Consider the following 57,671-nt stretch of genomic DNA (forward strand, 5'->3'; position numbering starts at 1 on the left):
CAATCGCATAACCGGTACGCATCATTTCCGCTTTTTCCAATCCCTTGATGGTGTGGAGCATCTTCAGCTGGACATCTTCCGGCAGACTGGTGGATAAGCCCTGCACATACATCTCTTCGGTCTCCCGGCCCTCCGGTTCGATAAAGATCTGATGGCGGCCCTTGTCGGCGAAGCGCACGATTTTGTCCTCAATCGAAGGGCAGTAGCGGGGGCCGCGACCCTCGATCGTTCCGGAGTACATCGGGGCACGATGGAGATTCTCCTGGATGAGACGATGGGTTTTTTCATTGGTATAGGTCAGCCAACAAGGCAGTTGGTCTGTGATAAACCGGGTCGTCTCATAAGAGAAAGCACGCGGCTCTTCATCGCCGGGCTGAATTTCCATCTGGCTGGTGTCAATCGATTTCCGGTTTACCCGGGGCGGTGTTCCCGTTTTAAACCGCACCATTTCAAATCCCAGCTCTATGAGATGATGGGCCAGATTAACAGACGGCTGCTGGTTATTGGGCCCGCTCTCATACGAGAGATCCCCGATAATCACCTTTCCGCGCAGATAGGTTCCGGTTGTGAGCACCACTGCCTTGGAGGTATAATGGGCGCCGGTGCGCGTCACCACCCCTTTGCAGACCCCGTTTTCCACGATCAGCCTCTCCACCATGCCCTGGATCAGCTCAAGATTTGGCGTGGTTTCCAGCGTTTTTTTCATCTCCCGCTGGTACAAAACTTTATCTGCCTGCGCCCGCAGTGCATAAACGGCCGGTCCTTTTCCCGTATTCAACATGCGCATTTGAATATGGGTTTTATCGATATTTTTCCCCATTTCACCGCCCAGCGCATCGATTTCCCTGACGACATGCCCCTTGGCCGGGCCGCCGATCGACGGATTGCATGGCATATAGGCGATCATGTCGAGGCTGATCGTCAACAGCAAGGTGGAGCACCCCATTCGCGCGGCTGCCAATGCCGCTTCACATCCCGCATGTCCGGCTCCGACCACAATCACATCATAACTCCCCGCATGGTAGGACATCCTTGATTCACCTCTTTATTTACCCAAGCAAAACTGGGAGAAAATCTGATCAATCAAATCTTCGGCCACCGCATCGCCAATCACTTCACCCAGAAACTGCCAGGCGTTTTTCAAGTCTATTTCCACCATATCCAACGGCATGCCGGCATCAATTCCATTCAAAACTTCCCGCACGCTCTCCAGCGCTTTTTTGAGGAGATGGATATGGCGGGCATTGCTGACATAAGTTCCATCCGCCATGTCGACTTTTCCCAACTTAAACAGCCGTGAAATCGCTTCTTCCAAATCTTCGATTCCGCGTTCTTCCTTTAATGAGGTCGTAATGATCGGCAGATCCCCGGACAGCTCCCTTACCTGATCAAGATCCAATTTCCGCGGCAGGTCCGTTTTATTGACAATAACCAGCGCCGTATGATTCCGCACCCATTGGAGCAGCCGGCGATCCTCTTCGTTCAACGGTTCCGCGTAATTGAGAACCAACAGGATCAGGTCGGCCTGTTCCAGCGCCTGCCGGGAACGCTCCACACCGATCCGTTCAACCACATCCTCGGTTTCGCGAATTCCGGCAGTATCCAATAAACGCAGCGGAATTCCCCTGACATTGACATATTCTTCGATCACGTCCCGGGTGGTCCCGGGGATATCGGTTACAATCGCCTTGTTCTCCTGCGTCAGGGCGTTCATGAGCGAAGATTTGCCGACATTGGGTCTGCCCACGATCGCAGTGTGGATTCCTTCACGAATGATTTTGCCCTGGCGCGCGGTACTCAACAGGCGCTCGATCTCCCGTTCGATCTCTTGCGCCCGTTCGCGCAACAGCTTCGCCGTCATTTCCTCGGCATCATATTCGGGATAATCCACATTGACCGCCAGATGAGCCAGCACTTCCAAAATTTCGTTGCGCAGCCGGTTGATCATCCGCGACAGCCTGCCTTCATGCTGGCCCAACGCCATTTTGGCAGCGCGATCCGTTTTGGCCCGAATCAGATCCATCACTGCTTCTGCCTGTGAAAGATCGATTCTCCCGTTTAAAAAGGCCCTTTTTGTAAATTCGCCCGGTTCGGCCAGGCGGGCCCCTGTCGCCAGCAGCGCCTCAAGAGTCCGCTCGACGGGAATCATTCCGCCATGGCAGCTGATTTCCACCACATCTTCCCGGGTAAATGTACGCGGGGCTCTCATCACGGTTACCAAAACCTCATCAATTCTCTCTTTCGATTCCGGGTCAATGATAAAACCGTAATTTACCGTATGGCTCGGCACACTGGCCAAACTCTTCTTTCCCTTATATATTTTATCCGCGATCGACACCGCCTCCGGTCCGCTGACACGGATGACCGCGATGCCCCCTTCGCCCATCGGGGTTGAGATCGCAGCAATCGTATCGGTATCCATAGTGTCACCTCGAATCTAATCTTAGCACACCGCCAACTGCCAGGCAAAAACAGGGTATGAAAAAACTCCCCTGAAACAGGGGAGATACCGGGCCGGATTTACCCGACGTTTGTATCCTGAAGTAAGTGGCAGTCCAGAGACAACCAATTCCTTCATCAGGTTAGTCCTGCCAATAGATCACCACCGAGCGGTTGGGTTCTTCTCCACGGCTCACCGTTTTCAGATTCGGTTCTTTCTTGATCGTCTGGTGAACCCACTTCCGTTCATTGGCCGGCATCGGGGATAACCGGACCTCCTGGCGTGTCTGCCTTGCCTTGGCCGCCATCTTCATCACATACTCAGCCAACGCTTTGCGTCTCCGCTCCCGATAGCCGTCGATATCCAATTCAAATCGCACCGGCTTCTCCTCACGGCGATTGGCTGCGAGGTTGACGAGGAGTTCCATTGCTTCCAGTGTCTGTCCATGCCGGCCGATGAGCGCACCTGTCTGCTCCTCCCGAGCCGTGATGGTGACAAACCCCTTTTTCGCTGAAGTCGTGATTTCCACCGTTGCGTCCGCCCCCATCCGTTGCAGCAACCCCTGCAAAAAGGCACGGGCTTTTTCCGCCGGATCTTCCATCACTTCCACTTCAACTTTAGCCGGGCGACGGCCAAACAACCCCAAAAAACCCCTGCTCGCCTCTTCCACCACCCGAACGCGAAGACGCTCACGAGAAACGCCTAACTGTTTGAGCGCCTGGGCGACGGCTTCTTCAACCGTTCCCGCCTCGACGATCAGTTTGTTCAACGGACGGTTCCTTCCTGGGTCACGTTGCTTTTCTTCATCTTATTGAAAAACAGCAGGTACGTCAGAATCGTAAAGATGTTTCCGCCCACCCAGTACAGGGAAAGCGCTGCAGGGAACTGATAAGCGAGGAAGAAAATCATTACCGGCATCACCCAGACCATTACTTTCATCTGCGGATTGGCACCGGCGCCGGTCGAAATAAATTGCAAATATGTCGTCACGGCGGCGAGCAGCGGCAAAATATAAAAAGGATCCGCTTTGCCCAGCTGCAGATACAAAAAGCTGGAATGGGCGATATGTGCGTTTCCGATGATGGCACGATAAAAAGCCAGCAATACGGGAATCTGGATCAGCAACGGCAAACAACCGGCCATCGGATTCACATTGTGCTTCTGGAACAGCTTCATCGTCTCTTCTTGCAGTTTCTGCTGGTTGTTTTTATATTTCTCCCGCAGTTTGGTCAGCTGCGGCTGCAATTCCTGCATGGCCTTGGCGCTTTTCTGCTGCTTCCACGTCAGCGGGAGAATCACCAGGCGAACCAGAAAGGTTACAACCAGAATGGATAATCCGTAGTTCCCGAGCCAGTCTTTAAACAAATCTAACAAGTCGGATAACGGAATGACCAAGATCTGTTCAAACCAAGATGGATGCGCGCGGTCAATTTTGTATTGTCCCGGGTTCGTCGAACACCCCGACAGCATCACCACAGAAAGCACGAGCAGCAGTACTGCGGCGATCCAACGCCTGCGTTTTAACAAGGGAATTCCCTCCTCATTTTGAGCTTCGATCACTGTGGAATCTATCTGGCCGTTTCTGTCGTTTTTCCGGCACATAATCAAATCCCCCCGGGTGAAAGGGATGACATTTGAGAAGCCGCCTCAGCGTCAACCAACCTCCGTAAACAAAACCATGCCTTTGAATGGCGATCAGCGCATACTCCGAACAAGTGGGCACAAACCGGCATACGGGCGGTTTCAGCGGTGAAAGAAAGCGTCGGTAAAAATGGATGAGACCGAGGGCAATCCATTTCATTGCCATTCCCCCTTGATGCGGTTTACTTCGGGGGTTTCGTGACAAAGCACTTCCCCTTCTGGAAAACGTGAAGGAGGCTCGCTTTCACTTGCTTATAATCCATTTGCGCCGCCGGAATGCGGGCGATAATCACATAATCCGTTTTCGGATGGAGATAAGGGATAAAATGCCGGGTTACTTCCTTGACCAAACGCTTAATGCGATTGCGCACAACCGCTTTCCCCACTTTTTTGCTGACAGAGATCCCGATCCGCGGCGGCCCCTCCGCCTTGCGGCCGAGCATCACAACGACAAACTGCCGATTGGCGACGGATTGCCCCGCTTGAAATACCTTTCTGAAATCGTTTCGTCTTTTCAGACGATATTCCTTTTGCAAAGATCGGCTCCTTCCCTACTAAAAAATACAAGTCCATCAACAATTATAGAGCAAAACCCGGGAGAATAAACTACCAAAATTGCGTATAGGAAAAAAGGCCACATCAAAAGTGGCCTCGACAAATTAAGCGGATAATACTTTTCTTCCTTTTCTTCTGCGTCTAGCCAGCACTTTACGGCCATTCTTGCTGCTCATGCGAGCGCGGAAACCGTGAACATTTTTGCGTCTGCGGTTGCTGGGTTGATAAGTTCTCTTCATATCGCCACCTGGCCGCCAAATCACCCTGAGAACCATCTGACTCTTCCGGTCCTTTGCAAAGCCGGTCGAACACAGGGGAACGCGTCCAGGAGAAACCTCCCTTCTTGCGTTGAATTTCCGTACGTAAACCCCGACGGACAATCTCTATCATTATATCCGGGATGTTTCCATCATGTCAAGAAAGAGGAAATCCACAGACCTGTTTATCCACATGTGGATATTTTTTTCGTTATCCACCGGTTATCCCGACATTATCCTCCGTTTTTCCACAATATCCACACCTGTGGATAACTGTTTTTCATCTTCCTGTGGATTGTGGATAACTAACTATTTTTCATTGTAAATACTGGTTTGTTTTGATATTCTATTGGTGTTTTCTTGTGGATAAATTTTACGGTTTCATCCGGTTATCCACAGATTGTGGATAACTCCCTCATAAAGAATCCACAGGCTGTGAATAAAAGATATCCACAGGCTGTGGAAATTGTAGATATATGCCTTCATCTGTCAAAGGGCAAGGGAATTCCCTGTGGATAACAATGTTCAAGAATTAGTCAAGGGAAAGGAGGTTCTTTGATGATCCACATCCAAGAATTATGGGCGAAAACGCTGGATTCCATTCAGGACAAAATCAGCAAACCCAGCTTCGAGACATGGCTGAAAACGACGGAAGCCATCCAACTTCGCGAGGACATTCTCGTCGTTTCCACCCCCAACGATTTTGCCCGCGACTGGCTGGAATCGCGTTACGCCGATCTCGTTCGCGATGCCTTGAAGGAAATAACCGGTTCCCCTCTCGGCGTGAAATTTGTCAGCCAAAGTTCTGAAAAAAACCAGGTGGATTCCGAAAAGAAAGCAGACACCGCGGAGGCTGAAGAGGAAACGGAGGAGGAGCCGCCGCGCACACAGCTCAATCCGCGTTACACCTTTGATACATTTGTGATCGGCTCCGGCAACCGCTTTGCCCACGCCGCATCGCTCGCAGTGGCGGAAGCACCGGCCAAAGCCTATAATCCGCTGTTTATCTATGGCGGCGTCGGACTGGGCAAAACGCACCTGATGCATGCGATCGGGCATTATGTCCTCGATCACACGCCCTCCAGCCGCGTGGTCTACATCTCATCGGAAAAATTCACGAATGAATTTATCAATTCGATCCGCGACAACAAGACGATCCAGTTTCGGAACAAGTACCGGTCCGTGGATATCCTGTTAATTGACGATATTCAGTTTCTGGCGGGAAAAGAACAAACCCAGGAAGAATTCTTCCATACATTTAATGCCCTTCATGAGGCCAATAAGCAAATCATCATCTCCAGCGATCGTCCGCCCAAGGAAATCCCGACGCTGGAAGACCGGTTGCGTTCACGATTTGAATGGGGACTGATCACCGATGTGCAACCCCCCGATTTGGAGACGAGGATCGCTATCTTGCGCAAGAAATCAATCGCTGATAACTTAGATGTTCCGAGTGAAGTATTGGCTTTCATCGCCGATCGTGTCGATACCAACATTCGCGAACTGGAAGGGGCGCTGATCCGCGTGGTCGCCTTTTCGGCTCTGATGAATCAGCCCGTCACGCCGGAACTGGCCGCAGAAGCGCTAAAGGACATCATGCCGCAATCGCGCCCCCGGGTGATCAGCATCCATGATATCCAGCAGGCTGTCGCCAATTACTATCGCTTGCGGGTGGAAGATTTAAAAAGCAAGAAACGGACGAAGTCTGTCGCCTTTCCCCGTCAAATCGCCATGTACCTTTGCCGGGAACTCACAGATTTCTCCCTTCCGAAAATCGGGGAAGACTTCGGCGGAAGAGACCACACCACTGTCATCCACGCTCACGAGAAAATCAGCCGCAATCTGAAGCAAGATCCTCAGCTGGAACAAGCAATCAGCCAATTGAAGCAGAGAATCAACCGCGGCTGATTTCATGTTCCTGTGGGTATTGTGGATAACCGGATACAGTTTATGCACATCTTTTCCACAGGCCGGATTGCCCGGCTTGTCCGGGCTCGGACCACTTTTCCACATTATCCACAGCCCTTACTACTACTACTGCTGTCTTCTTTAAAAAAATATATATATATGCAAAGCCGTTCCGGTTTATGTCTACTTTTTCATTTGTTTTTTGACTCATACTAAGGAGGATGAATATGAAGTTTCGCGTGATCAAATCAGCGCTGGTGGATGCCGTTTCCCAAGTGTCCAAAGCAGTTTCCTCCAAGACGACCATTCCGATTCTGACCGGAATCAAAGTGACGGCGGATGAAAACGGACTTTTGCTCACCGGCAGCAATTCCGACATCACGATTCAGGTGCGGGTTCCGAAACGGAAAGACGACTTGGAGCAGGTATTTGTGGAAAAGCTGGGAAGTGTCGTTCTCCCCGGACGCATCTTCGGCGATCTGGTAAGAAAACTCCCAGGAAAAGAAGTGGAATGGTTTGCCAATGAGAAGTTTCAAACCACGATCCGCTCGGAAACATCCGAATTTCATCTGAACGGATTTGACCCTGTGGAATATCCGCGTTTGCCGATGTTATCCACAGAACAGCTCTTCAGCGTGTCAGCCGATACCCTGAAAACTTTGATTCGGCAAACCGGATTTGCCGTTGCCACCAATGAGGCGCGCGGCGTTCTGACGGGTGTCCTGATGCAGCTGGAAGGCGGTGTGCTCACATGCGTGGCGACGGACAGCCATCGTCTGTCCAGGCAACAGGCCCATGTGGAAGGATCGGAAGAACTCACTTTGAAAAACGTGATCATTCCCGGCAAAAGTTTGACCGAACTCGCCAAAACGCTGGCAGATTATACGGGAATTGTGGATATTATCGTGGCGGAAAACCAAATACTGGTAAAAACGGATGAGTGGGAATTTTATTCCCGCCTGCTCGAAGGAACGTATCCCGACACCAACCGGGTTATTCCGGACGGCGGGGAAACGGAACTCATCTCTTCGACCAAGGAATTGTTACAATCCGTTGATCGTGCATCACTCATCAGTCGGGATGGACGGGATAATGTGATAAAATGGACTTTGAAAGACGGGAAGGTAGAGGTGAATTCTGCCGCACAGGATATCGGAAGCGTGACGGAGGAAGTCATCGCGAAGGTAAATGGGCCGGAACTCGGCATTTCCTTTAATGCCCGGTATATGATGGAAGCCCTCCGCTCCATTGAAAGCGATGAGATTCGCATTCAATTTACCGGTCCGATGCGGCCTTTTTTGATTCAACCGACCGATCGAGAGGATTCCCTGCACTTAATCGTCCCGATCCGCACCCGCTAATCCCGAAGGAGGGAGCTTTGTTGCAGCAGGTTAAAATCGACGGCCCGTACATCACGCTCGGGCAGTTGCTGAAAAAACTCGATCTCGCTCACAGCGGGGGCTTTGTGAAAATCTTTTTGCAGGAAGTGGAAGTAAGGGTAAATCGGGAGCCGGAATCGAGAAGGGGACGAAAGCTTTATCCACAGGATATTGTGGATATCGCCGGATACGGTTCGGTACAAGTGATCGGGGAGTAAGGGAGGGCCCTCAATCTTGAGAGTGGAAAATTTAAACCTGAAGCAATTCCGCAATATTGCGGAACTCGACCTCCATTGCCCCGAGGAACTCCATCTGTTTGTCGGACCGAATGCCCAGGGAAAAACCAATATTCTCGAATCCCTCTATCTCCTGGCGCTGGGGAAATCCCATCGCACGCGAACGCACAGGGAATTGATCCGCTTCGGCGAGAAAAGGGCTGTTGCCAAAGCCAGCGTCAGAAAAGGGGAACAAAAGCTCCGGCTGGAAGTGCAAATGACGGAAAAAGGGAAAAAGGTGAGTCGAAACGGAATTGAGCAGCCACGGCTCAGCCAGTATATCGGCTCCCTCCCCGCCGTTTTATTCGCTCCGGAAGACCTGGCGCTCGTCAAAGGAAGTCCGCAGATTCGCAGGCGCTTTTTGGATATGGAGATCGGACAGGTCAGCCCCGCTTATGTTCATCATCTTACGCAATTGAACAAGTTATTGACGCAGCGCAACAGTTTGCTAAAACAGTTAGGCCAGAAAGGGACATTCCAGTCCGCACTCTTAAATGTGCTGGATGAGCAGTTCATCCAGTTTTCCATAGATCTGTGGAAGAAACGGCTCGCTTTTCTTTCTTCTCTCAGGAAATGGGCAAGAGGGATTCACCAGGCAATCACGCGCGGCCTGGAAGAGCTGGAGATCGAATACCTCCCGTCTCTGCCGTCGCTGCTCGACACGGATCCGGGGGAATGGCCCCTGCTTTTGCAGAGGGAATTGGAAAAAAAACGCGAAAAAGAGATTAGACGCGGAACCACCCTGATTGGCCCGCAGCGGGACGACTTGCGTTTGACAGCCAACGGACTTGATCTGCACCTGTACGGTTCACAGGGGCAGCAGCGAACGGCCGCTTTATCTCTGAAATTGGCTGAAATTGAACTGATTTATCAGGAGACCGGCTATTATCCTGTTCTATTATTGGATGATGTTTTATCTGAACTTGATGATTCCCGAAAAACGCACCTACTGGAGGCGATTCGCGGCCGTGTGCAAACCTTTGTCACCACGACCAATCTGGAGGGGATTGATCAGGAAACACTGGCGAAGGCGCGGATTTACCAGGTGCGGCAAGGGCGTATAACGGAACTGGGGTGATCAGGTGTTTATTCACCTAGGGGGAAGCCGCACGCTCCGCATTCGCGAGGTGATCGCCATCCTGGATGCGGATGTGCTGGAAGAATCCGGAGACTGCACTTTCCTCGAAATGGCCAGACGAAAGGGGAAGGTGGAACGGATTTCGCCTGAAGCAGTAAAATCTTACGTGATCACAAAGAATGGCGTGTTCGCTTCGCCGATCTCGTCAACCACATTAAAAAAAAGGGCGGATGACAGCCAGATTCCGGGGAAATAAGCGGTTGACCAACCCTGATTGGCCTTGAAGTCAATCGGTTGTTTTTGTTTTACGTTAGTTTTGGATAAGGAAGCAGGTGACCGAATTGTCCGTACAAAATACCAATTACGATGAAACTCAGATTCAGGTACTGGAAGGATTAGAGGCTGTTCGTAAACGCCCGGGAATGTATATCGGGTCCACATCGAGCCGCGGTTTGCACCACCTCGTATGGGAAGTGGTGGATAACAGCATCGATGAAGCATTGGCCGGGCGGTGTGACACGATTGAGGTGATCGTCAACCCGGATAACAGCGTAACGGTCACTGACAACGGAAGCGGGATTCCGGTCGGAATTCATCCGAAAATGGGGCGGCCGGCCGTTGAAGTCGTGATGACGGTTCTCCATGCCGGCGGAAAATTCGGCGGTGATGGCTACAAATTTTCCGGCGGCTTGCACGGAGTGGGCGTGTCGGTGGTGAATGCCCTGTCGGAATGGCTGGAAGTGGAAGTGAGACGGGAAGGAAAAATTCACCGCCAACGTTACACCCGGGGCGTGCCCGATTATGACCTGCAAGTGATCGGGGAAACGGATGAAACAGGAACGAAGGTTACGTTCAAACCCGACCCGGAAATCTTTACCGAAACGACGGAATACGATTATGACATTTTGCAAAACCGCCTGCGTGAGCTCGCCTTCCTGAACAAGGGGATCAAAATCATATTGGAGGATCGGCGCGAAAAAGAGAGAAAGGCGGAATTCCAATATGACGGCGGCATTCGATCCTTTGTGGAATATCTGAACCGCAACCGCGAAGTGCTGCATGAGCCCCCGATCTATATCGAAGGCGAACGGGATTCCATCCCGATTGAAATTTCGCTTCAGTATAATGATTCTTTCTCATCGAACATTTATTCGTATGCCAACAATATTCACACGCATGAGGGCGGAACGCATGAAGCCGGCTTCAAATCGGCGCTTACCCGGGTGATCAACGATTATGCCCGGCGGAACAACCTGTTGAAAGAAAACCAAAGCAACCTGACCGGCGATGATGTGCGGGAAGGGTTGACGGCCATTATCAGTGTGAAAATCGGTGATCCGCAGTTTGAAGGGCAAACGAAAACCAAGCTGGGAAACAGTGAAGCCCGCTCGGCCACGGAACAATTATTTGCCGAGGAGTTCCAGATCTTTCTGGAGGAAAACCCGGCGGTGGCCAAAAAGATCATCGGAAAAGCGGTAATGGCTGCACGCGCAAGGGAGGCTGCCCGCAAAGCCCGGGAATTGACGCGTCGGAAAAATGCACTGGAAGTCAGTTCATTGCCCGGGAAATTGGCGGATTGCACCTCCAAAAACGCTGCCGACAGCGAACTGTTCATCGTTGAAGGGGATTCCGCGGGCGGTACTGCCAAGCAGGGGCGTGACCGCATGTTCCAGGCGATCCTCCCCCTCAAGGGAAAAATTATCAACGTAGAGAAAGCGCGGTTGGACAAGGCACTTTCCAACGATGAAATCCGGACGATCATCACTGCGCTCGGCACGGGGATCGGCGGTGACTTCAATCTCGACAAGGCGCGGTACCACAAGATCATCATCATGACCGATGCCGATGTGGACGGCGCGCATATCCGCACGTTATTGCTGACCTTCTTCTACCGCTATATGCGGCCGCTGATTGAAAACGGCTATGTTTATATCGCGCAGCCTCCGCTTTATAAAGTGACGCAAGGGAAAACGGTTCGCTATGCCTACAATGACCGCATGAAAGAGGAAATTCTCAAGGAACTGGAAGGAAAGGGCAAAGTGGAGATCCAGCGGTACAAAGGGCTGGGAGAAATGAACGCGACCCAGCTCTGGGAAACGACGATGGACCCTGAAAGCCGCACATTGCTGCAAGTTTCCCTTGCCGATGCGATGGATGCTGACGAGGTATTTGAGATGCTGATGGGCGACCGGGTTGAGCCGCGGCGCGTATTCATCCAGGAATATGCGAACCAGGCTACCTTGGATGTGTAACCGGCAGGCAGTAGGAAGCAGGGAGATGAAACGATGCCAGATATGCAAAGAATTCAAGAAGTGAATATCAGTAAGGAAATGAAGTCTTCGTTTCTGGACTATGCGATGAGCGTAATTGTCAGCCGCGCCCTCCCGGACGTGCGCGACGGCCTGAAACCCGTTCATCGCCGGATTTTGTACACTTTGTATGAACTGGGGATGACTCCGGACAAACCGTACAAAAAATCGTCCCGCGTCGTCGGAAACGTTACGGCGAACTATCATCCGCACGGGGATGTGGCGGTATACGATGCGATGGTTCGGATGGCGCAGGATTTCTCTTATCGGTATCCGCTGGTGGACGGACACGGAAACTTCGGGTCAATCGACGGCGATTCGCCCGCGGCCATGCGGTATACCGAAGCGCGGATGGCTCCGATCACGATGGAGTTGTTGCGCGATATCCAGAAGGATACGATCGACTTTGGCCCCAACTATGACGGACAGCAGGAAGAGCCGTTGGTGCTGCCTTCCCGCTTTCCCAATCTGATCGTTAACGGGGCATCCGGGATTGCCGTCGGCATGGCGACCAATATCCCGCCGCATAACCTGTCTGAAGTGATCGACGGAATCCTTCTCCTCCTGGATAATCCAGAGGCGACGATTGAAGATTTGATGCGGATCATCAAGGGTCCTGATTTTCCCACGGGGGGAATCATCCTCGGGCATGACGGGATTCGCAAATCGTACCGCACCGGGCGGGGCAGCATCCGGATCCGGGCGAAAACGCGGATCGAAGAAGCGGGCAGCGGAAAGATGCGCATCGTCGTGGAAGAATTGCCGTACCAAGTGAACAAAGCCAAGCTGGTGGAAAAGATCGCCGAGCTCGTACGCGACAAAAAAATCGACGGAATCACCGACCTGCGCGACGAATCAGACCGGAACGGAATGCGTGTGGTCATTGAACTGCGTCGGGATGTAAACCCAAGGGTCATCCTTAACAATTTGTACAAGCATACCAGCCTGCAATCGAGCTTTGGCGTTAACATGCTGGCGTTGGTTGACGGCCAGCCGCAGGTACTCAACATTAAATCCATTCTTTCCCACTATATCGACCACCAGGTGGAAGTGATCCGCCGGCGCACCCAGTATGATTTGAACAAAGCGGAAGAACGGGCTCACATCCTGGAAGGCTTGCGCATTGCCCTTGACCAGATCGACGAAGTGATCGCCCTCATCCGCGCTTCCGCCACCACTGCCGAAGCTCGTACCGGTTTGATGGAAAAGTTCGGTCTCAGTGAAAAACAAGCCCAGGCGATTCTCGATATGCGTTTGCATCGCCTGACCGGACTGGAACGCGAAAAAATCGAGGCGGAATACGGAGAACTTCAGAAATTGATCGCCAAATTGAAAGACATTCTCGCCGATGAGGCCAAAATCCGCGGCGTCGTGCGGGATGAGCTGAAGGAGATCAAAGAACGGTATGGCGATGAACGCCGCACGATGATTAAAGCCGATGAGGACGAAATTGAGGACGAGGATTTGATCCCCGAAGATGAGGTCGCCATTTTGTTGACCCAGCGTGGATATATCAAGCGGATGCCTTTGTCCACCTACCGGGCGCAACGAAGAGGCGGCAAGGGAATCACGGGGATGGGAACCCGGGAAGACGACTTGGTGCAGCATATGTTTGTCACCCATTCCCATAATCATTTGCTCTTCTTCTCAAACAAGGGGAAAGTGTACCGCCTGAAGGCGTACGAAGTGCCGGAGCTCGGCAGAACCGCGCGCGGGACTCCCGTGATCAACCTGATTCAGATCGACCAGGGCGAGCGCATCGAGGCGGTTATCCCGGTGAAAGAATTCCTGGATAATCAGTTCCTTTTCTTTGCCACGGCTGAAGGCATTGTGAAGAAGACCGCACTCAGCGAATTTGAAAACATTCGCCGCAACGGCCTGTTTGCCATCAATCTTCGTGACGGGGATGAACTGGTTGGCGTCCGCCTGACCGATGGAAATCAGGAAGTCCTGATGGGAACGCGCCAGGGAATGTCGATTCGCTTCCACGAAATGGACGTCAGAGAAATGGGACGTTCGGCCACAGGCGTGAAAGGCATCACGTTAGGTGAAGATGACCGCGTAATCGATATGGATATCGTGATCCCGGACAAATATGTCCTGATCGTCACTCGCAACGGATATGGCAAACGGACGCCGATGGAGGAATACCGCATTCAATCACGCGGCGGTAAAGGGATCAAGACCTTAAGCCTCACAGAGAAAAAAGGAGATGTGGTCGCCCACAAAGTGGTGTCCGAAGATGAAGATCTGATGATCGTGACTCAATCCGGCATTGTCATTCGCCTGAAGATCGCCGAGATTTCCGTGATGGGCCGGTATGCGCAAGGAGTGAAACTGATTTCGCTCGACGAGGACGAAGTATCGGCCGTCGCCCGCGTCCACCGCGAAGAGGAGGAAGACGGAGAAGACGGTAATCAATAAAGGCGAATGATCGATTTTTGACCGTGGAGAAGGTTTAAGACCAGATGGGGGACCTTTCGCGGGATGAGACGGAGCAGTCCGCATACCAGGATTTGCTCTTCTCCGGTGTGATCCAGCATTATCTCCCCCCATAGCGGTGGTTCATAGCGACACAGCATACTCAGCGCAAATAGCAACATGAAATGAACCAGCAATTCATCAACAGGGGTTCCAAGGCAATCATTACCGAACCACAGGTAATGGTTGCCTTTTTTATCTTCATAAAACCAAGGATGGTGAAATCCTTTCTCCCAGTCATTCACATGCCGGACATCGGGATGGCTCCAACGAAGTTGCAGGAGACCGGACCGGATCACCGGAGTGCCAAGGGAGAAGAGTGCCCCTTTGCTGTAATGATTCAGACGGGAAACAAAAGCTTCGGGGGTGAGATGGATCCGGTCGAGAACGGTTTCGGCGATTTCCAGCGGCATCGCCTCGTCTGCATAAAGCGAGGTCTGCCGGCCAACCGTAACCGGAATCAGCGGCGTTTCACCCAAAATGCGCTCATAACTGGCGGACAAGTCAGATAGGAAGGAAAACAATGTCTTGAGCCGATATGAGTCTCCCGCATCGGGAGGATTCCCCAATAACCCGGCGACCAGTGGATAAAGCCCTTCTTTTTGTATCCGGACTTCATCCTCGAGCAAACGATAAGATTCACGCTTTCGTTTTCGGGTGGATAACCCATGGCGCAAGACTGAAGTATTTTGCGGATAGTCCGGCACCCGGGTCAGAATCCATGCTTTAATCAAGCTCATCATTCCATAGTAGTCGAGGACAGGCTGCATCCAGATATTTTCTTCCCGTCCCGGCCGGAAAATGGAAAGAGCCTGCCGGATGTAGGCGGAAAACGCTGCCGCATTACGAAAGGCCATCTTTTCCGGTTGCGGGGTTCCGCTTTTTTGGTAAGCGTTCAACAGAAATCTTTGTGCCGACTTTTCGTTGGCAAGCAGGAAATATTGGTCACGGATCCATTCCTCCGGCGATTCGCAATAGATGATGTTTACCGGTTTTGCTTCCAACCCGTTCCCTCCCGTTTTAATCTTCTGCCCTTTATTGTGCTGAAAAGGCGGGAATGATATAACAGAGGTGATTTTTCAGGAGGATCGTAAGGCAGATATGAAAAAGAGATGGATTTGGTGTTTATGCATTCTCCTGTTGTTCGTCTGGGGGACGATTCCTCCGAAGAAGCAAGCACTTCCCGAGAAAAACTCGGATTTGGTTCTGATCCATGGTTTTAACAACCGCCATCAGTGGGGAGAAGCATTTTTAAACACATTGGTCGCTCATTGGAAGTCCGGGCATATTTATGTCCTGTATACCAATCGGTCAGACCGGGTCTGGACGATGCGGATCAATGGAAAGATCGTGACGTTTGCGGGAGAAAATGATCATCAAGCCGGAAACGGCTCAATCGACGCCCAGGCGAAAATTGCCGCGCATAAAATTGATCTCCTGCAAGCAAAATATGGACTTGATCCCCGTTTTGCGGTGATCGCTCACAGCATGGGCGGTCTGGTTGCCCGGGAATTGGTCTACTTGCGGCCGGGACGGGTGGCGGACCTGGTGACGATTGCTTCACCGCACCATGGAACTCCGCTTGCCAGGGAATACAGTTGGCTGGGGATGTTTGTGCATGGACAAGCGGCTATGGCAGATCTTACTCCTGAGGCGGTGGCGCGGTTTAACCAAAAATATCCCGTACAGGGAAGTCCGTTTGCAAAAGGCGGACACCTTTTTACCATAGCCGGGGATGCGGATGGATGGGGAAACCGCGGATGGCATGGGGAATTGGCGGTCGGATGGACGCTTCTAGCCCTGAAGTACGGTTCGGACAGCGATGGTGTTGTACGTGACGGAGAAGCGACGATCAAAGGGGCCATTCATGTTAAAACGTTCCCGGATGATGACCATCTGCAGCTGATTCAGAAACCAGAGGTAGCGGAAACCATTAGCAGCATCCTTCCCTGAACCGTTGGTTATCCACAGAAAAGTTTAGTTATGCACAAGATCCTGTGGATAACTTGTGAATGATTGTGGACAACTTTTTGGCAAAAAATGAAAAATCTTGACGACTTGGCAAGGATACTGTTACACTTGCTAGAAAAAATTTGGGCCAAAGGGGAAAGCGATATGTGGGATCAGAAGTTTGCCAAGGAAGGTTTTACCTTTGACGATGTTTTATTGGTCCCGGCGAAATCGGAAATTTTGCCGCGAGACGTCGAGACCGGCACCACGCTGACGGATCGGGTGAAACTCAATATTCCGCTGATCAGTGCGGGGATGGATACCGTGACCGAATCAGCCTTGGCCATTGCGATTGCCCGGCAGGGAGGCATCGGTGTCATTCACAAAAACATGAAAGTGGAAGAGCAGGCTGAAGAAGTAGACCGGGTCAAGCGCTCTGAGAGCGGAGTCATCACCAATCCGTTTTACTTGACACCTGAGCACAAAGTTCATGATGCGGAAGAACTGATGGCGAAATACCGGATTTCCGGTGTGCCGATTGTCGATGAAAACCGCCGCCTGATGGGGATTATCACCAACCGTGACCTGCGTTTTGTCCGTGATTATTCCACCCCGATCGCCGAAGTGATGACCAAGGAAAAATTGGTGACGGCACCGGTGGGAACGACCCTGAAAGAGGCGGAAGCGATTCTGCAACAACATAAGATCGAGAAATTGCCTTTGGTCGACGAAGAAGGCATTTTAAAAGGACTCATTACCATCAAGGATATTGAAAAAGCGGAGCTGTTCCCGCAAGCGGCCAAAGATGCCCACGGAAGGTTACTCGTCGGGGCGGCTGTCGGGGTGACCAAGGATACGATGCGCCGGGTGGCGGCATTGGTGGAAGCAGAAGCGGATATGATCGTCGTTGATACTGCTCACGGCCACTCCCAGGGTGTGTTGGACATGGTGCGGGAGATCAGAAGACAGTATCCCGACTTGGTGATCGTTGCCGGTAACGTCGCCACGGGAGAAGGCACCCGCGATTTGATTGAAGCCGGGGCCAGTGTGGTCAAAGTGGGAATCGGTCCGGGCTCGATTTGTACAACCCGTGTCGTTGCAGGAATCGGTGTGCCGCAGATTACAGCCATCTACGACTGTGCCACCGTTGCGCGCCAATATGGCGTTCCGATTATCGCCGATGGCGGCATCCGTTTCTCCGGGGATATTGTCAAAGCGATCGCGGCCGGGGCAGATGCAGTCATGCTGGGCAGCCTTTTCGCCGGAACGGAAGAAGCTCCGGGAGAATCGGAGATTTATCAGGGCCGCCGCTTCAAGGTGTACCGCGGGATGGGATCAATCGGTGCGATGCAGGCAGGCAGCAAGGACCGCTATTTCCAAGAAAATGTGCAAAAGTTGGTTCCGGAAGGCATTGAGGGACGCGTTCCGTACAAAGGGCCGCTTGCCGATACCATTTACCAATTGATCGGAGGCCTGCGCGCAGGCATGGGCTATTGCGGAACCAGAACATTGGCCGAATTAAAAGAGAAATCCCGTTTTATTCGCATTTCCAGCGCTTCGCTCAGGGAAAGCCATCCTCATGATGTTCAGATTACCAAAGAAGCTCCAAACTACCATATGTGACCAATTTCTTTCACCGAACAAGCAGAAAAACGCTTCTGCTTGTTCATTTCTTTTTTCCCGTTCCTCTTCTATACTGGATTAAGGGGGCGGGAAGTTTCCGACATTTGGCCGGCCGTGGCCCGAACCGGATTTACATAAATATGTCAGTCTTGTGCAATGTTTTGCGGCAAATGAGGGAGAATGGAGAATGACCTGATGAAAAACAAAATAAACATCTGCTGTTGTCTTTGTTTGCTTGTCTTCATGAGTTGGATTACGAATCCGGCAATGGCAGCTGCCGCGGAGATAAAACCGGATGTTCAGGCAAAGTCCTATATCCTGATCGATTTTCAGTCCGGGGAGATTCTTGATGAGAAAAATGCCGAAGTGCCGTACCCGCCTGCCAGCATGACCAAAATGATGACCGTGTTCGTTGTGCTGGACCAGATTAAAAGCGGGAAGATTCACTGGGATGATCTCGTCACCATAAGCCCGCGGGTGGCTGCGATCAATGAAGCGCAGATCAACCTTACACCCGGAGAAAAAATCACTGTGCGTGAGCTGTTTATCGCCGCTCTGGTCGAATCGGCCAATGATGCGGCTGTGGCCTTGGCAGAATATGTGGGGGGGACGGAAGAAAACTTTGTCGCCATGATGAATCAAAAGGCGAAGGAACTGGGAATGAACCATACACATTTCAATTGCGCGTCCGGCCTTGATTTCCGCCTTTATCCCGACCCGCCGAAAGTTTCCGGGCCAAACGTGATGTCCGCTCATGATACGGCCATCCTGGCGACCAAGCTGATTCAAACGTATCCCGAAATCCTGAAAACGACGTCCATCCCTTACTATACATTTTTTATAGGAACGAAGAAGCAACTGAAGGTGACCAACTGGGATTTGATGCTGCCCGGGCTCAAGTATTCCTACCCGGGAGTGGATGGACTGAAAACGGGGCATACCAACACGGCGGGTTATTGTTTTACGGGGACCGCCCAGCGTGGTGATCTTCGTCTGATTTCCGTTGTCATGGGAACCCGTTCCGACGATCACCGGTTTTTGGAGACGAAAAAGTTGTTTGACTACGGTTTTCAGGAATTCGTCCCGCAAGTGCTGGTGAAAAAGGGAGGTCAGATCCCGGGAACAAAAGAGCTGGCCTTGCCTGACGGAGTGGAACGCACCGTTCCGGTAACCGTGGACAAGGCGATTAAACTTCCCGTGCATAAAGGGGAGAGTGCCCGTTACCAGGTGAAGGTAACATTCAAGCCCCGATTGAATGCTCCGCTCAAGCAAGGGGAAGTGGTCGGCACAGCTCAAGTGCTCTATAACGGAAAACCGGTCCAAGGGGTGGAACCGACTCCGGTCGTGACGGCCAAAGCGGTGGAAAAAGCGAGCTGGATTCGCCTGTTTTTCCGGGAAATAGGGGATACCGTAAAGAATTGGTTTAATTAAATTTATTTTTCAAATGGATTTTTTCAACTATAATAAAATGGGGAGGAGAGCAAGGAATTCCGATTGCTCTCCCGGTTTTTAGCTGGTACATCAAGGGGGTTATCCGAAATGAGTGAAGTGCGTAAAGTCGGAACAGATCGCGTCAAACGCGGGATGGCCGAAATGCAAAAAGGCGGCGTCATCATGGACGTTGTCAATGCTGAACAAGCGAAAATTGCGGAACAAGCCGGAGCAGTGGCCGTTATGGCACTGGAACGCGTTCCGTCCGATATTCGTGCAGCCGGCGGTGTCGCCCGCATGGCAGACCCGCGTGTGATCGAGGAAGTGATGGGAGCCGTATCGATTCCGGTTATGGCCAAAGCACGGATCGGTCATTTTGTGGAAGCGCGCCTGCTTGAAGCGATGGGCGTCGATTACATCGATGAAAGTGAAGTTTTGACACCGGCAGATGATCTGTACCATATCGATAAATCGCAATTTACCGTTCCGTTTGTTTGCGGTGCGCGTGACCTCGGGGAAGCATTGCGCCGGATCGGGGAAGGGGCGTCCATGATCCGCACCAAAGGGGAACCGGGCACCGGAAACATCGTTGAAGCGGTTCGCCATATGCGCATGATGCAAAGCCAGATTCGCAAGGTGCAAAGCATGTCCCGCGATGAGCTGATGGCTGAGGCGAAAAAACTGGGGGCTCCGTACGACTTGCTCTTGCAAGTGCATGAAACGGGCAAACTGCCTGTGGTCAACTTTGCCGCCGGCGGTGTGGCAACGCCTGCCGACGCTGCTCTGATGATGCATCTTGGTGCAGACGGTGTCTTTGTCGGCTCCGGGATCTTCAAATCGGAAAATCCGGAGAAATATGCACGCGCCATCGTTCAGGCCACCACGCACTATGAAGATTTCGGCCTGATTGCCGAAGTGTCCAAAGATCTTGGCACACCGATGACCGGAATTGAAATTTCCAAACTGCGTGCGGAAGAACGGATGCAGGAGCGCGGCTGGTAGGAGGTTGGAGCGATGAAAATTGGCGTACTGGCTTTACAAGGAGCGGTGCGCGAACATGTGCGCTTGCTGGAACAGGCTGGAGCCGAGGCAGTAGCGGTGAAACGGGTCGAGCAGCTGAGCGATTTGGATGGCCTGGTGATTCCGGGCGGCGAGTCGACCACCATCAGCAAATTGATGAATGAGTATCAGATGACTGAGCCGATCCGCCAGATGTACCAGAGCGGCAAACCGATCTTTGGCACTTGCGCCGGAATGATCCTGATTGCCAGCCGCATAGAAGGCCGGGACGAGCCACATCTCGGCCTGATGGATATCACGGTGAAGCGAAACGCCTTTGGCCGGCAACGGGAGAGCTTTGAGGCGAGCCTTGATGTCAAAGGGATCGGCGATCAGTTTCAAGCGGTTTTTATCCGTGCACCATACATTGAAGAAGTGGGGCCGGGTGTGGAAATCCTGGCCGAAGTGGATGGGAAAATTGTCGCTGCCCGGCAAGGTCATCTTCTGGCGGCCGCTTTCCATCCTGAACTGACAGATGATGTGCGTTTCCATGCCTATTTTATCGAAATGGTTCGCGAATCGATGGTTACAAATGCAGAAGTTTAGGATATAATATGTAGTAAACTTTTGATATCGACGCGAAGAAGAGGCTAGTAGCTGCCGGCAGTTCGGTTCAGAGAGGCGATGGCTGGTGCGAATCGCTCCGGACGGGCGGCGAATCCACCTCGGAGCGAGGCGTGAAGGGAACAAACCCGAAGCGCATTCGGTTACGAGCCGTTATTTCGGAAGAGCGGGTTTATCCTGTCACAGCGACAGGCAGACCAATAAGGGTGGCAACGCGGAACCTTCCGTCCCTTTGGGGAGTGGGAGGTTTTTATTATGGTTAGGAGGTGCAGACCCGTGTTGGACAACAAGTTGTTGCGCAGCAATATGGATGAGGTGAAACAACGGCTTTCCACCAGACAGGGAGAATGGCCGGGGCTCGATACCTTCCTGCAGCTGGATGAGCGCCGCCGCGAAGGGATCAGGAGGGCGGAACAGCTCAAGAATAAGCGCAATGTCGTTTCCAAAGAAATTGCCCAAAAGAAAAAGAACAAAGAAGATGCCGAAGCGGATATACTGGAAATGCGCCGGGTCGGGGATGAGATCAAGCAATTAGATGAGGAATTGAGACAATTGGATGCACAGTTGGAAGAAATATTGCTCAGCCTTCCCAATTTGCCGCATGAGAGCGTGCCCGTCGGGGCTTCCGAAGAGGAAAATGTCCCTGTGCGCAAATGGGGCGAGCCGCCGCAACCCGATTTTGTCATCAAACCGCACTGGGAGATTGCCGAAGAACTCGACATCCTCGATTTTGAACGGGCGGCGAAAGTGACCGGCTCCCGTTTCGTCTTTTACAAAGGTTTGGGAGCGCGTCTCGAACGGGCCTTGATCAACTTCATGCTCGACCTGCATATCCAGGAACACGGCTATACGGAAATGATGCCCCCTTACATCGTCAACCGGCAGGCCATGACCGGAACCGGACAACTGCCCAAGTTTGAAGAAGACGCTTTCAAGCTGGCGGATAATGAGGATTACTTCCTCATCCCGACCGCGGAAGTGCCTGTAACCAATTATCATGCGGGTGAGATTCTGGCAGCTGAGGAACTCCCCAAATATTACACCGCCTTCAGCAGTTGTTTCCGTTCCGAAGCCGGTTCGGCCGGACGGGATACACGCGGACTGATTCGTGTGCATCAATTTAACAAAGTCGAAATGATCAAATTGGTGAGACCGGAAGATTCTTATGACGAGCTCGAACTGATGGTGCAAAATGCCGAAGAAGTGTTGAAGCGCCTTGAACTTCCCTATCGCGTCGTCGCTCTCTGTACAGGAGACCTCGGTTTCAGTGCGGCCAAAACATACGATCTTGAGGTTTGGATGCCGAGCTACAATACTTACCGGGAAATCTCGTCCTGCAGCAACTGCGAGGATTTCCAAGCCCGCCGCGCCAACATCCGCTTTCGCCGCGATGCCAAGGCAAAACCGGAGTTTGTGCACACGCTCAACGGGTCCGGCCTTGCCGTCGGCCGCACCGTCGCCGCCATCCTGGAAAACGGCCAGGAAGCCGACGGGAGCGTCCGCATTCCCAAAGCTCTGCAACCTTACATGGGCGGACTTGAACGGATCAGTAAACAGGGATGAGAAGCAGTTGCGGGTTCCGGGTAATTGCCGGACCCGCTCTCTCCTCATTGACAAAAGGAAAAAAATCAGTATAATTAGATTCTGTAACGAAATAGATCGTGGAGAGGTGGTCGAGTGGTTTAAGGCAGCGGTCTTGAAAACCGCCGAGGGTTCACGCCCTCCGTGGGTTCGAATCCCACCCTCTCCGCCAGAAACAGGAAGTCGCCGGGTTGATCGGCGGCTTTTTTCATATGGAGCATAACATAGGGGACAGATAGGTTATCGTTGAATCCAGGGTAACGGGCTTTGTTACCAGACGGAGGACAAAATGAAGAAAGAAGAAGTCAGAACATATATAATAGTGGATCATATTCACAATTATGATGATTTACCGGGTTGAAAGGGATTGAGCCGTTCCCGGCAATGTTATGGCTTTTGCTGCTCAATTGGAGCACAAGCTTTTCAATGTCTGTCTTGATACTGGGGCTGGCCGTCAAGTGGGAGCGTGTTTTCAAACCATATGTTCTTGTGGTTTTTCTGTATATCGTTTCTTGTTTCAGCAGTCTCATGCCTGAAAGTCTGGTCAGGTGGTTTCCGGCAATCAGGGGATTTATCTGAGACATTCTGAAGTGGATGGGCACATCCATCATTTTTCGGTTTGGTGGTCTTTGATATATAACGCGATGATCATCGTTTGTGTTTTTTATGGGGGATGCATTATATCAAAAAGGCCGATGTTTCGGGGCAGAAAAATTCAAATGAATTACAGTGAAAGACAGGAGGATTTATCATGGCACATCCGGCGCCGGCGGTAAAACTGGAAAATGTCTCAAAAGTGATTGACGGAAAGCCGATCCTGAACAAGATTGATCTTGAAGTTCCGGCGGGTCAAATATATGGGTTGATCGGGCGCAATGGATCAGGAAAAACGATGCTTTTGCGTTTGATCAGCGGATTTGTATTTCCGACGGAAGGGCGTGTCTTGGTTTTCAATCAGGAAGTTGGAAAAAACGGAACCTTTCCGCAGGATGTCGGGATTATTATTGAGACGCCCGGTTTTTTGGGGGAATACAGCGGGTTCAAAAACCTGAAGCTGCTGGCTTCAATGAGAGGAATAATCAATGATGATGAAATCCGGCAAACGCTGAAAGAAGTCAGCCTTGATCCGGCGGATAAAAAACCGGTGCGGAAATATTCCCTTGGAATGAGACAATGCTTGGGGATCGCTCAGTCAATCATGGAAAGGCCGAAACTCCTGTTGCTGGATGAACCGATAAACGGGTTGGATACGGAAGGAGTTGAAATGCTTCATCGTTTATTGTCCGATCTGCGGGAAAATGGAGTGGTCATTCTGTTAGCCAGTCATTATATGGAAGAAATAGCGAAATTGTGCGACAGAGTATTCAGAGTCGAGAAAGGACAGTTGACAGAGGTTGGATAAATGTCATCTTCCGCTTAACCCCTCGTTGCGGTGAAGGAACAGGGAAACCGGATGACAATCATACGCCGGGATCTGACGGAGACGCTTCAGCCGGTTTTAAAGAAGAACCAGCCCGGCGTTTTTTTGTCTTTGCTTCAGGTGTTCATCAACAATATGAAAATAACCTCTTGGCACTGAAATGGAATTGTTAGTATAATAGTATAAATTAAAAATACATTTTAATAATTGTGATTAATCGGTATTTTTCATTTGTTTTTCGTCTGACCCTTACGGTCGACCAATTTCACAAAATAAATTGGGAGAAGGAGTGGATTTGTCATGTCTGAAAATCCCACCAAGGGTCCGGAAATGAGCGGTTTTATTGCAACCTGGTATGCCAAAAATACCGAAAAGCAAATCGAAAAATACAGAAATGATGCCAAGAAGGTGTTTTCATCCGTATCAGAGGGGGATGCTGTTCTTGAACTTGCTCCCGGTCCGGGGTATTTATCCATTGAACTTGCCAAGATGGGCCGTTTTCATATTACCGGATTGGATATCAGCAAGAAGTTTGTGCAAATGGCACAAGCAAATGCAACAAGAGCAGGAGTGGATATCGACTTTCGTCACGGAGATGCAGCACAGATGCCCTTTGATGATCATGCATTCGATTTTATCATCTGTCGGGCGGCCTTCAAGAATTTTTCCAAACCGGTCGCGGCACTCGATGAGATGAATCGCGTATTGAAACCCGGGGGCAAGGCATTGATCATCGATTTTAAAAAGGATGTTTCCAAAGATAAACTGGATCAATTTGTTTCCGGTGATCTGGGTTTTACCGGCATTAATTCTCTTGTTACCAAATGGATGTTTCGATTCGTGGTGATCAAGCAAGCCTACACTAAAGATGAAGTCAAGGAAATGATAGCGAAGAGCAAATTTCAAACAGGCAGGATTCACGAGGGGTTGATCGGATTGGAAGTATGGCTGGAGAAGAAATAACAGATGGCTCGGACGATAGTTTGAATTTTTGTGATACAATGGACTGGTTATGGATTTTCGGAGAGGTAGGGGGCTCCATAACCCGATGGCAAAACATTTTCACGGAAAACAGTGATAAGGATCACACTGAGATGGAGAAAAATAATGTATAATAAAAATGTTACGCAAAAACGGACTCAGAAGACGATGTTTTGGGAGAGAACAGTCGCGTCCATCCCTTAATTTGAAGGATTGGGAAAAATCCCTGAAATCCGTTGACTTTTCATCTTCCTGGTATGAATACCCGCAAAGGAGTTTGCCGTGATGCTGTATAAAGGTGCGTTTTTATTTTGCATTCTGCTGTGCCTTTTTGCCTTCTTCATAACTTTTCGCCTGGGTTCAACTCAATCCCAAACTTCGAATGAACATTACGAAAAAAGTCGAAAGAAAACTGTTATCCTTCTTTCCCTGATTTATGTCCTTGTCACGGTCTGTGGTCTCTTGTTTGTCTGTTTGCTTTAGGAAAATCGGACAGGACAGGCGTCCGGGCTTTTGCCAATGGGAATCTTACTTCCAGCCTCTCAGTGCATCCTTGTCCAGGATGATGATCTGCGAGCGTTGTTTGTCAATGATTTGTTCCTTTTTTAATTGATTCAACAGGCGGCTGACGGTTTCTCTGGATGTACCGACCACATTGGCCAGTTCCTGATTGGTTATGGGCAAATCGATGTAAATCCGGGAGCCTTTTGTCTCCCCTTGCTTGTCTGCCAGGTCGAGCAAAAAGGAGAGAATGCGCCGGTTCACGTCGGTTCCGGTAAACTGCTGGAGTTTTTGCTGAAGATCCCGGATCTTGGAGCTGAGCACATCAATCACTTTGCAGGCAATCGTCGGCATGGCCAGGATCAGTTGCTCAAAGGCGCGAACGGGAATCGCCAACAGGTCGGTATCGACAAGCGTTTCCGTGGTGGCTGGATAAGGAGCATGTTTAAAAAAACCGGTATGCGGAAACATGTCACCGGTTTGCAGAAGCGAGACAATCTGTTCATGGCCTGTCTCGTCTGTCTTGTAGGCTTTGACAAGGCCGTTCTGTATAAAAAAGACCGCTTCTTTTTCACTTCCTTCCGTGAAGATGACCGTTTTTTTCGTGAATGTACGATGAATGACGATTTCTCCGATTCGTGCCAGTTCTTGTTCGTTGAGATCTTGGAATAACGGAACCTGTTGCAGTACACTCTGTTTTTCCATTGAAAAAAATTCCTTTCGTGTATTTATGTTTATTATATCAGATGGCGTGCAGACTTATTAGGCGGATCAAGCCGTTGTGATCGTTCACGGCTGTTTTTGTCATGAGAAGGCTTTTGCCCGTTTCAAATCGTTTGTACCTTTTATGGACACAGTGAAAATCGAAGAAGAGATCAATCTGTTTTGAGAAGGGGAAACGATGTTGCTGAAGATCATGTTATTTTTTCATGTTCTCGGGGCGATCGGCATGGGATTCTATCTGGTCTTGCCCTTTTTGCTGCAAAAAAGGTTTTTGCAATCGCGTTCCGTTCTCCAGGTATTGTATCGGCTGAACTTTCTCACGCAATGGATTCTCGTCGTTCAATTGTTGACCGGCGGTTACTTGTACAGTCAAGCGGTGTATAGCACCTTGTGGATTTCTTTGGTGGTGGCTGCTTATTTCGGTGTTGGCGCTTTTGGTGGATTGTTTGGTTATTACATCCGCCATTTTCTCAAGTCGCCCGATCGCTTTGAAGTGAAATCGTGGATGCAAACCGTCCGTTTTCATGCACTCTTTACGACGGCCTTCATATTTCTGGTCATCCTCTTGATGATGTTTCCCGCCGGAATTTGATGCTGTTCCTTGGAACTCTTGTCGACACCTGTGGAAAGTGTGAATAATTTGTGGAAAAATATCAGATTTGCAGAAAACAGGGATTGGAAAAACAAACGGTCATGGTTCGTTTCAGCCGGACGATGGCCGTTTTGACTGAAGAACATGATGTTTGCTGATTCAAACCTCTGAAACTGCCAGAAAGGGGATCCGAGGGTCATCACCTCAATGCGACCAATCGGAACCTGAATCTCCCCTGATTTTCCCACCTTTCAATTTCTCCTTCCCCGCATTTTATCGTTCCATCCTCACCAAAAAATGTCCTGAGAATAACATACAGTATAAGTGTGGAGAGTTGTCATGCCTTCTTTTCACCGGTTACTTGACCGGCGACATCGGGGTCGTTGATGACATAGCAATTTTCGGACACTGTATTATGATCGCCGCTGATCATGCCGTGTCCTTCGTTGGATTTATCACGGGGTTTCCAATCTTTATGAACGTTATCACCTGAAAATACTAAGGAAGTTTTTGTCATCTGTCCAATCTTGAGGTTTTTTAAAAATGCGGATCATTTGGCATCGCTTCTTTTTTTGGCTTTACATTGCGAATCGCAATGAAGGGGGAATGGACCATGTCCGATTCACGGGATCAGTTTAAGCCGTTCGAGTTTAATTGGAATGATGTTGTAAACCGGGTTACCAAACATCAGGATTTTTCTTGGCTGGATAAATTTGTGGAAGGGACGATTTCGAAAGCTCTTCCCAATCACCAGTTTCCTTTCAACATGGCAAAAGGCGGGCTTAAGTCCCTGGATAAGTATATGGATCAAATTTTTTCACAAGCAATGCCGAATGCAAACGGGCAACCTCTTTTTAACTCAGGTCAGGACAGTGTAAAGTCGGAGGTTTTTGAAACACATCACTGGATGTTTGTGCGTATAAAAGTCCCGAACCGGGCCATCGCCAGCAAATTGCGCATCTCCCTCGGCGTCAATCAAGTCCGTGTCTCCGGTTTGACTAAAGAGATTGAAACGATTGGCTTGCCTGCAACCGCACGCTCGGAAGGGGCAAGAGCCATCTATAAAGACGGAATCCTGGAAATACGGATTCCCAAAGATTTAAATGAACAGTTTCATGAGGTCAACATTCAGTTTCTGTGATGATCGCATGGCAGGAGATGGGGGGCACGATCCGCACCAAGATATTTGGCCCGTGGGTTGATAACAAATGCAACGCCAAAAACCTTTCGCGGCGATACGGTTCTGCTAGGGAATTATAAAACTCCTCTTTTTGGGCACTTTACTGGATAGCAATTACCGAAGGAGTGAGTATGATGGCATTTTTGGAAATCAGTGTTGCCCCGGTCGGAACTAATACGCCCAGCTTCAGTTCTTATGTGAGCCAAGCGGTGGAAGTGGTACAACAAAGCGGGCTGCAGTATCAGGTCACGCCGACGGCAACCGTCATTGAAGGGGATCTGAATCAATTGATGGATGTGGCCAAGCAAATTCACCAAAAAGCCATGTCAGCCGGTGCGAATCGGGTGATCACCCATATCAGCATCGACGAACGCAATGACAAATCGACAAATATGCAACAGCAAGTGCAATCCGTTCAGCAGTGACCCGACCGAAACTTTTATCCGTCCGGACTGAACCCCATATGCGGAAAATCAAGGCTCCCGCCTGTGTTTGTCAAGCACGGTGCGGGAGCTTTTTTTCAAGTCTCGTCCAGTCTACGACCAAAGTCGTAACGAAAAATAAATCCGTGGTTCGTGTTGGAAAATTCCATACTCCTGTATGCTGGAATCAGCAAAGGAACGGAGGAGGGTGAGCATGAAACGATGGGGCAAAAAACTGGCCGGGTTCCTTTTGCTGCTGGTGGGCGTTGCCATGTTTCTGGGTAACCTCGGCAGCCTGATCGGCTTTCTCATCGCCGCCGTGCTTTTCTGGTATGGCGTGAAGAAGCTGAAAACGGCAGAAACGAAGGGCTCAAAAATATTTGCCTTCATGGTTCTCGGTCTTTCCCTGCTGGTGTTATTCGGCATGCTTCCGGGAGTGATCCCCCTGATTTTCGGTGGAATCTGCTTTTACTTCGGCTTTAAGTTGATGAAAACAGAAGTTGCCGGACTGGCATGGGAAACGGGAGTGGCGGTACGCGGGATTCCGAAGGGGAAACGGACCTCAATGGCCGACCATTCATTTGAAGCAGACTGGCAGGAGTTTGTAAAACGGCAAAAACGAACGGATTGGGATATAGAACAATTTTAGAGGAGGAATGGGAAAATGGCTTTTAAACGGTTACGCGATTTTCTCCTGGCGACCTACCATGAAGTGATGGATGATCTGGAAAAGCCGGAGGCGATGCTGAAGCAATATTTGCGCGACGTGGAGAAGGAGATCTCCAGGGCGAGGGATACCATCGTAAAGCAAGAGATTATGATCAAAAAATTCCAACTCCAGAAGGAAGAAGCGGAAAAATTGGCCGCCCGTCGCAAAAAGCAGGCGCAAATTGCTTTTGATGCGGGAGAAGAGGCGCTGTCGCGCAAAGCGTTGGCTGAGATGAAGCATTATGAAGCCAAAGCGGAAGAGTACCGGGAGTATGTGGCGCAAGCGAGCAAACAGGTGAAAGAGCTGAGAGAGCAAATGGGCAAACTGGTGAAAAAGTACCAGGATTTGCAAGACAAAAAGAACGAACTGATTGCCCGGGCAGCGGTTGCCAAAGCGAAGCAAAGCATCAATACCACGCTCAACTTTTTCGATTCCGAAAGCGCGTTAAAAGAGTTTAAGCGGATTGAGAACCGGATCGCCGAGATGGAAGTCAAGGCCAATTCTTATGCGAATGCTGACCGTGACGGAGATCTCAGCTTTGCCAGAGTGGAGTATGCTGAGGAAATTGAAAAAGAAATAGAAAGATTGCGCAGTGCCAAAATCGAAGAGGAAAGCGAAGCAAGCAGTTCCCGTCAATAACATGCTTGCTGAAGCGTGGCCCCCGTTTTCCGCGACTGACAGGAATCCGGGGGCACTTTGCTCGAACAGGTAAAGGAGGGAGAGTATGGTGATAAGCGGCAAAAAGGCCGCCGGCATTCTCTTGATTTTTCTCGGAATATGGCTCTTCTTCAGGGGAGGGGATCTGTGGGGGTTCATCACCTTTTTGGTTGCGACGGCATTGCTCGTCTACGGGCTGGTGAGTTTCGTCCGGGCCAAAACAGGCGGGCACAAGGCATGGGCTCTGTTTGTGCTCGTCATCGGCGGCTTGTTGATGCTGCGCTGGATTCCCTTTCTGGCAGGGGTGGCGCTGGGGCTTTTTTGTGTCTATTATGGTTTGAAATTGCTCACAAACAGCCATTAGTCAGATCAAAAAACTTCCCGGAAGCCGGAAGGAAAAAAGGAAATGCCGGAAGCGGAATCTCTTTTTGAAGCGGAATGGAGTGAATTTCTCAACAATCGGGAGCAGGATAAATGAAGGAAACGAGGGGGACCCGCCTGGGGGCCCTCTTTTTGAAAAGGTGGTTTATAATCAGACGGGGGGTGAAGTCGCATTTTCCCCAAACGTGGCTGAATTGGGGGCCCTGCGGCAATGTTTATGAAGAAGCTGATCGGAATTTTATTGATTCTCTGCGGGTTTGTCATTCTCATCGGATCAGTGGCAAGCAGCGGAATCGGCAGTGGATGGTATGCCGGCAAACATCCGGCCCGCGACGTTACGATCGAGAATGTTCGGCAAATCCGGATTGACGCCACGTCCTCCGTAACGGTGATTCCGGAAAAACGGCTTGACGTAAAAGCGGTTTTGCAGGGAAAAGGGATGAATGATGTCGATATGAGCATACAAAAGAAGGGCAATGAATTGACGATATTGGTAAAACCCAAGTGGTATTTATGGATGCGGCAGGATCAGATCGTCAGGTTGAATGTCTATGTTCCGAAAAGTTATGATCAAAACATGACCATTCACTCTCTCGGAGGCAATTTGGATTTTGCCGGCCAGGAGGGGAGCCAATTGATGAAACTGAATGAGCTGAAGGTAGATATGGTGGAGGGGAATATCAATTTAAAAAACTTGCGGGTGAACCGCCTTGATACCAACAGCATGTCCGGAAACACGAAACTGGACTTGGTAACAGCGGAGTCGGCCAACTTCCATTCCAGTTCAGGCAATGTGACGCTGAATCATTTTTCCGGTTCTTTCTGTGCCAATCTGTCTCTGGGTAACCTGAAGGCGCAGATTGATCAGGTATCCGGCCCGATCCAGGCTGATCAGGTATCGGGGGACATGGAGGTCAACTTGCCCCGGGATGCGGATTTCGCTTTGAGGGCACAAGTTGACAGCGGGAATGTGAAGTGCGATTTTATTCCATGCCAGAGGAGACGGAAAAACTGGGCGGTGACGGCGACAGCAATGGTCAAGAGCGGAAAAAACAAGATTCAGCTTCATAATATCAGCGGCAATGTCCATATCTACTGAATCGCTCTCTCCTTGTGATGAAGGGGGTCAACAAATGCGGCTATTTCAAAACCGACTGGTGGGAATCGTTGTTTTGGCGGTCGGGTTGCTCATTTTGTTAAGCCTGAGCGACACTTTTTTGCCCGGCTTTCTGATTCTCTTCATCATCGGTGTCTTGTTGCTCAAAAAGCATCATCGCAAGATGGGATATTTGTTCCTGGTTCTTGCGGCTCTTTTTTTGCTGGATCAATTTATCGATTTTAACCTGTTTTGGACTTTTCTTTCCGTGTTCTTGATTTACTGTGGCTACCGCATGTTTAAAGAGGAGGATAAAACGCTTGGGCAGCCGGGGAAGTGGAACCGCCCCTCTTCTGATTACGCGGGGCAGGAAAAGACAGAGCATGCCCGGTATCAAACCCCGTCTTTCCGCAGCGCTGTCATCGGCCATCTGTACCTGATCGACTGCCGTTACCAGTTTAACGACATCAACCTGTCCTACGGATTCTGTGATGTAAAAATCGATTTGTCCAAAGCGATCATCCCGGAAGGAGTCAACTCCATTGTGATCAGCGGCCTGGCCGGTAATGTGAATATCTATGTTCCCGATGATCTCGATGTTTCCATCGCGGCAACGGTCGGTGCGGGGTATTTGGATGTTCCGGGAGTGAAACAGGGCGGAGCTGCCCGGCAGGTGCAACTGACCACAAAAGGGTACGAGCAGTCGAGGCGGAAGATGAATATCTCAGTCTCGCTGCTGTTTGGCGATATTGGTGTGAGGGTTTTATGAGCAAGCGGAGAACGGCAAGCATCTATTGGCGGCTGACGAAGTTTACGGTTTGGATTTGTTCGGGTGTCTCCGCGGCCTTGCTGACCGTCATCCTGATCTCCTATCGCCTTGACTGGCAAACACTGGTGACAGCCCGGATTTACGGGATTCCTCTTCCGGTTCTCATTCCGGTTTTTGTGGTCAGCATCGGAACGGTCTTCGGTTTTGCTTTCGGCTATTCGATGAAGAGAAAAATCGAAGTGATTGTCGAATCAATCATGCGATATGAACGGGGCAATTTCGCCCATCGGGTGCCGGTGCTGGGTGAAGATGAATTCGACCTGATCGCCGGACATCTGAACCGAATGGCCGAGCGGGCGCAACAACAAGTAGCTTCTTTGCAAAAGCTGACGACGGAGAAAGCGAAGTGGGAAGAACGGATGAAAGAGGCCGTGATCTCCGAAGAGCGGCAACGCCTGGCCAGAGAGTTGCATGATGCAGTCAGCCAGCAGCTGTTTGCCATCTCGATGATGTCGTCCGCAGTAAAGGAAACCCTGACCGGGGATGACCGGCCGATTTACAGGCAAATCGCCATGATCGAAAAGATGGCGGGAATTGCGCAAAATGAGATGCGGGCGCTGCTTCTGCATTTGCGTCCCGTCACCTTGGAAGGCAAGAGATTGAAAGAGGGTCTGGAAGAGCTGTTGGAAGAATTTAAGGCCAAACAGTTGGCCGAGGTGCATTGGGAAGTGGAGGATTTGCCCGATCTGCCAAAGGGGATCGAGGATCATCTGTTTCGCATTGTCCAGGAAGGACTCTCCAATGTGTTCCGCCATTCGCAAGCCACTTCGGTCACGATTCGCCTTGCTGTCCGCAACCGGCAAATTTACTTGCGGATCATCGATAATGGTATCGGTTTTGACATGAATAAACCGAAGTCTTCTTCTTACGGTTTGCAGTTGATTCAGGAACGGGCCAGCGAAATCGGCGGAATTGCCGAAGTGATCTCTTTTCCCGGCAAAGGGACACAGATTGAGGTGAAAGTGCCGATTATCGAGGAAGAAAAGGGGAGAGATGCATGATTCGTGTGATGATCGTGGATGACCACGAAATGGTCAGGATGGGACTTGCCGCCTACCTCGAATCGCAGCCGGATATGGAGATTGTCGCCGAAGCGGCCAGTGGGCGGGAAGCAGTCAGATTGGCGCTGGAAACCAGGCCCGATGTGATCCTGATGGATCTGGTCATGGAACCGATGGACGGCATTGAAGCGACGAAAGAGATTGTCCGTGTGCTGGATGATCCCAAAATTATCGTCCTGACAAGCTTTATCGATGATGACAAGGTTTATCCGGTTATTGAGGCAGGGGCACTGAGTTATCTGCTGAAAACATCGAAGGCGAAGGATATCGCCGCGGCCATTCGCGCTGCGATGAAGGGAGAGCCCGTGCTGGAAGCGCAGGTTACGGGCAAAATGCTTTCCAGAATGCGGCGGACCCATCATCCCAAACCCCATGAAAAGCTGACTGCGCGCGAGATGGAGATTTTGCGTCTGATCGCCGAAGGGAAGAACAACCAGGAAATTGCTGAAGTGCTTTATATCACGGTAAAAACCGTGAAAACGCATATTACCAATATCCTTTCCAAACTGCAGGTGGACGACCGCACCCAGGCGGCGATTTACGCTCACCGGAACAAGCTGGTGGAGTAGCAAGGCCGTATCGCTCTTCCTGCTTCCGATCCCATGGACGGATGTCTATGGGATTTTATGCTGTTATGGTGTCTGTTTGTGAACTGATTAAATATTTGTAATAAGCTTATTTCAATAGAGTAAAGCATTACATGGATGCTGTTTACATCTTTTTAATCCTGGTGTTATACTTCCTTTGATCTATACATGATTGCCGCTGCAATTTTCGAAAAAGAGGTGAAAAAGATGGGAGCCGCTGTATATCGCCGCATCATGTCCTTGCCTCCAAGAATCATTCTTTTATTGGAATATATCGAAATTCTCGTCGGTACGGCGATTGTTGCGGTCGCCTTCAATCTGTTTCTGCTGCCCAACCAGATCGCTGCCGGCGGCGTCAGTGGACTCAGTACCATCCTGTATGGAGTATTTGGCTGGAAACCTTCTTACGTGCAATGGGCGGTTAACATTCCGCTGTTTTTTCTGGGCATGCTCTTGCTGGGGAAACAGTTCAGCCTGAAGACACTGGTGGGAACGTCGTTTTTGCCGCTGGTTGTTTACCTGACAGAGGGAATCAAGCCGGTCACCATGAATCCCCTGTTGGCCGCATTATTCGGCGGGATCATGGTCGGACTCGGTCTGGGGATCGTGTTTCGCGGGAAGGGTTCCACCGGCGGAACGGCCTTGATCGGGCAGATGCTTCATAAGTTTACCGGCATTTCCCTGGGAGTTTGCATGATGTTTATCGACGGGATGATCGTTTTGTCCTCTGCCCTTGTGTTCAGTCTGGAACGGGCATTATACGCGATCATCAGTATCTATCTCACCGGAAAAGTGATCGATGTCGTCCAGCTCGGCTTCAGCAATTATGCCAAGATGGCGTTTATTATTTCCGAGAAAGAAGAAGAGATCAAAAACGTGATCCTTCATAAAATCAATCGCGGGGTGACGCGGCTGTCCGGGACTGGCGGCTACACCAATGACAAGCGCCCGGTATTGATGTGTGTACTCGATCAGAGCGAACTGTCCCAATTGAAACAAATCGTTGAAGAAGTGGACCCTTCAGCTTTTGTCATTGTTTCCAATTCGATTGAAGTGCTGGGAGAAGGGCTCCATGCCTGAGACGATGCAACCGAACACCCATTTTGCGGGTGTTTTTTATTTTGATTTGTTAATGAACCCCAAACAGGGAAACATTAACATCAGGCAGGTCGTTTGCTGTGAACGGAAAGGCGGCCCGCCGGAAAAATTTGCAGGAATCGTGATGAGCCCGGGAGGAATCACCCTTGACTGGCTTTACTCATACATTCTTTTATCTACTGCTGGTGTTTGCTTTTGTCTTGATGAACGGATTTTTTGTCGCGGCGGAGTTTGCCATCGTCAAAGTGCGATCGACCCGGATTGCCCAAATCCATAGCCAGCGCGGAAAAATGGCGCAAAATGTGCTGGCTCATCTCGATGCCTATCTGTCGGCGACACAGCTGGGAATCACTTTGGCCTCTCTCGGATTGGGCTGGGTCGGGGAACCGGCAGTCGCCCGTTTGTTGGGAGTGGTTTTCCGCTTTTTTCATCTGCCCGAATGGCTGGTTCACCCTGTTTCTTTTGCCGTTGCTTTTACCATTATCACGTTTTTGCATATTGTGCTGGGGGAAATGGCCCCAAAATCGATTGCCATTCGCAAGGCGGAAGAGGTTACCCTGCGGACGGCCACCTCTCTTCACTGGTTTTACCGAATCTTTAAACCGTTTATCTACATTCTGAACCAGGCGGCCAATCTCGTTTTGCGCCTGATGGGCATCGAGATGACAGAACCGCAGCAAGCTCATACCGAAGAGGAGATCCGCATGCTGATCGCACAAAGCCATCAGAGTGGTGTCATCGACCAAACCGAACTCACCCTCTTTGACAATGTATTTGACTTTACCGACCGGGTGGTTCGCGAAGTGATGGTGCCGCGTGTCAAAATGGTTTGCTTGTACGTGTATGATTCGTTTGCCGAAAACATGGAAACGATCAAAAATGCCCATTTTACACGTTTTCCCCTCTGCGGCGAGGATAAGGATGACGTGCGCGGCATTGTTCATATCCGGGATGTGTACGAACATCTGCTGGCCGGGGAAACTCCCGATCTGGAAAAACTGGTTCGCCCGATGATTGTGGTGCCGGAAACGATGGAGTTGAAAGACCTGCTCAGGGAATTGCAGCGAAACAAGATCGGCATGGCCATTGTCGTCGATGAATACGGCGGAACCTCCGGGCTGGTAACAACAGAGGATATCATTGAAGAGATCTTTGGGGAGATCCAGGATGAATTTGACGATGAACGCCCTTTCTTTCAGAAGGGAAAAGAGGGGGTATCCATCGAGGCCGGTTTGTTAATTGACAATGTCAACGACTACTTTCAGATTCATATCGAGGATGAGGATAACGACACGATCGGCGGATGGCTTTTCTCGCAGTTGGATAAAGTGCCGAAGACGGGAGACGAGGTGAAGTTTGGGGATTTTGTCTTTAAGGTTGAGGAGATGGATCAATTGCGCATTTCCCGGATTTTGGTCAGCAAAAATCCCTCCCCTGTGCCGGTGGAAGAAGAACAGAGGCGATAGCCGCCCTCATGCGACGATCGCCTCCTTATGGTTAAAACGCTTTTCGGTTGAGGATTTCCTTGATCTTGTTCAAAGGATCGCTCATGGTTTGCTGATCATTGATATAAAGGACACTGTCCGGATTATTGTATTCCCACTTCAACGAGGTGAAGAAGGATTGCGAAGAGCGGATCATCTCCAGATCCATCTGGATATGCGTCTGGGTCATGTTAAAGGAAACATTGAGTTCATCGATATACCCGTGGTAACGTCCGGTCGGGCGGAAACAATAGACCTGGGCAAAGGAATGAGGTTTTTGTTCCTTGTCGTAAACATTATAGATTTGGTAGAGAATAAACTCCGCATCTTCAATCTGCTTCAACAGCTTTTGCACTAGCGGGTGCGGGAACACTTCGATTTTGTCTTCATCCGTCGGGTCGACCGCCATTTTGATTTCCACATCGGTTTTCAGATGGATCGGGTATCCGCCCGTGGACATGGGGGTATAGAGAGGTAATTGGATTTGAAACGGGATTTCCTTCACTTCCCCCGGCTGAATGAGGAAAGCGTGGGAAAGCTTAAACTTGCTTAACACATGTTTGTTTTTTTTATTCTGTTTAAGCAAAGTGATGACAAGATAAAGATAAATATCTTCAATTTGCTGTGTAGTCTGACCACCGCGAATCCAGACAGTTCCCCTCACGGTGTCTCCGGCTTGAAACTGATTTTCGGCCAGATTTGTATCGACCCGGGCTGACCCAATTCCCAAGCTTGCCAATGGTTTGAATAAATTCAATGTCTGTAACACTCCTTCGAGTTCACCCTGTTCAAAAAAAGACAAATCCTTTTTAGGTAATGAAATATTTGCCAAATTTAATCATATTATAACCTAAAATCATAGAATGCCAAAACTACTAAATAGACTCAGTTTCTGATGATCATAAAAAAAGTGATCCGAATCAAAAATGACAAGACACCTTTTTCCGACGGTCACATAGGATGAAGAGTAGACATTTGCCTGGATCTTTTGGCAGAAAGGGTGGATGATCCGTGTGCGGAATTACCGGTTGGATCGATTTTGAACGGGATTTAAGCGGGCAATCGGCAATTTTAAACAAGATGAACCAAACCCATGAGAAACGGGGCCCTGACGCCGAAGGGACCTGGATTTCCAAGCATGTTGCCTTGGGGCACCGCCGCTTGATCGTGATTGATCCGGAGGGGGGCACCCAGCCGATGATCAAAAGATTCGGCGATAATCAACTGGTGATCGTTTACAATGGTGAATTGTACAATATGCAGGAACTGAGACTCAAGTTGCTCTCGCTGGGTCATCATTTGCGAACCCGCTCCGACACCGAGTTGGTTTTGACGGCCTATGCCGAATGGGGGATGGATTGTCCGAAGTACTTAAACGGCATTTTTGCTTTTGCCGTTTGGGATGAACGGGAACAGCAACTGTTTATGGCGCGGGACCGCATCGGAGTAAAGCCGCTTTTTTATGCGCGTGTCGGCAGTTCTTTCCTGTTCGGTTCCGAGGTGAAGTCTTTACTTGCCCATCCGCTGGTGCGTCCGGTGATCGGTGATGAGGGGATCGCCGAGGTACTGGCAATCGGCCCGGCCCGCACTCCGGGGTCAGGCATTTTTAAGGATGTAGAGGAACTTCGCCCCGGTTTCGCGATGAAGGTGGGACGCGACGGGGTTTTTGCCCGGCCCTATTGGGAACTGGTCAGCAAGCATCATGAAGATGACTTTGATACCACCGTTGACCGGGTGCGCGAGCTTTTTGCCGATGCGGTCAAACGGCAATTGGTATCGGATGTGCCGATTGGGACCATGTTGTCCGGGGGATTGGATTCCAGCGCGATTTCCGCCTGTGCCGCGCGTGTATTTGCAGAGGAAAACCGTGGTGTTCTCTCCACCTTTTCTGTCGACTATATCGATAATGACAAACATTTCAGCGTCAATGAATTTCAGCCGAATGCGGATGGCCCGTGGGCGCGACTGATGGCAGAACATATCGGTTCCGATCACCATATTGTGATGATTGACAATCATGAACTGTTCAGCCATATGAAAGAGGCCATGATCGCGCGGGATTTTCCGGGAATGGCTGATGTGGATGCTTCTCTTTTGCTCTTTTCCCGGGAAATAAAGAAGAAAATGACGGTGGTTTTGTCTGGAGAGTGCGCAGATGAGGTATTTGGCGGTTATCCCTGGTTCCATCGCGAGGAAATGGTGAATGCGGATACCTTCCCGTGGGCGCGGCTGGTGGAAAAGCGAATTCCCTTTATTTCCCCCGACATCGTCAGGCGAATCCGTCCGCTCGAATATGTGCAAACTCGCTATGAAGAAGCATTGGCGGAAGTTCCGCGCCTGTCGGAAGATAACGCCACGGAGGCACGGATGCGCGAACTGTTTTATTTAAATCTCACGCGCTGGATGCCGACCCTCCTTGATCGAAAAGACCGCATGAGCATGGCCTTTGGTCTGGAAGTGCGTGTGCCGTTTTGCGATCATCATTTGGTGGAATACGTCTGGAATGTACCTTGGGCGATGAAAGCGCACAATGGCAGGGAGAAAGGACTCCTCCGCCATGCGATGAAAGGCATCCTGCCGGATGAAGTGATCGAGCGCAAGAAGAGTCCCTACCCCAAAACGCATCATCCGGACTATTTGCGCATAATGCGGGAAAAGGTAAAACGTCTGGCTGAAGATCCGGCTTCCCCGCTCTTCCACCTGCTCGATCGGAAAGCAGTCCAAGAGTTTATCGAGCAAGATCTGACCAAGATTCACCTGCCGTGGTTCGGTCAACTGATGAACGTCCCTGCCTTGCTGGCTTATTGGTTACAGCTAAACGACTGGTTGACCGATTACCAGGTGGAAGTGCAGTAAAACCATCAAAACAAAAGAAGCGGGTCCTTCCGGCAGGAATCCTGCTTCTTTTGTCATCATCGCAGGGGAAGAGGTTGCGGACGGAACGCTCTTCATGTATAATTTTATAAAGAAATTTTATGCGCCCGTAGCTCAGCAGGATAGAGCAGCGGTTTCCTAAACCGCGTGTCGGAGGTTCGAGTCCTCTCGGGTGCGCCAACCTGGTAATGACGCGGATTTAACCGCTGATTTAAACCGCGTGGTTCCCTGCCGCCTAAACCGTGTGACACACGGGAAGAAAGGCGGTTATTTTTATGGGTGAAAACGGAAGCAAAAATGCGGATTGAAATTCGTTTATGCAAGCGTCCTGCCGGATTGGCTTTGTGTAAGTATATAGCAGATCAGGCGACCTTGCCAGATGACCGAGAATAGAAATGAAGTTAATTATAAAAAAATTCTGTATAAATCCGTTGACTTCCGTTGTCTAATTCATAAAAATAAGAATATACGGAAAATATAACCTCGACCACGTCACCGAATACAGCAGATCAAATCTTCAGGAGGCATCCGGTATGCTTAACATATTTGAGTGGTTGGCGATCTCTTATGAAAGGTGCCCGCGTTGCGGTGAAGGGGAGTTGCAGAAAACGAAGGACGGCTACGTAGTTTGTAGCGAATGTGGTTACGAAGAGTATGACGGCTAAGCTCAGGCGCCCGCGCTTTTTGCGGGTGTTTTCTTTTTTGACACAAGGAATAGTCGTTATGATATGGAATAGGTATTGGCATCCATGCACAAGGAGTCGAGCCAATGAAAACGGTAGACGCTTTTTTGAAAGGGTACAAACCCGCATTTTTGGAGGTTCCGAACCACAAGTACACCACGGAAAAATTGGATACGTTGTTGGCAAAATATCCGTATGTTGACGACAAGGCGTATGATTTGCTTGACGGAAAGGCATTTTATTTATTCTTTCAGGATGAAGCGTTGCGTACCCGTTTCCGAGCGGACATGGAGCGGACCGGGTTTACAAAAGGCGAGATTGACCGCGTCCTTGGGATTACACTGGGATTTCCGCCGAAATCAGTTGACTTCTACGTACGGATGATGACGGAAAAACGCAACGGGAACATTGAAGCGTATCAGCGGATGAAAAAACAAAAAGTCGGTATGGGTTATTGCGGCTGTTATTTTGGTTCGGGCGTGGCCGATTTTTTGGAAAATGCGCTTTGGTTGCTTGAACAATACCCCTTCCAGGAAGCGAAAGACGAGGGGATGTTTGTGCGCATAGGCTTGGAAGACCGGCTGCGGGTTCCCGTGAACAGTTACCGTCAACTGACGGAGTTTCACCAATACATATTGCAAAAAAGCAGTGCTATGCCTGTATAAGTTTCAATACAAAACGTACGGTGAACTGTCTGTATGGCAGTTATTTTTTTTTGCCTTGCAGACATTGGCAAGTTCCCCAAATTCATGCTTAATATACGAATATAAGATTAGATACTTCATATGAGGAATAAGTTACAACTGCGTTATTACGATTAGCGGGGGCAGGGGGCGGGACAGAGAAAAAAAGCAATTGGTAGGCATCCCATCGGAAGGGTTATGAGAATGACCACAATATATTGTGGATACTGTGGATAAAGTTGTGGATATGTGGATATGTCTGTGGAAAAGTCCTGATACCATTGATAAAATAAGAACTTTTCTGTTGCATTGCATTTGAAAACTGGAAAATGTCTTTTGAAAGCTTCATAAAAACCCTTACATCCTTTATACTGAATGTAGTCTCTCTGTAAAGACAGGATATTTTTGGAGGATCGGAATGCGTCACGAAAAAGTGGATATGATTTTTCAAGCAGCTGTTGAGGTTTTTGCCGAAAGTGGATTTGACCAGGCCAAGATGGATGATATCGCGCAGGTGGCGGGGGTTGCGAAAGGTACGATCTATTACCATTTTAAGAGCAAGGAAGAAATGTTTATCGGGCTGATGAATGAGGGAATGCAGAAGCTGATCGACTGTGCGCGGAGAAATGTGGATTTGCACGAGTCACCGACGGAACAGCTAAAAGCATTGATCGCCAGCCATGTTCAGTTTTTCGTGCAAAACAGCAAGCTGGCCAAACTCTTGATCAATGAAGCATTTGGAACGAAGGAACGGCAGCGGCAGTTTCGTTTGAAAGTCCGCGACTATCTCGGGTTAATCGAAGCGGTGTTGATCAGAGGAATGGAGTGCGGGGAGTTTTTCATCAGTCAGCCGCAGGAAGTGGCGAACAGCATTTTTGGGTCGGCCAGTTTTGTCGTATTGCAAAAGATCTACAGTTTGGATGAGTTGACAGAGCAGGAGATTGAGGAAGCATCACCCGTCATGATTTCCACCCTGCATCAGATTCTGCTCGGAAGTATAACAAAATCGTCGCAATATTAGGCTGCTCTTCTCTTGCAATTTTGCAGGGGGAGAGTTATTATTTTTGTACTGACCAGTCAGTTCATAATGCGATGGGAGGGGTGCGGCCGATGAGGGCGAAACCTCATACCTTCGGCTTCAACGCCACCGACGATTTGCGGCGTCTTTGGGCAAACAAGCCGATGCGTCTGGCGCTGATCGGAATTTTGTTGATTCCGCTCGTCTACAGTTTTATTTATTTATCAGCCTTTTATGACCCTTACGCCAATTTGAATAAGCTGCCGGTGGCGGTGGTGAATGAGGACCGGGGGGCGGTGCAAGATGGTGAACCGGTTCATGCCGGTGCTGACCTGGTCGATGAACTGCGAAAAGATCACACAGTGAAATGGGAATTTGTCTCCCGTGAAAGAATGAATCAAGGATTGGCGAACGGGGAGTATTACCTCGGAATCGTGATTCCCCGTCAATTTTCAGCCAAGGCCGTATCCGTAAGCAGTCCCGAGCCGCTCAAAGGGGAACTGGAGTATGTCCATGATGAGAGCAATAACTACCTGACCGAAAAAATCGGCGATTCGATTCAAAAAACGCTGGTCAAAAACCTCGATGAAAAACTGACCCATGTCTACGTCAAGGCGATATTTGATTCGCTGGCCAATTCCACCCGGGATTTGGCCAAAGCTGCCGACGGGGCCGGCCAGTTGGCGGAAAAAACGGGTGAGGCGGCAGCTGGAGCGGGGAGAATGACCGATGGACTGAGAAAGCTTCAGGCGGCGGCTGTGGAAATGGAAAAGGGACAGCTTCGCATGCTGGCCGGGCTGAACGAATTGCATCAGCATGTGGCTCAAGCGAAGGAGCAAATCAATCAGTTGCCTTGGAAGAAGATCGATGAAGCACAATCCTTTGTTCACCAAGTCAATACGGTGATTCAGCAACTGGCGGAACAGCCGCTTCCAGATCCGGGTACAACCACGGCAATGCTGAAACAAAATGCAGAGCAAGCTTCCTTTTCTTCGCAAAAAGAAAAACAGGGGCTGGAAGCATCGCAAGCTTATCTTGACCAATTGGTGCGCCAGCATCCCGATTTGGCGGCAGACCGCGATTTTGCCAAATTGAAGGAATCGCTCGCGCAAGCTGGCCATTATCAGGCGGAAACCAGCGGAAAGTTGAATTCCGTTCAGGCCAAACTGCCCGAGATCGAAAAGGATTGGTCCCGAATTGTAAGCCTGCGCCGGCAAATCGCCGATCGTTCGCAAAAAATGACCGATCAATTTGATCGTGAAGTGGCGAAAATCAAGCAAATGCGAAGCGATGCGAACCGACTGGTTGACGGCGTGAACGCATTGGCTGCGGGAGCCGGCAAGTTGGCGGACGGTCAAAACCAGATGCTGGCAGGAGTGAAAAAGTTAAAAGCGGGCTCGGAGCAGTTGGCCGGCGGGCTGGAGAAAATCGGGCAAGGGCAAGCGCAGTTGGCGGACGGTTTGAATGAGGGTGTGCAGAAAGCGAAAAACGAGCTGCAAGGCGCTGGCAAAAAGGAAGAAGTGATTTCCGATCCGGTGCGGGTGAAAGAAACTTCCCTTCATCCGGTTCCGAACTATGCGACAGGATTTGCACCTTATTTCATCTCGCTTTCTCTCTGGGTCGGGGCCATGCTCTTGTTTACCATTGTCGACCTGTACCGCGTCCTGAAGGACAAAGGGGAACCGTTATCGCTGACAGCGGGAGGACTGATCGGACTGGGGCAGGCGGCCATCCTCACTTCCGTACTGATGTTTGCGCTTGATCTCAAACCGGTGCGGCCGGGGTGGTTTATCCTGTTTGCGCTGGTGATGTCCGTCACCTTTATCGGCATCAACCAGATGTTGGTCGCGCTCCTGGGAAACGTGGGACGTTTTCTGTCGATTATCATTTTGATGTTGCAGTTGGCGTCCAGCGGAGGAACCTATCCGGTCGAGCTGTTGCCATCCTTCTTTAAAAGCATTCATCCCTACTTGCCGATGACCTACACGGTTCAGGGTTTGCGGATGGCGCTAACTAACGGGAATGTACAGGTGATCGTCCATGACCTCATTCTGTTGCTGATTGTGCTGGCCTTCTCCCTGGCGGTGACGCAAATTCATCTCCGCCTGGGCAAACCGATGATGAAAAAGGCGATTCTCAAATTGAAAAATGCATAAGCAAAAAAATCAGGCTTTCCTTTTTATCTTGGGGAGCCTGATTTTTTTTGGCACTCAATCATACGATAATAGCCGACGTGAATCTGTAAAAGTGGGAATTCATTTTGCGATTCTGCGTTTTGTCTGACATACCTTTCTTTATTCTGACATCGTGAGTTTCATCTCCGGTTTGTGAGGAGAAAGACGGAATGCTTTCTTTTATATTTTCAGTCTTTCACGCCGAAACTAATGAAGAATAAGGGAGCGGATTATCTATCAATGATAAATAACCTTATCACCTTTCTAAATCGTAATATTTACGATTTACAATTACCAGGCATCGGTATATAATGAGTAGGAAGTTTGACAGGGTGGGGAGCCCTTCTGACCGGAAATGGCTACAGATCACCGGAATCGGAATTAATCTGTTTAAAGGTGGAGTTTTTATGCGAAAAAAATGGTTGTCGATTTTGATGCTTGGGTCGGTATTCACCCTCATATTGTCCGGTTGCGGCAAGAGTGGAAACGTTGGGGCTCCGTCAGGAAAAATGCAAGTGGTCACAAGTATTTATCCATTGGAGGATTTTACCGAGAAGATCGGGGGCTCCCACGTACAAGTGACCAATCTGGTTCCGCCGGGAGTGGAGCCGCACGATTACGATCTCAAGCCCCGGGATTTGATGCTGCTTAGCCAGTCTGATCTCTTCATCTATAACGGGGCGGGTCTTGACCCTTACGCGGAGAAGGTGAAACAGTCCCTGGATCCGGAGAAGACGGAAGTGGTCAATGCAACCCGGCACATTCGTTTATTATCCCCGGAGGAGGAAGGGAAGCAAGGAGATGGCCACTCGGGAAGTTCACGTGACCCGCATGTATGGCTGGATCCGGTGCTTGCCAAACAGGAAGCCTTGGCGATCCGCGACGCTCTGATTGCCAAAGATCCCAAACACCGTGCTGATTATGAGAAAAATTACGAGCAGCTGGCCCGGCGCTTTGACCGGTTGAATCAGGAATTCAAAGAGTTGGCCGATAAGGCGCCGCAGAAGGAGTTTGCCGTTTCCCACGCCGCTTTCGGTTATCTGGCCAAACGGTACGGACTCCATCAGCTGGCGGTTTCCGGACTTTCTCCGGAGGATGAACCGAGTCCGCGGGAGTTGGAACAAATTATTCAGCAGCTGCGGGCACACCATATTCATGTCATCCTGTTTGAGACGCTGGTGAGCGGGAAGATTGCGGAAGTGGTGAAGCGGGATGTAAAAGCAGAAGCGGGTGTGCTCAATCCGATCGAAGGACTGACAAAGGAGGAAAAAGCCCAGGGGAAAGATTATTTCTCCCTCATGGAGGAGAATAAGATAAATTTGGCCAAAGCTCTGGGCGTATCCCGATGAGAGAAAATGTGGTTGAAATCAAAAATCTCCATTATTCTTATGAGGAACAGGCAGTGTTGGACGGAATTGATTTGACGGTGAAACAAGGGGAGTTCCTTGGGATTGTCGGACCGAACGGTTCGGGAAAATCCACTCTGGTCAAATGCATTCTCGGTTTGTTGAAGCCGCAGGCAGGTGAGGTGCTCCTCTTCGGCCAGCCGGTTCGCACGCTCGGGGAACGTAGCCGAATCGGATACGTTTCGCAAAAATCGAACAGCTTTAACAGCGGATTCCCCGCGACGGTAAGAGAAGTGGTTGCTTCCGGGCTGTATGGTTCACTCGGATTATTTCGCCGCATGAAAAAGCAGGACTGGGAAAAGGTGGAGGAAGTGATTGCCCAAGTAGGGTTATCGGCGTTTCGGGATCAGAACATCGGCAAACTGTCCGGCGGGCAGCAGCAACGCGCCTTTATTGCCCGGGCATTGGTATCCGATCCCCGGCTGTTGGTGCTGGATGAGCCGACAGTGGGAATCGATGCCAAATCGACGGCACAGTTTTATGACCTGCTGGCCGTCTTGCACCGGGAGGAAGGATTGACTTTGCTCATGGTGACGCACGATCTCAGTGTCCTCTCTTCTCATGTCGACCGGGTGGCGTGCCTGAATAAACGGCTTACCTTCCACGGTCGGCCGGACGAATTTGAGCGCAAGCAAACAGAGATCTTGTCTGCCACTTACGGGCATGAGATCCAATTGGTCAGCCACGGACACTAAAAAGGTAAATTCAAAATTGGATAGGAGGGTAGTGCCGGGATCCGGGCACTCTTTTCGCTATGATTGAGATGCTGTTTCAGTTTGAATGGATGCGCAATGCATGGCTGGCGGGTGTTATGATCGGCTTGATTTCCCCGCTTGTCGGTGTTTACCTCGTGGTGAGGCGAATGTCCCTCATCGCCGATGCCTTGTCTCATGTCACTCTCTCGGGTGTGGCAGCCGGGCTGTTGCTGCAAAAGGATTTTGCCTGGGCCGGGTGGCTCAATCCGATTTATCTGGGCATGGTCTTTTCGGTGATCGGTTCCGTCTTTGTGGAACAACTGCGCCGTCTGTACCGCACCTTTCAGGAGATCGCCATTCCGATCATCCTCTCCGGCGGCGTCGGTTTGGGCGTTGTTCTGATCAGTGCGGCGAACGGGTTTAATGTTGACATCGCCGGTTACCTGTTCGGGAGCATTCTGGCGGTCGGCCGGCAGGAATTGCTGTTGATGGCGGTGGTCAGCGGCATTGTTCTTCTTTTTCTTCTTATCTTTTACAAGGAATTATTCGCACTTTCTTTTGATGAAGAACATGCATTCCTGACAGGGATTCCCCGCCGGTTGCTTAATTTCTTGTTTATCGTGGTGGTTGCCCTGGTGATCGCCGCTTCGATCCGCGTGGTCGGCATCCTGCTCGTTTCCGCTTTGATGACCATTCCGGTTGCTGCCAGTTTGCAGTTTACGAACAGTTTCCGCCAGACTTGTATTTGGTCGGTGATCTTTGCACAAATCGCTGTATTATGCGGCCTGTTTGCGGCTTACTATCTCAATTGGGCTTCGGGCGGAACAATCGTCCTTGTCTCCATCGTCATCTTTTTGCTCATTTTGCTCATCAAGAAATCGCTTTTTCTATTTCGACGCCGAAAAATAGGTTAAAATAGTAGCGAGAACCCAAGAGAGGATTAACACAGGGGCGAGATACATGAATTTGCAAAAAGCGCTGGACCTGCTGAAGGAAAAAGGATATAAGAACACCGGGAAACGGGAGACGATTTTAAATATCTTTGCCGAGCAGCAGCGGTATTTGACCGCCAAAGAAGTGCTCGACCTGATGCAAGCCGATTTTCCGGGACTCAGCTTTGATACGGTTTACCGCAATCTGGCCTTGTTTGAAGAGCTGGGCATTGTCGAAGCAACGGAATGGAACGGGGAGCGCCGCTACCGGTTTCATTGCGGCGGAGAGCATCATCATCACCATATTATCTGCACGGAATGCGGCAGAACGCGTACGATCCACCTCTGTCCGATGAATGCCATTCTCGGTAACCCGGAAAATTTTGCGATTACCGGTCACAAGTTTGAAATCTATGGAGTTTGTTCCGATTGCGCACCCGGAACATCCTCCGCCCGACACTAGCAGATGCAGCAGATGGCTGGCCGGAGAGGTCAGCTTTTTTATGGAGAAGGAGCGAACGACATCATGGATTATCAAACCTTTATGCGCGAAGCATTGGCAGAAGCAAAAAAAGCGGAAGAGATCGGGGAGGTGCCGATCGGTGCGGTCGTTGTCAGAAATGGTGAAGTGATCGGTCGCGGGCACAATTTGCGTGAGACGACCCATGATCCGACAGCGCATGCGGAGATCATCGCCATTCGTGAAGCGGCAGGGGCGGTCGGCGGATGGCGGTTGAATGACTGCGACTTGTACGTTACTTTGGAACCTTGCCCCATGTGTGCCGGGGCGATTCTCCAGGCGCGGATCGCCAACGTCATCTACGGGACAGCCGATCCGAAGGCGGGGTGTGCAGGAACTTTGATGAATCTGCTTGACGACGGGCGTTTTAATCACCAGACGGCGGTGGTTACCGATGTATTGCAGGAGGAGTGTGCTGCTCTCTTGTCCGATTTTTTCCGCAGGCTGCGGCAAAAACGAAAACTGGAGAAAGAAGCGGCACGGAATCGGACAAATGAGTAAAAATGGAACGGCCAATCCGGTATAATAAAAGAACCAGCACATGATGGAAGGGGGAAGAATCATTCGGCTGTTAAAGGATAACCGCATCCTGGTTTTGCTGATGGCGATTTTGGTCCCGCTGGCCGGGGAATTTAACATCCGGCCGTTCCATGACGACTACCGGGTCAGCTTCGGAATCCCCATCTTTTTCTTCTTTTTGTTCGTCATCCGCAAAATCCATCCGGTCATCTCCGGAGTGATTGTCGGGTTTGCCGTTCTCGTTCTGCGCATCTCCCTTGATTTTTTCAATTCGGTGCCGTTTGACTTTTTATTATCCGTACGAACTCATATTCCAGCCAGCATCTTTTATATCATTTATGGTCTTTTTTTTCATTTGGCGAAAATAAACCGTTTTCAACAGGAAGCCGAAGTGATCGGGTTTTTGGGGATGGGCGTGGAGATTGTCGCAAGTTTGAGCGAATTGGCATTGCGCCACTTTTTATCTGACGAACCGTTTTCCGTACCGATGGTCGGGAAGATTGTCCTGATTGCCTTTGTGCGCAACTTCTTTGTCCTCGGGGTGATCTTTAGCGTTTTTAAAGACAAAAAAGTGCAGGAAGATCAGAAAATCATGTTGGAATCCCATTTGTATGAAGTGAATATTCACCTGGAAAAGACGTTGCAATATGCTGATGAAATCACCAAGGACGGACAGGAGCTGTACCGGCGTCTGATGAGAATCGGGTCGGCTAGCGGTCATCCCGAAGTGATCCGCCATGCCCAGGATGTGCTGGGAATGGCCAAGAAAGTGCATGATATTAAACAGGATAATAAGCGGATCATCTCCATTCTGTCCAAGCTGCTGTCCAAAAAGAGCTCCCCGGACCGGATTCGGCTGGATGAACTCGGTTATATCGTCGTACGCGCCAATCAATACTATGCCGAAAAATTGAACAAAGAGATCCACATCTCTCTTGATACTGAAAATTGCGAACTATATATTGATGCGTTTACGGTTTTGTCCCTGATCAACAATTTGGTATCCAACAGCGTGGAAGCGATCGAAAAGAAAGGCATGATCCGCATTTCCCTTCGCCGCCGCAAGAACTGGCTGACCTTCACCATTGCGGACAATGGACCGGGCATCCAGGCCAAGCGGCTGCAACGCATATTTGAAGCGGGCTACACGACGAAACTCCTCGAGCGAAAAGATCCCTTTTCCGGACTGGGTTTATCTTACGTAAAAGAAGAAGTGCAAAAGCTGGGTGGGCGCATTGAAGTGAAAAGCTCCCCGGACCGGCGCGAAACGATTTTTACCATTCACTTGCCGGTTGAGCGGTTGTTAAGGGGGTGAGACGATGCGTTTTTATATCGTCGATGATGATAAAACCACCCGATGGATTTTGGCGGAAATTATTGAAGAAGGCGGTCTCGGAGAAGTGGTGGGTGAAGCGGAGAACGGTGCGCAGATCGACAGCAATCTGCTCAGGATGAAGCGGGTTGATATTCTTCTGATCGATCAGATGATGCCGGAGCGGGACGGCCTGGAAACGATACGGCAACTGCAGGATTTTCAAGGCAAAATCGTGATGATCTCCCAGTTCAGCAGCGAGGAGATCAAAGAAGAAGCGTATGCGCTCAAGATCGAATACTATATCACCAAACCGATTGTCCGAAATGAGGTAAACCGCATCCTGACCAATATTTGCGAGATGATCCGCAAAGAGGCTCTGATCCACAGCATTACCCAGGGGGTTCTGGGGTATCAGTCGGGCCGCCTGATGGAAGGGCAAAAAGGAAAACAGCCTGGACGAAGTCTGGCCGACGCGGGAAAAGCCATCTTGAAGGAACTGTCGATCAACAGCGAGAGCGGAAGTGCCGATCTGCTGGATATTCTGCGCATTCTTGAGCGGAATCAAGAACGGGCAGGGACGGAGTTTCCGATATTGAAGGCCCTGTTTCAGCAAGTGGCCGAGGAGCGGCTGGGCACCGCGAAAAAGGAGACCGAGATTGCCAAAGAAGTGAAGGCGATGGAGGCGCGCATCCGCCGGGCGATCATTCGGGCCATGCACTATATGGCCTATCTCGGCTCGGATGATTTTCACAATATTAACTTTGAGAACTATGCGCACCGCTACTTTGATCTGGAAGAGATTCATCGCCTGATCAAGGAAATGAAAAAGAGCAAAGGTGCGGTGAAAAGCAGCGAGATGAATCCACGGGTGCAGATGCGCAAATTTATCAGCAATCTGTATGAAGATGCCAGGATGATGGCGATGGAGTAAGCCTTTTCCCCGAGTGGGGAGAGGGCTGTTTTAATTTCATTTTCATTACTCGAAAAAGTGTGTCAAATTTTTGTACGTTTTTATAGGTTTTTGTAGGTTCATTTCTATAATAAAATTACCTTCTTCACCCCCGAAGAAGAAATGAGGGTGTTTTACACGAAGGGATGCCCCGTGAAACGGGAAGGTCTTTGGCGTGTACTTTTTATCGGCTTGGTCTTGGGAATGGCGGCGGAGCAGTATCTGAATCAACACCCTTCGGCTCAAGGCTGTATCATCACTTTGTGGGATTTTTCGTTTGAAATGTTGAAAACCATGGTATTGTCTGTTGTCGGCGTATTATATTGACCATTTTTTAACCTGATAAATACGAATATTCGGAGGTGCGCGTGTGAAACGGATTAGTCTGGCGTGGCAGATCCTGATCGGTTTGGTGCTTGGGATTGCAGTAGGAGCCGTCTTTTACGGGAATCCGGCTGTAGAAACCTATCTGCAGCCGGTGGGCGATATCTTTTTGCATCTGATTAAAATGATCGTCGTCCCGATTGTCTTCTCCACTTTGGTCGTCGGTGTTGCCGGGGTGGGGGATGTGAAGAAGCTGGGCAAGCTGGGCGGAAAAACGATTCTCTACTTTGAGATCATTACCACGATTGCGATCATCGTCGGCCTTCTCGTGGCCAATATCGTTCAGCCGGGTGACGGCGTGAATATGAAACAGCTGACGAAAACGGATATTCAGTCGTATGTGGATACGGCGAATCAGCAAAACACTCACAGCTTTGTCGACACCGTTGTCGGAATTGTACCGACAAATCCGTTTGCCGCCTTTGCCAATGGCGACATGCTGGCCGTCATCTTTTTCTCCGTCATGTTCGGTTTGGCCGTTGCCGCCATCGGGGAAAGAGGAAAGCCGGTGCTGGCCTTTTTCAAAGGGGCGTCGGATGCGATGTTCTGGGTGACCAACAAGGTGATGCGGTTTGCCCCGTTCGGCGTGTTTGCCCTGATCGGGGTGACCATTTCCAAGTTCGGCATTCACTCCCTGGTTCCGCTGCTGAAACTGGTGTTGTCCGTTTACGGAGCCATGATCTTGTTTGTCATCCTGATCCTTGGGCTCGTTGCCAAATTCGTCTGCAAGGTCAATCTGTGGACAATGATCAAAATCCTGAAAGACGAATTGATCCTGGCCTATTCCACCGCCAGTTCTGAAACCGTTCTCCCGCGCATCATGGAGAAAATGGAGAAATTCGGCTGTCCCAAATCGATCACTTCCTTTGTCATTCCGACCGGGTATTCGTTCAACCTGGACGGCTCCACCCTGTATCAGGCGCTGGCGGCTTTGTTTATCGCGCAGATGTACAATATCCATATGCCGATCGAAAAACAGATCATGCTCGTACTTGTCCTGATGCTAACCTCAAAAGGCATAGCCGGAGTTCCGGGCGTTTCCTTTGTCGTCTTGCTGGCAACCCTCGGTTCCGTGGGGATTCCCCTAGAAGGGCTCGCCTTTATCGCCGGTATCGACCGCATCCTTGATATGGGACGCACCGCCGTCAACGTTGTCGGCAACTCCCTTGCTGCAGTTGTCATCTCCACCTGGGAAAAACAATACGACCGGGAAAAGGGGAATGCCTACGCCCGAGGAGAAGGGGAAGCGGCGTAAGGAGCAAAGTGAAACCATTTCCCGCCACATTCTTCACCAAGGGAAAAAGGGCAAAAACTGTTTCTCCCCTGCCCTTTTTTCCTTGACTTTTTTTTATTTATCCTATAAAATGTTTTAGTGTCTGGTACTTCATATATATGGAGAGGTGTCCGAGTGGTCGAAGGAGGCGGTCTCGAAAACCGTTGTGCGGGGCAACTCGTACCGTGGGTTCGAATCCCACCCTCTCCGCCAAAACACAAGGGTTTCGCAAATGCGGAGCCCTTTTTGTTTTTCCGGAATCGGGGAACCTTCCGATGAACTTCTAATGTTAGTCAGCTAAAGTGTTTTGATTCGGAATATTGAAAAACCAAAATAAATGTTTATGCTTGGAGTAAAAACAAAGGAGTTGTTTTGATATGGCGTCCGTCTGTCACAAGACTATACCATCAGGTGAGATCTACTGACAGCGGACATTCTCGAACGTTGATTGTAGGGGCCTTGATATATCGCAATTTTCAATACAGATTACCGAACCTTCCTTCTCTGGAGAAATGGAGTTTTAAAGAGAAGGAACTTTTCGGAGAGGAGTCTGTGTTTAGAGAAAGGAGACAAAGGAGAGCTGGGAACCGCGTGAACGGGGCAGATGGGGCTGATGACCGGATCTGCCCCTTTTATCATCTTTAATCGGGAGCAGGAGAAGAAGTAAAGTCTGTGTAATCGTTTAAAAATGCAGTTGTGAAAAATAATTGAGCGTTTCACATCGCTCAATACCGGATCAGGCAGATTCGGAGTTTTTGTACGGGGGAATCAAATAGGATGAAATGAGGGATTGGAGTGTATCAGAAAATTGTTTGTACAGGATTTATTTATCATCAGGGAAAGACGCTTATTGTGGAGCGGTCTTCACGAGAAACTTTTTTGCCCGGATATTATGAGTTGCCCGGAGGACAGGTTAATTTTGGTGAAGACCCGGGTGATGCGCTGAAACGGGAATTTCGCGAAGAAGTGGATTTAAATGTTGAAGTCGTCAAGCCGTACAAAGTCTTTTCTTATCTTTCGGAGAACGGAAACAGACATACAGTGGAAGTCGTTTTTTTGGTTAGGCTTGCAGATGACCCGGCAAATATCCGATTAAGTGAAGATCATTCTGCATATCAGTGGATTTCCGAAAATGAGGTTCGGAATTATCTCATTAGCGAAGAGACCAAAGATTCAATTTTTCGGGGATTTAAAGCTGTGCCGCCTGAAATGGTCAGTCGCTGAATACCCAATCCCCTCCTGCATGGGGATTGGTATAATGGGAGGGAAAAGGGATAAACTGTAAATCTCTTAAAGCCAAGGGAGTTGAAACAAAAAATATAATAGAGTTAACGGATCGAAAGCGGGGGACTGGAGATGAACAAAAAAGACCAGCTTATTATGGGTTTCCGGGACTTGTTCAACAAGTATGTCTCGCTTAATAAGCCTAAGATGGAAGAAAGGCTTAAGGGTTATAAGCCTTCTGAAGTGCATTGCATCGAATACATCGGAAATCATGTGCATCCCAACGTGACCAAACTTGCGGAATCCCTTTATATGACCAGAGGTGCGATAAGCAAAATAACCAGGAAGCTTATTGAAAAAGGACTGATCGAGAGTTACCAGAGGCCGAATAACAAGAAGGAAATCTATTTCAGGCTTACTGAGCAGGGGAAGGAAATATATAAAATTCATAAAGAGCTTCACAAAGAGTTTCAAGAGCGGGATAAAGCTGTATTCGAGCAGATCACCGAGGAAGAATATGACAGTATGCTTCGCTTTGTGGAAAAATACAGAAGGCATTTAGATGAAGAAATAAAGAAACAGGGTGGCAGATAGTAGACAGGAATCAATTTCAATAATGAAAATGTAATCCAATCCCGGGCAGCCCAAGTCCATTAAGGAGCAGGCTGCCTTTTTATTGTTGTTTGATTGTTGACAAGGAAACAAAAACACGATAACCTGATTATGTTTCCTAGGAAATAATAATGCCTCGTTTAAGGGGGGGTTTTATGACGAAAGATCAGACAAAAGATAGAGGATTGCCAAAAGAAATTCTCATGGCCGCCTGGGCTATTGCATTGGGAGCAATTGCGCCAATGCTTGACTCAACCATGGTGAACATCGCCGTCGACCAACTGAGTAAGGAGTTCAACACAACTTTGGACACGATTCAGTGGGCCATTACAGGTTATGTGTTAGCCCTTGCGATGGCAGTTCCGCTATCTGGATGGCTTATGAACAAATTTAATGGAAAGAAGATCTACATCGGCACGGTTATCGCTTTTGGTGTCACTTCCGTTCTTGCCGGAATCAGTTGGGACATTTCCAGTTTCATTTTCCTCCGGATCCTCCAAGGATTCAGTGCCGGGATTATCACCCCGCTCATGTCCACACTCTTGGTTAAAACAGCGGGTCCGGAAAATCTGGGGAAGGTGATGGCGATTGTCAGCACGCCCATGATCTTCGGGCCGATTTTGGGACCTGTCATCGGGGGGCTCATCGTCCAGGGGGCATCATGGCAGTGGATTTTCTTCATCAACGTATTTATCGTTTTGATTGCTGCACCACTGATGATGAGAACGATTCCGGAATTTGAACCATTCAACAGAGACAGTAAACTCGATGTTTTTGGGATGATCAATTTGTCCTTGATAAGTGCGGCATTGATCTACGGGATTACGAAAGCGGCCGACCATGCATCATTTAACAATGGCGAAACAATCCGATGGATGGGTATTGGCCTTGTTTTGGCAGCAATTTACCTTGGATATAACCGAATCAGAAAGAATCAAACCGTGCTGCCGATGAATTTGTTTGCGCACAAGAGCTTCCTGGCATCAAGCATCGGTTTGTTCTTGGCGAATATTGCCGTCATGGGTCCCATGTTAATCCTTCCGTTGTTCTTCCAAAACTTCCGTCACTTCACGGCCATCGAAGCAGCGCTTGCGTTAATCCCTCAGGGACTCGGGATGCTCGTTACCAGGCCGTTCATCGGAAAAATGATTGATAAGGTCGGAGCCAAATATGTGGTTATGGTTAGCCTGGTTCTTTCGCTGATCGGATCTGTTCCGCTTATCTTTATCACTGATCAAACAAGCATGATTTGGATTTCTGTTGTACTGTTCATCCGTGGCACCAGTTTTGGGGGAATTATGCTCCCGTTGACGAGTGACGCTTATACTGGACTTGACAGCAGACAACTTCCGGAAGCAGGTGTGGGTATCAATATTATTGAAAATCTCGGTTCAAGCTTTGGTTCGGCTGTGATTGCAACTGTTGTCGCAACTGTCGTACAGGGATCACAACCGACGATTGCGAATGGATTGAAGGGTTATCATGCCGGATTCCTGGTTTCTGCAATGATCCTTGCCATCATCTTCATTCCGGGTCTGTTCCTCACAAATAAAAAGCGAAGTGAACAAAGGGTGACAAGTGGTGGGGATTCGGGCATAAAAAAAGATTGCCGGATCCAATCCTGATCAAATGGGGTGGTTTTTTGTGGGGGAGGTCTTGACCATTTGAATTCCCTCTATGTCATCGGGCGATTTCCCGCTTTTACATTGGCCCGAACGGGGATGGTGCTGCCGATTTCTGACAGATGTGAATTGTCGGACGCACGGGGGAGCCAGCCTGCCGGCAGCAGGAGTTCCGCCCGTGCGGGACAGGAACGGGGATGAGACATCCCGTGTTGAATGTCATGAATCAAGCTTGCGGAGATTAGATTTGCCCTTGAATGGTCCGCTTCAAAGCATTCATATAGCCCAGATGAAGGCTTTCGTGCGAGTTTGTGAAACTAAAGAGCGCACCAACTGTTTCGATGTTGAGGTTGTTTGGGAAGTTCAGGGGTTTTTCCAGCTTTTCCTCCAACCGGTTGGAAAAGGCCTCTTTCAATTGTGCCGTTTGTTCCCGCAATTGGGAAGTTAATGTCTCCAGCGTCGGGACTTCCCCTGTCCAGTCAGACGGTTTGGTTCCGGGCCAGAAAAGTTCTTTATAGTTTGCGGGGAGACTTTCCAAACCGAAAAACACATCAGAGACGACCAGGATATGACCTGCATTCCAGCGAATGGTATTGTTGAATCCTTGCGGCATTTGGTCGGCGACTTCTTCTGAAGTTTCCTCCAGGAATTTCAGGATACGACCCCGTAACACGTCGAAATACCCAGTCACAAAGTGTTCCATCTTCATCCCACCTATAAGAGTTGTACTCATAATCAATAACAATTATAAAATATGAAAACGAGAACGGAAATAGAAGCTTGCTGTCGGCACCGCAGGGGATGATCGCCGGAAAAAAACGCTGTTCCGAACGGAAAAAGAGACACCGTGGTCACAGTGTCTCATATTGTTGCAAAGGTTTTGATTTTAAAGAACGCCTGGCGTTTTCAGAACCCTTTCGGTGGCGCTCACTTCAATTACCGGGCCAAAGAGATTTTAACCAATTGATCATACTGGGGATCGGGGCATCGGTGTTTTGGGGTGTCGATTTTTGTGCAGCTAAATTATTGTTCACCAAATTCACATCGACCGCCTGATAAAAGGCGTTTCCGGTATCGGCGATTTCCCAGACTCCCAAGATCACGTGATAGCCGCTGCGATCCGTCGGAACATTGCACGTATGTGTGACTGTATTTGGGGGCCGTTTTCCGTCACCAGGGTAATAACAGAAAAGCTCAAGTTCATCACGGCTCAGGGGTTTGTTCGGATTCCATCCTTTCTTGGTGATGTAATATTTCCACTCTTTTGTGGCATGCGGCGCGGTCAGGTACCATTGGAAGGTGTTTGCACCCCCGTGGATGGTGACTTTCTGCCAGCGGCTCTCTGTTTGTACGTTCAGTTCCGGAAAGCGGCCGGTTCCGGCGAGTTGCCCGTCCGGCGGGCCGGATTGCGGAAATGATCCCGGTCCTTCGACGCTCTGGGGCTCCCACTGAATTTGTCCGCAGTTTGTGTTTACCCCCTGTTTGCACAAATAAGCCCGGCTTGCCGGCGACTCGATGTAACCGTGTGCGGAGGCACTGGCGGCAAATGTCATTGTGCCGGCTCCAACCAGCAACATCATGATGCAGGCAGTTAGCATTTTGGACCAGAAAACTGATTTTGCCATGGAAACAACCCTCCTGGTTTAAAATACAAAATATTCTATATATAATTATTCTAATTTATATTTGTAGAGTTGTCTATACAATTGAGCGGAAAGAACGGTGGAATGGGTTGTTGATGATTTAATTCATTTTTTGTAGATAAAAATACATCAGATAAGTTGAAATATTTGATTTTTATAAAAATTACCCCTATAATAAATCATGAGTCTGATAGGTTGTCTATACCAATACTTGATGTTTTTCTTCCGCATTTTCCGTAATTTCTCATTTTGTTTTACAGGGGTGGTTCTTGCGTGATTCGATTTAAACGGCTCCGTTTTGCTGCAGTTTGGAGGGCATTGCCGAAGATGTTTCCTGTTGCGGTGATCCTGACGCTTCTGCTCAGCATTCTGCCCGCAGGTGTTTTTGCCGCAGGTAATGCGGTCACGGTTACCACCAATCCTTCCCCCGTAAGCGGCGACGGTGTCGGGAATAAGCTTCTTATCGGTTACTGGCACAATTTTGACAATGGATCGGCAAATATTCGACTGCGAAATGTATCAACCAAATATGATGTCATCAATGTCGCTTTTGCCGAGCCGACGGGTGCAGCGCCCGGTGAGGTCGGATTTACACCATACAATGCAACTCCGGAAGAGTTTAAGGCAGATATCGCCTACCTGAACAGCATCGGGAAAAAGGTGGTCATCTCGCTCGGAGGGGCCAATGGCCATATTCAGCTTAATGATGAGATGGCAAAACAAAACTTCATCAACTCGATGTCCAATCTGATTCAAACCTATGGCTTTAATGGAATTGATATTGATCTTGAGGGCGGTTCCTTATCCTTGGCCAGCGGCGATACGGATTTCCGCAATCCGAAAACACCGGCGATTGTCAATCTGATTTCGGCAGTCCGTACGCTTTGTGATCG

Annotated in this window: 58 protein-coding genes, 3 tRNA genes and 1 other annotated feature (2 of these 62 only partly in view); of the genes, 49 read left to right on the plus strand and 12 right to left on the minus strand. The window is 49.7% G+C overall.

Annotation, left to right across the window (positions count from 1 at the left end; genetic code table 11):
- From mnmG to rpmH, 7 genes are all read right to left on the minus strand, one after another.
- A protein-coding gene (gene mnmG / locus I8U19_RS07435; RefSeq protein WP_033100485.1) for a tRNA uridine-5-carboxymethylaminomethyl(34) synthesis enzyme MnmG crosses the window boundary here: on the minus strand, window positions 1-1,030 show its 5' portion. 854 nt of this gene lie to the left of the window's left edge; the window shows 1,030 of its 1,884 coding nt (coding positions 1-1,030); the start codon lies at window positions 1,028-1,030; the stop codon falls past the left edge of the window.
- A 15-nt stretch (window positions 1,031-1,045) separates the two neighbouring features.
- Window positions 1,046-2,422 (minus strand): tRNA uridine-5-carboxymethylaminomethyl(34) synthesis GTPase MnmE, encoded by a 1,377-nt coding sequence (mnmE, locus tag I8U19_RS07440; protein WP_033100486.1) that lies wholly within the window; start codon window positions 2,420-2,422, stop codon window positions 1,046-1,048.
- 160 nt (window positions 2,423-2,582) lie between these two features.
- Window positions 2,583-3,209 (minus strand): RNA-binding cell elongation regulator Jag/EloR, encoded by a 627-nt coding sequence (jag, locus tag I8U19_RS07445; RefSeq protein ID WP_033100487.1) that lies wholly within the window; start codon window positions 3,207-3,209, stop codon window positions 2,583-2,585.
- The gene (locus tag I8U19_RS07450; protein ID WP_052154118.1) at window positions 3,206-3,910 is read right to left on the minus strand and encodes a YidC/Oxa1 family membrane protein insertase; all 705 of its coding nucleotides are present in this window, start codon (window positions 3,908-3,910) and stop codon (window positions 3,206-3,208) included. The genes jag and I8U19_RS07450 overlap by 4 nt, the downstream gene beginning before the upstream one ends.
- Before the next feature lie 70 nt (window positions 3,911-3,980).
- The gene (yidD, locus tag I8U19_RS07455; RefSeq protein ID WP_181735397.1) at window positions 3,981-4,241 is read right to left on the minus strand and encodes a membrane protein insertion efficiency factor YidD; all 261 of its coding nucleotides are present in this window, start codon (window positions 4,239-4,241) and stop codon (window positions 3,981-3,983) included.
- Between the two features lie 22 nt (window positions 4,242-4,263).
- Window positions 4,264-4,617, minus strand: coding sequence for a ribonuclease P protein component (gene rnpA, locus I8U19_RS07460; protein ID WP_033100489.1), 354 nt, complete (start codon window positions 4,615-4,617; stop codon window positions 4,264-4,266).
- 123 nt (window positions 4,618-4,740) lie between these two features.
- Window positions 4,741-4,875 (minus strand): 50S ribosomal protein L34, encoded by a 135-nt coding sequence (gene rpmH, locus I8U19_RS07465; protein WP_081943776.1) that lies wholly within the window; start codon window positions 4,873-4,875, stop codon window positions 4,741-4,743.
- Between the two features lie 576 nt (window positions 4,876-5,451).
- Between rpmH and dnaA the strand changes: the two genes are divergently transcribed.
- From dnaA to gyrA, 7 genes are all read left to right on the plus strand, one after another.
- Complete coding sequence (gene dnaA / locus I8U19_RS07470; protein WP_198055585.1) at window positions 5,452-6,801, plus strand: chromosomal replication initiator protein DnaA; 1,350 nt, start codon at window positions 5,452-5,454, stop codon at window positions 6,799-6,801.
- Between the two features lie 227 nt (window positions 6,802-7,028).
- Window positions 7,029-8,162 (plus strand): DNA polymerase III subunit beta, encoded by a 1,134-nt coding sequence (dnaN, locus tag I8U19_RS07475; protein WP_033100491.1) that lies wholly within the window; start codon window positions 7,029-7,031, stop codon window positions 8,160-8,162.
- 20 nt (window positions 8,163-8,182) lie between these two features.
- Complete coding sequence (yaaA, locus tag I8U19_RS07480) at window positions 8,183-8,398, plus strand: S4 domain-containing protein YaaA (protein ID WP_033100492.1); 216 nt, start codon at window positions 8,183-8,185, stop codon at window positions 8,396-8,398.
- Between the two features lie 22 nt (window positions 8,399-8,420).
- Window positions 8,421-9,533: a DNA replication/repair protein RecF gene (gene recF, locus I8U19_RS07485; protein WP_370589766.1), complete on the plus strand. Its 1,113-nt coding sequence runs from the start codon at window positions 8,421-8,423 to the stop codon at window positions 9,531-9,533.
- A gap of 4 nt (window positions 9,534-9,537) precedes the next feature.
- On the plus strand, window positions 9,538-9,789 hold the full coding sequence (gene remB / locus I8U19_RS07490) for an extracellular matrix regulator RemB (RefSeq protein WP_033100494.1): 252 nt from the start codon (window positions 9,538-9,540) through the stop codon (window positions 9,787-9,789).
- Window positions 9,790-9,874: 85 nt separating this feature from the next.
- Complete coding sequence (gene gyrB / locus I8U19_RS07495; protein WP_081943785.1) at window positions 9,875-11,785, plus strand: DNA topoisomerase (ATP-hydrolyzing) subunit B; 1,911 nt, start codon at window positions 9,875-9,877, stop codon at window positions 11,783-11,785.
- Window positions 11,786-11,818: 33 nt separating this feature from the next.
- Window positions 11,819-14,266: a DNA gyrase subunit A gene (gene gyrA, locus I8U19_RS07500; RefSeq protein WP_033100496.1), complete on the plus strand. Its 2,448-nt coding sequence runs from the start codon at window positions 11,819-11,821 to the stop codon at window positions 14,264-14,266.
- Here the strand turns inward: gyrA and I8U19_RS07505 are convergent.
- Window positions 14,260-15,327, minus strand: coding sequence for a YaaC family protein (locus I8U19_RS07505; protein WP_198055587.1), 1,068 nt, complete (start codon window positions 15,325-15,327; stop codon window positions 14,260-14,262). The genes gyrA and I8U19_RS07505 overlap by 7 nt on opposite strands.
- 97 nt (window positions 15,328-15,424) lie before the next feature.
- Between I8U19_RS07505 and I8U19_RS07510 the strand changes: the two genes are divergently transcribed.
- The 9 genes from I8U19_RS07510 to I8U19_RS07550 all read left to right on the plus strand — a co-directional run bounded on the left by I8U19_RS07510 (window position 15,425) and on the right by I8U19_RS07550 (window position 24,914).
- Entirely contained in the window at window positions 15,425-16,276 is an 852-nt protein-coding gene (locus I8U19_RS07510; RefSeq protein WP_198055588.1) for an alpha/beta fold hydrolase, read from the plus strand.
- A gap of 162 nt (window positions 16,277-16,438) precedes the next feature.
- Window positions 16,439-17,896 carry an IMP dehydrogenase gene (gene guaB, locus I8U19_RS07515; RefSeq protein ID WP_033100499.1) on the plus strand — a complete coding sequence of 486 codons (1,458 nt, stop codon included), beginning with the start codon at window positions 16,439-16,441 and terminating at the stop codon, window positions 17,894-17,896.
- Between the two features lie 195 nt (window positions 17,897-18,091).
- Window positions 18,092-19,327, plus strand: a complete 1,236-nt coding sequence (locus I8U19_RS07520) for a D-alanyl-D-alanine carboxypeptidase family protein (RefSeq protein WP_198055589.1) — start codon at window positions 18,092-18,094, stop codon at window positions 19,325-19,327.
- Between the two features lie 108 nt (window positions 19,328-19,435).
- Window positions 19,436-20,329 (plus strand): pyridoxal 5'-phosphate synthase lyase subunit PdxS, encoded by an 894-nt coding sequence (pdxS, locus tag I8U19_RS07525; RefSeq protein ID WP_033100500.1) that lies wholly within the window; start codon window positions 19,436-19,438, stop codon window positions 20,327-20,329.
- A gap of 12 nt (window positions 20,330-20,341) precedes the next feature.
- On the plus strand, window positions 20,342-20,932 hold the full coding sequence (gene pdxT / locus I8U19_RS07530; RefSeq protein ID WP_033100501.1) for a pyridoxal 5'-phosphate synthase glutaminase subunit PdxT: 591 nt from the start codon (window positions 20,342-20,344) through the stop codon (window positions 20,930-20,932).
- 26 nt (window positions 20,933-20,958) lie between these two features.
- Window positions 20,959-21,185, plus strand: a binding site (T-box leader).
- Between the two features lie 41 nt (window positions 21,186-21,226).
- Entirely contained in the window at window positions 21,227-22,513 is a 1,287-nt protein-coding gene (serS, locus tag I8U19_RS07535) for a serine--tRNA ligase (protein ID WP_198055590.1), read from the plus strand.
- A 100-nt stretch (window positions 22,514-22,613) separates the two neighbouring features.
- Window positions 22,614-22,703, plus strand: a tRNA-Ser gene (locus I8U19_RS07540).
- Window positions 22,704-23,282: 579 nt separating this feature from the next.
- Window positions 23,283-23,933, plus strand: coding sequence for an ATP-binding cassette domain-containing protein (locus tag I8U19_RS07545; protein WP_198055591.1), 651 nt, complete (start codon window positions 23,283-23,285; stop codon window positions 23,931-23,933).
- A 318-nt stretch (window positions 23,934-24,251) separates the two neighbouring features.
- A complete protein-coding gene (locus tag I8U19_RS07550; RefSeq protein WP_033101615.1) occupies window positions 24,252-24,914 on the plus strand; it encodes a class I SAM-dependent methyltransferase in 663 nt (220 codons plus the stop codon).
- A gap of 546 nt (window positions 24,915-25,460) precedes the next feature.
- On the opposite strand, the gene I8U19_RS07555 is transcribed toward I8U19_RS07550, so the two are convergent.
- Window positions 25,461-26,138, minus strand: coding sequence for a Crp/Fnr family transcriptional regulator (locus tag I8U19_RS07555; RefSeq protein ID WP_033101613.1), 678 nt, complete (start codon window positions 26,136-26,138; stop codon window positions 25,461-25,463).
- Window positions 26,139-26,337: 199 nt separating this feature from the next.
- On the opposite strand from I8U19_RS07555, the gene I8U19_RS07560 reads away from it, so the two are divergent.
- The 12 genes from I8U19_RS07560 (at window position 26,338) to I8U19_RS07615 (ending at window position 36,234) form a co-directional block, all read left to right on the plus strand.
- Window positions 26,338-26,748, plus strand: a complete 411-nt coding sequence (locus I8U19_RS07560) for a hypothetical protein (protein ID WP_152568583.1) — start codon at window positions 26,338-26,340, stop codon at window positions 26,746-26,748.
- A 613-nt stretch (window positions 26,749-27,361) separates the two neighbouring features.
- The gene (locus I8U19_RS07565) at window positions 27,362-27,889 is read left to right on the plus strand and encodes an Hsp20/alpha crystallin family protein (RefSeq protein WP_198055592.1); all 528 of its coding nucleotides are present in this window, start codon (window positions 27,362-27,364) and stop codon (window positions 27,887-27,889) included.
- 173 nt (window positions 27,890-28,062) lie between these two features.
- Window positions 28,063-28,353: an MTH1187 family thiamine-binding protein gene (locus I8U19_RS07570; RefSeq protein WP_033101610.1), complete on the plus strand. Its 291-nt coding sequence runs from the start codon at window positions 28,063-28,065 to the stop codon at window positions 28,351-28,353.
- 211 nt (window positions 28,354-28,564) lie between these two features.
- Window positions 28,565-28,999 (plus strand): hypothetical protein, encoded by a 435-nt coding sequence (locus tag I8U19_RS07575; RefSeq protein ID WP_198055593.1) that lies wholly within the window; start codon window positions 28,565-28,567, stop codon window positions 28,997-28,999.
- 15 nt (window positions 29,000-29,014) lie between these two features.
- The gene (locus tag I8U19_RS07580) at window positions 29,015-29,698 is read left to right on the plus strand and encodes a PspA/IM30 family protein (protein WP_198055594.1); all 684 of its coding nucleotides are present in this window, start codon (window positions 29,015-29,017) and stop codon (window positions 29,696-29,698) included.
- A gap of 88 nt (window positions 29,699-29,786) precedes the next feature.
- The gene (locus I8U19_RS07585) at window positions 29,787-30,080 is read left to right on the plus strand and encodes a protein liaI (RefSeq protein WP_198064693.1); all 294 of its coding nucleotides are present in this window, start codon (window positions 29,787-29,789) and stop codon (window positions 30,078-30,080) included.
- A gap of 228 nt (window positions 30,081-30,308) precedes the next feature.
- Window positions 30,309-31,196, plus strand: coding sequence for a DUF4097 family beta strand repeat-containing protein (locus I8U19_RS07590; RefSeq protein WP_198055596.1), 888 nt, complete (start codon window positions 30,309-30,311; stop codon window positions 31,194-31,196).
- 34 nt (window positions 31,197-31,230) lie between these two features.
- Window positions 31,231-31,962 carry a cell wall-active antibiotics response protein LiaF gene (liaF, locus tag I8U19_RS07595; protein WP_198055597.1) on the plus strand — a complete coding sequence of 244 codons (732 nt, stop codon included), beginning with the start codon at window positions 31,231-31,233 and terminating at the stop codon, window positions 31,960-31,962.
- On the plus strand, window positions 31,959-33,023 hold the full coding sequence (locus I8U19_RS07600; protein ID WP_198055598.1) for a sensor histidine kinase: 1,065 nt from the start codon (window positions 31,959-31,961) through the stop codon (window positions 33,021-33,023). Before liaF ends, I8U19_RS07600 begins: the two co-directional genes overlap by 4 nt.
- Entirely contained in the window at window positions 33,020-33,652 is a 633-nt protein-coding gene (locus I8U19_RS07605; RefSeq protein WP_198055599.1) for a response regulator transcription factor, read from the plus strand. Before I8U19_RS07600 ends, I8U19_RS07605 begins: the two co-directional genes overlap by 4 nt.
- A gap of 225 nt (window positions 33,653-33,877) precedes the next feature.
- A complete protein-coding gene (locus I8U19_RS07610; RefSeq protein ID WP_198055600.1) occupies window positions 33,878-34,750 on the plus strand; it encodes a YitT family protein in 873 nt (290 codons plus the stop codon).
- Between the two features lie 164 nt (window positions 34,751-34,914).
- A complete protein-coding gene (locus I8U19_RS07615) occupies window positions 34,915-36,234 on the plus strand; it encodes a hemolysin family protein (RefSeq protein WP_033101608.1) in 1,320 nt (439 codons plus the stop codon).
- 31 nt (window positions 36,235-36,265) lie between these two features.
- Here the strand turns inward: I8U19_RS07615 and I8U19_RS07620 are convergent, their stop codons facing one another.
- Entirely contained in the window at window positions 36,266-37,009 is a 744-nt protein-coding gene (locus I8U19_RS07620) for a sporulation protein (protein WP_198055601.1), read from the minus strand.
- A gap of 254 nt (window positions 37,010-37,263) precedes the next feature.
- Here I8U19_RS07620 and asnB point away from each other — a divergent pair, with 254 nt between their 5' ends.
- The 20 genes from asnB (at window position 37,264) to I8U19_RS07715 (ending at window position 55,336) form a co-directional block, all read left to right on the plus strand.
- Window positions 37,264-39,108 (plus strand): asparagine synthase (glutamine-hydrolyzing), encoded by a 1,845-nt coding sequence (gene asnB, locus I8U19_RS07625; protein WP_198055602.1) that lies wholly within the window; start codon window positions 37,264-37,266, stop codon window positions 39,106-39,108.
- Between the two features lie 121 nt (window positions 39,109-39,229).
- Window positions 39,230-39,306: transfer RNA gene (locus tag I8U19_RS07630), tRNA-Arg, on the plus strand.
- A gap of 353 nt (window positions 39,307-39,659) precedes the next feature.
- On the plus strand, window positions 39,660-39,791 hold the full coding sequence (locus tag I8U19_RS17490) for a hypothetical protein (protein ID WP_255517819.1): 132 nt from the start codon (window positions 39,660-39,662) through the stop codon (window positions 39,789-39,791).
- Window positions 39,792-39,895: 104 nt separating this feature from the next.
- Window positions 39,896-40,474 carry a hypothetical protein gene (locus tag I8U19_RS07635; RefSeq protein WP_033101606.1) on the plus strand — a complete coding sequence of 193 codons (579 nt, stop codon included), beginning with the start codon at window positions 39,896-39,898 and terminating at the stop codon, window positions 40,472-40,474.
- 436 nt (window positions 40,475-40,910) lie between these two features.
- Window positions 40,911-41,513 carry a TetR/AcrR family transcriptional regulator gene (locus tag I8U19_RS07640; RefSeq protein ID WP_033101605.1) on the plus strand — a complete coding sequence of 201 codons (603 nt, stop codon included), beginning with the start codon at window positions 40,911-40,913 and terminating at the stop codon, window positions 41,511-41,513.
- Between the two features lie 89 nt (window positions 41,514-41,602).
- A complete protein-coding gene (locus I8U19_RS07645; protein WP_052154315.1) occupies window positions 41,603-43,666 on the plus strand; it encodes a YhgE/Pip family protein in 2,064 nt (687 codons plus the stop codon).
- A 425-nt stretch (window positions 43,667-44,091) separates the two neighbouring features.
- The gene (locus I8U19_RS07650; protein ID WP_033101626.1) at window positions 44,092-45,033 is read left to right on the plus strand and encodes a metal ABC transporter substrate-binding protein; all 942 of its coding nucleotides are present in this window, start codon (window positions 44,092-44,094) and stop codon (window positions 45,031-45,033) included.
- Window positions 45,030-45,785, plus strand: a complete 756-nt coding sequence (locus I8U19_RS07655; protein ID WP_198055603.1) for a metal ABC transporter ATP-binding protein — start codon at window positions 45,030-45,032, stop codon at window positions 45,783-45,785. Before I8U19_RS07650 ends, I8U19_RS07655 begins: the two co-directional genes overlap by 4 nt.
- Window positions 45,786-45,844: 59 nt before the next feature.
- On the plus strand, window positions 45,845-46,699 hold the full coding sequence (locus I8U19_RS07660) for a metal ABC transporter permease (protein ID WP_198055604.1): 855 nt from the start codon (window positions 45,845-45,847) through the stop codon (window positions 46,697-46,699).
- 46 nt (window positions 46,700-46,745) lie between these two features.
- On the plus strand, window positions 46,746-47,180 hold the full coding sequence (locus I8U19_RS07665) for a Fur family transcriptional regulator (RefSeq protein WP_033101602.1): 435 nt from the start codon (window positions 46,746-46,748) through the stop codon (window positions 47,178-47,180).
- 63 nt (window positions 47,181-47,243) lie between these two features.
- Complete coding sequence (gene tadA / locus I8U19_RS07670) at window positions 47,244-47,738, plus strand: tRNA adenosine(34) deaminase TadA (RefSeq protein WP_052154313.1); 495 nt, start codon at window positions 47,244-47,246, stop codon at window positions 47,736-47,738.
- A gap of 40 nt (window positions 47,739-47,778) precedes the next feature.
- On the plus strand, window positions 47,779-49,071 hold the full coding sequence (locus I8U19_RS07675; RefSeq protein WP_198055605.1) for an ATP-binding protein: 1,293 nt from the start codon (window positions 47,779-47,781) through the stop codon (window positions 49,069-49,071).
- 4 nt (window positions 49,072-49,075) lie between these two features.
- Complete coding sequence (locus tag I8U19_RS07680; RefSeq protein WP_198055606.1) at window positions 49,076-50,002, plus strand: DNA-binding domain-containing protein; 927 nt, start codon at window positions 49,076-49,078, stop codon at window positions 50,000-50,002.
- A gap of 147 nt (window positions 50,003-50,149) precedes the next feature.
- Window positions 50,150-50,347 carry a hypothetical protein gene (locus I8U19_RS07685; protein WP_198055607.1) on the plus strand — a complete coding sequence of 66 codons (198 nt, stop codon included), beginning with the start codon at window positions 50,150-50,152 and terminating at the stop codon, window positions 50,345-50,347.
- A 43-nt stretch (window positions 50,348-50,390) separates the two neighbouring features.
- On the plus strand, window positions 50,391-51,659 hold the full coding sequence (locus I8U19_RS07690) for a cation:dicarboxylate symporter family transporter (RefSeq protein WP_198055608.1): 1,269 nt from the start codon (window positions 50,391-50,393) through the stop codon (window positions 51,657-51,659).
- 139 nt (window positions 51,660-51,798) lie between these two features.
- Window positions 51,799-51,890 (plus strand) — tRNA-Ser (locus tag I8U19_RS07695).
- A 582-nt stretch (window positions 51,891-52,472) separates the two neighbouring features.
- A complete protein-coding gene (locus I8U19_RS07700) occupies window positions 52,473-52,901 on the plus strand; it encodes an NUDIX domain-containing protein (protein WP_198055609.1) in 429 nt (142 codons plus the stop codon).
- 132 nt (window positions 52,902-53,033) lie between these two features.
- Window positions 53,034-53,495 carry a MarR family transcriptional regulator gene (locus I8U19_RS07705; RefSeq protein WP_033102202.1) on the plus strand — a complete coding sequence of 154 codons (462 nt, stop codon included), beginning with the start codon at window positions 53,034-53,036 and terminating at the stop codon, window positions 53,493-53,495.
- Between the two features lie 173 nt (window positions 53,496-53,668).
- Window positions 53,669-55,138 (plus strand): MDR family MFS transporter, encoded by a 1,470-nt coding sequence (locus I8U19_RS07710; RefSeq protein WP_198055610.1) that lies wholly within the window; start codon window positions 53,669-53,671, stop codon window positions 55,136-55,138.
- Between the two features lie 39 nt (window positions 55,139-55,177).
- On the plus strand, window positions 55,178-55,336 hold the full coding sequence (locus I8U19_RS07715; RefSeq protein ID WP_198055611.1) for a hypothetical protein: 159 nt from the start codon (window positions 55,178-55,180) through the stop codon (window positions 55,334-55,336).
- Window positions 55,337-55,376: 40 nt separating this feature from the next.
- Here I8U19_RS07715 and I8U19_RS07720 read toward each other — a convergent pair whose 3' ends face one another.
- Entirely contained in the window at window positions 55,377-55,838 is a 462-nt protein-coding gene (locus I8U19_RS07720; RefSeq protein ID WP_198055612.1) for a DinB family protein, read from the minus strand.
- Window positions 55,839-56,067: 229 nt separating this feature from the next.
- Window positions 56,068-56,760: a lytic polysaccharide monooxygenase gene (locus I8U19_RS07725; protein WP_198055613.1), complete on the minus strand. Its 693-nt coding sequence runs from the start codon at window positions 56,758-56,760 to the stop codon at window positions 56,068-56,070.
- Between the two features lie 345 nt (window positions 56,761-57,105).
- Here I8U19_RS07725 and I8U19_RS07730 point away from each other — a divergent pair, with 345 nt between their 5' ends.
- On the plus strand, window positions 57,106-57,671 hold the 5' portion of the coding sequence (locus I8U19_RS07730; protein ID WP_198055624.1) for a chitinase. 541 nt of this gene lie beyond the right edge of the window; only the first 566 of its 1,107 coding nucleotides appear in the window; it begins with the start codon at window positions 57,106-57,108; its stop codon lies beyond the right edge, outside the window.

Origin of the sequence: Thermoactinomyces sp. CICC 10523, from assembly GCF_016055105.1 — a bacterium.
GTDB lineage: Bacteria > Bacillota > Bacilli > Thermoactinomycetales > Thermoactinomycetaceae > Thermoactinomyces_A > Thermoactinomyces_A daqus.

Excerpts from the sequence above, each read along its gene's own strand:
- mnmE (WP_033100486.1), bottom strand. The coding sequence starts at position 2,422 with ATGGATACCGATACGATTGCTGCGATCTCAACCCCGATGGGCGAAGGG.
- I8U19_RS07450 (WP_052154118.1), bottom strand. The coding sequence starts at position 3,910 with ATGCTGTCGGGGTGTTCGACGAACCCGGGACAATACAAAATTGACCGC.
- yidD (WP_181735397.1), bottom strand. The coding sequence starts at position 4,241 with ATGAAATGGATTGCCCTCGGTCTCATCCATTTTTACCGACGCTTTCTT.
- rpmH (WP_081943776.1), bottom strand. The coding sequence starts at position 4,875 with ATGAAGAGAACTTATCAACCCAGCAACCGCAGACGCAAAAATGTTCAC.
- dnaA (WP_198055585.1), top strand. The coding sequence starts at position 5,452 with ATGATCCACATCCAAGAATTATGGGCGAAAACGCTGGATTCCATTCAG.
- dnaN (WP_033100491.1), top strand. The coding sequence starts at position 7,029 with ATGAAGTTTCGCGTGATCAAATCAGCGCTGGTGGATGCCGTTTCCCAA.
- gyrA (WP_033100496.1), top strand. The coding sequence starts at position 11,819 with ATGCCAGATATGCAAAGAATTCAAGAAGTGAATATCAGTAAGGAAATG.
- I8U19_RS07510 (WP_198055588.1), top strand. The coding sequence starts at position 15,425 with ATGAAAAAGAGATGGATTTGGTGTTTATGCATTCTCCTGTTGTTCGTC.
- guaB (WP_033100499.1), top strand. The coding sequence starts at position 16,439 with ATGTGGGATCAGAAGTTTGCCAAGGAAGGTTTTACCTTTGACGATGTT.
- I8U19_RS07520 (WP_198055589.1), top strand. The coding sequence starts at position 18,092 with ATGAAAAACAAAATAAACATCTGCTGTTGTCTTTGTTTGCTTGTCTTC.
- pdxS (WP_033100500.1), top strand. The coding sequence starts at position 19,436 with ATGAGTGAAGTGCGTAAAGTCGGAACAGATCGCGTCAAACGCGGGATG.
- pdxT (WP_033100501.1), top strand. The coding sequence starts at position 20,342 with ATGAAAATTGGCGTACTGGCTTTACAAGGAGCGGTGCGCGAACATGTG.
- I8U19_RS07545 (WP_198055591.1), top strand. The coding sequence starts at position 23,283 with ATGGCACATCCGGCGCCGGCGGTAAAACTGGAAAATGTCTCAAAAGTG.
- I8U19_RS07550 (WP_033101615.1), top strand. The coding sequence starts at position 24,252 with ATGTCTGAAAATCCCACCAAGGGTCCGGAAATGAGCGGTTTTATTGCA.
- I8U19_RS07555 (WP_033101613.1), bottom strand. The coding sequence starts at position 26,138 with ATGGAAAAACAGAGTGTACTGCAACAGGTTCCGTTATTCCAAGATCTC.
- I8U19_RS07565 (WP_198055592.1), top strand. The coding sequence starts at position 27,362 with ATGTCCGATTCACGGGATCAGTTTAAGCCGTTCGAGTTTAATTGGAAT.
- I8U19_RS07570 (WP_033101610.1), top strand. The coding sequence starts at position 28,063 with ATGGCATTTTTGGAAATCAGTGTTGCCCCGGTCGGAACTAATACGCCC.
- I8U19_RS07575 (WP_198055593.1), top strand. The coding sequence starts at position 28,565 with ATGAAACGATGGGGCAAAAAACTGGCCGGGTTCCTTTTGCTGCTGGTG.
- I8U19_RS07580 (WP_198055594.1), top strand. The coding sequence starts at position 29,015 with ATGGCTTTTAAACGGTTACGCGATTTTCTCCTGGCGACCTACCATGAA.
- I8U19_RS07590 (WP_198055596.1), top strand. The coding sequence starts at position 30,309 with ATGTTTATGAAGAAGCTGATCGGAATTTTATTGATTCTCTGCGGGTTT.
- liaF (WP_198055597.1), top strand. The coding sequence starts at position 31,231 with ATGCGGCTATTTCAAAACCGACTGGTGGGAATCGTTGTTTTGGCGGTC.
- I8U19_RS07600 (WP_198055598.1), top strand. The coding sequence starts at position 31,959 with ATGAGCAAGCGGAGAACGGCAAGCATCTATTGGCGGCTGACGAAGTTT.
- I8U19_RS07605 (WP_198055599.1), top strand. The coding sequence starts at position 33,020 with ATGATTCGTGTGATGATCGTGGATGACCACGAAATGGTCAGGATGGGA.
- I8U19_RS07610 (WP_198055600.1), top strand. The coding sequence starts at position 33,878 with ATGGGAGCCGCTGTATATCGCCGCATCATGTCCTTGCCTCCAAGAATC.
- I8U19_RS17490 (WP_255517819.1), top strand. The coding sequence starts at position 39,660 with ATGCTTAACATATTTGAGTGGTTGGCGATCTCTTATGAAAGGTGCCCG.
- I8U19_RS07635 (WP_033101606.1), top strand. The coding sequence starts at position 39,896 with ATGAAAACGGTAGACGCTTTTTTGAAAGGGTACAAACCCGCATTTTTG.
- I8U19_RS07640 (WP_033101605.1), top strand. The coding sequence starts at position 40,911 with ATGCGTCACGAAAAAGTGGATATGATTTTTCAAGCAGCTGTTGAGGTT.
- I8U19_RS07645 (WP_052154315.1), top strand. The coding sequence starts at position 41,603 with ATGAGGGCGAAACCTCATACCTTCGGCTTCAACGCCACCGACGATTTG.
- I8U19_RS07650 (WP_033101626.1), top strand. The coding sequence starts at position 44,092 with ATGCGAAAAAAATGGTTGTCGATTTTGATGCTTGGGTCGGTATTCACC.
- I8U19_RS07655 (WP_198055603.1), top strand. The coding sequence starts at position 45,030 with ATGAGAGAAAATGTGGTTGAAATCAAAAATCTCCATTATTCTTATGAG.
- I8U19_RS07660 (WP_198055604.1), top strand. The coding sequence starts at position 45,845 with ATGATTGAGATGCTGTTTCAGTTTGAATGGATGCGCAATGCATGGCTG.
- I8U19_RS07665 (WP_033101602.1), top strand. The coding sequence starts at position 46,746 with ATGAATTTGCAAAAAGCGCTGGACCTGCTGAAGGAAAAAGGATATAAG.
- tadA (WP_052154313.1), top strand. The coding sequence starts at position 47,244 with ATGGATTATCAAACCTTTATGCGCGAAGCATTGGCAGAAGCAAAAAAA.
- I8U19_RS07675 (WP_198055605.1), top strand. The coding sequence starts at position 47,779 with ATGATGGAAGGGGGAAGAATCATTCGGCTGTTAAAGGATAACCGCATC.
- I8U19_RS07680 (WP_198055606.1), top strand. The coding sequence starts at position 49,076 with ATGCGTTTTTATATCGTCGATGATGATAAAACCACCCGATGGATTTTG.
- I8U19_RS07705 (WP_033102202.1), top strand. The coding sequence starts at position 53,034 with ATGAACAAAAAAGACCAGCTTATTATGGGTTTCCGGGACTTGTTCAAC.
- I8U19_RS07710 (WP_198055610.1), top strand. The coding sequence starts at position 53,669 with ATGACGAAAGATCAGACAAAAGATAGAGGATTGCCAAAAGAAATTCTC.
- I8U19_RS07720 (WP_198055612.1), bottom strand. The coding sequence starts at position 55,838 with ATGGAACACTTTGTGACTGGGTATTTCGACGTGTTACGGGGTCGTATC.
- I8U19_RS07725 (WP_198055613.1), bottom strand. The coding sequence starts at position 56,760 with ATGGCAAAATCAGTTTTCTGGTCCAAAATGCTAACTGCCTGCATCATG.